This window comes from Bizionia argentinensis JUB59, assembly GCF_000224335.1.
Classification (GTDB): Bacteria; Bacteroidota; Bacteroidia; order Flavobacteriales; family Flavobacteriaceae; genus Algorimicrobium; species Algorimicrobium argentinense.
The window spans coordinates 1-57,036 of sequence record NZ_AFXZ01000015.1 but is presented as its reverse complement, the minus strand read 5'-3'; the positions used below and the strand labels follow the sequence as shown (position 1 = coordinate 57,036).

Here is a 57,036-nt window from a genome sequence, read left to right as displayed (position 1 = left end):
TAAATTTACTCTTTCTCATAATACTGTCTAAATTAAGATAATTATTCTACTTTTAAACAGTTCGGTTTTTGGGGGAGCTTACATTAAGGCATTCCATAATCTGTATAAAAAAAGGAGAATAATTTCATTTCTGACAACTATTCTCCTTATAAATTTTAATTAATAATAGATAATAAACTAATCGGCATCACCTTGAATTCAATACAATTTGATATTATTATACTTTTCAAATTTAAATAATACGTACTAATCTACACGTGGAATTACCAGAAATGGAATTATAGAATGGAATCCCATTTTCTTAATAATAGGCTCCTTAATTAGGTTTTCAACAAAACTATGCTCATAATTAATCATTGTAAGGATATTAATATCGTTATCCTCAATAAAACTTGTTATGGCTTGTTCTTTTTTGCCAGACTCCGTTATCCAATTAAAGTTATGTTCGTAGTCTTTAAAATAAGTATTTAACATTTCTAAATTAGAATGCTGTTTCTCATTTAGCTGTTCCTTTTTATTTATATGAACAATTTCGATTTGAGATTTATGCAAGTCTGCTAATTGTTTTAAAGATTTTAGTTCTTCACCATAAAACCTATTAAAATCAGTAGGGAAAGCAATGTGAGTTGGCTTTACAAAATTAACATTCTCTGGGACTAACATAACAGGACGTTGTCTCATTTTATTAATAACCGTAACGGTATTACTTCCAAATAGAAACTCTTGAGTTCCTGTAGCTCCTTTGGTACCCATAACGATCAGACTTACATTGTGCTTTTTAATGGCAATTTCTATAGAGTCCATCAATGAACCAATGCAAAAAAATGTTTCAAATTTATGATCTCTATCTTTACTTTCAATTTTAGCACGATCCTTTATAGCCGCTAATTTTTCTTTTGATTTAGCTTTTAGTGGATCTAAATAACTTTCAGAAACATGTGTTCTAGCGCCTGTATTTAAAAAAGTCCAAGCATGGGAAAAATAGAACGTACAAGGTTCATCGGCGTATAAGTTTATTGCATAAAGAGCGGCGCTCCATGCATTGCCTGAAAAATCTGTAGGTAGTAAAATGTGATGTCTCATAAATATTTTTAATTTGATTTTCTAATGCAAAATTAAAGTTTTATCCCTTCTAATAAAATGATTTATATCAGCTTAAACATGGAATGACCAAAAATTGAATGCTAGGCTGAAATCCTATTTTTTTTAATAACAGGCTCTTTAATTATACTTTCGATAAAACTATGTTGATAATTTATCATTACCAAAATATTGACATCAAAATCTTTAATAAATTCTTTAATAGCCTGATCTTTCTTTACACCCTTTGAAATCCAATGGAAATTATGCGGATAATTTTCTAGAGCAATCTTTCATTGGTCTAGATTATAGTCCTGTACTCCTGAAAGATCATCTTCTTTTTTAATATGAAGAATCTCTATTTTAAAATTTTAGAATTGCGCCAATTGTTTTAAAGGTAATAATTCATCGCCATAATTACGATTAAGGTCTTTAAACAAGCGCTTAATACGTTTTGGATTAAGCTATGAAACTAATAAAAAAACAAGTATTTAACCGCCAAATACTTGCTAAAACTAGATTTTTTATAGGTTGTTTTTTAAGTTGAAAATACAATTCTCTCAAGCTTAAGATAATAAGTTTAAAGCTTTTATTGGAATATATACACGACTAAATATAAATAGCGTGCTAATTAACAATTAACCTGTACAATTAAAGAAACCTTATAAAACAACAACACGTTTTGTAAATATTTTAGCTAACTAAAAGATTTTGAGCAAAGTATCATCGTGTTTATTTTCTTCAAACTGATATATATCATAGGTTTTAGTTAAATAACATCGTAGTTTACAGTCAAATACAGTAACATCATGAATATAGACAGCAATACAACGCTTGAGTTTTACCAAAATTTGGGTAAATTGTTTTACGCCATTGCTGCCGCAGACAATGTAGTTAGAGATGAGGAAATTAAAAAAGTTGAGGAATTAGTAAAAGAATATTGGATTCATAAAAACATTACGCCTTTAGTATCTAAAAATATTTCTGAACAAATCATAATGAGTACATTTAATGAACTTAATAAGTTTAAATCTTATAATACTAATGATTGCTTTAGCAGTTTTATTAGTTTCAAAAAGCAAAATGAATTCATGTTTACTTCTAAACTAAATTCGTTAATCTTAAAAACCGTTGGAAAAATATCTGCAAGTTTTTCCGGTCAGAATAAAGCTGAACTTATAATGCTTGCCAGACTAAATATTGAATTAAAAAAATGATAACAATTAAAATAAATATATTATGAAAAAGACAGTACTTTTATTTTTAACCTGCGTTTTACTTCCAATTTTTACATTTGCACAAATTATTGAAAATGTAGATTTTATTTCTCCGTTTCACAATGATGTTGCAGCCATTAAAAAAGATGGCAAATGGGCATTTATTGATGAAAAAGGCAATCTTATTATAGATTTTAGATCAGATTTAGCAACCACTGAAAGCAATGATGGTAATTATCCTATGTTTAGTGACTCAAGATGCCAGATTGTGGAAGAAAAAGCTGGTATTTCTTATTTTGGTTTTATAGATAAATCAGGAAAAACAGTCATAGAGCCGGAGTATCTAAACGTTTATAATTTTAATGATGGCAAAGCTATTGCGTTAAAATTAGATAAACGGGTTATTGGAAAAAATACAGCTTTAGGTAAAGACATGGTCGATTATAATTACTTTGAAGTGCTTGTTAATACAGAAGGTGAAGTTAATTATTATTTAACCCAAGAAGGCATTTCGGTAGTTTTGGATAAGAAGTATTTGAGAGCTACTCCTCCTATTACTTCAAAATATTTGGAAGATGACTTATATGCGATTCAAGGAAAAAACAAAAAATGGAATATAATTAAGATTGAAATTAAAAAGTAAGCGCAATAACATCATGTATTGGTTTAGTATATCCATTTTTATCCTTTTAGCAGATTTACTTTTTTACTTTACAATCCACTATTAAAATTCGTTTCATTATCAATCATTTTAAGGACTTTTGGTAAAATCCCAATGGTTCAACATTTAGCGCTAATTACTAATATTACGTTAGAAGATGCTATTTTAAACAACACAACATCATATAAGCCTTAAGATGCTATTGCTGTAGTTGTGAGTAAAATAGTATCTATTCTAAAAACGGATTTTGCAGTTATGAAAGATGCCGTTATTAAACGAATCTAATTTTATAATGCCATTAATGAAACCTCCAACAACCCAGTTTTAGTCCACGATAAAATAGCTACAAACTTTATAATAGTAAAAAAAATAGATAATCTTAAAACAGTTTTTTATCTTAATTTTGTTGATAATCGCTTGTTTTTCAAGTAGTAGATAACGGAATAGTTTGAGGGTCTACGAATCCCGCTAATTTAAATGTATATATTTTATTATAATCTAAATTTGCATAATTGAGCACGACAGCAAAACGTATTTAAATTCACAAAACATGTTAAATAAAATATCATGCCAGAACTAGAAAACATACAATCATGGTTTAAAGACTATCCTTTTATTTGGACGGCTCTTAAATTTATTATCCTAGTAGCTATTCTTGTTTTGGGCATGCAATTAATAAGAGCTTATTTAAAAAAGAAAATATCCAACACAGTTATAAGGTACAAGGCTCAAAAAGGCGTGGAGGTTTTTGGCTATTTTCTTTTAGCAGTATTGGCAATCACCTATTTTTCGGGTGCTATTAAAGATCTTACCCTTGTAATTGGTATTCTAACAGCTGGATTAGCGTTTGCTTTGCAAGAACTTATTTTAAGTATTGTAGGCTCTATTTATATTCTTTTGTTTAATGTATATCAACCTGGCGACCGTATTGAACTCAATGGAATTAAAGGTGATGTTATGGATGTGGACAGCATGTACACCACCATGATGGAAATTGGCGGATGGATTAGCGGCGATAATTACAGCGGGAGGATTGTAAAGTTAAGTAATGCGTTTGTTTTTAAAGGCGGAGTTTACAACTACTCGCAGGATTTTCCATTTATTTGGGATGAACTTAATTTGCCTATTCGTTACGGTTCTGATGTAGATTTGGCCAAAGCGATAGTGATTGAAATTGCCAAAGAAGAACTTTCGGAATTCACTAAAAATTCTAAATTACAATGGAACGGTATTGTTAATAAATACTATATTGAAGATGCACAAGTAGATCCAACATTAGCCATATCCCTTACCGATAATTGGATACAGTTTAATTTAAGATATATTGTAGATTTTAAGAAACGTCGTTTTACAAAGCATATTTTAAGCGATAGAATTAGGATAGCTTTTGAAAACACCAATGGTAAAATCGTATTGGCTTCTGCAACTATTGAGCTTATAAAAATTCCAAAATTGGATGTAGAAGTGTCGGATTCCAAGATAAAACCTGAATGATTTAGACCATGACTACTGCTGTTTTCAATTTAAAATTATCTAGTTTCTTGAAGCCTATAAATGGTAAATATTATCCTTAATTTAGCTATATTGGAATACTTTTGATTAAAACAGAAACCATTATGAGACAAGATTTAAATACAAAACAGTGCCTGCATATATTATCTGGAAATTACATTGGCAATCTATCATACATTTATCAGGATAAACCTTTTATTGCACCAATCACCTATTTTTTTGATGCTGAAAACAACGTTATTATGGGGTATTCTGCTCAAGGACACAAAATTAATGCCATGCGAAGAAACCGCCAAGTTTCTATAAGCGTATCGGAAATAGATTCTGTGGATGAATGGAAATCAATTTTGGTACACGGTACTTTTGAAGAAATACCTACAACTTTAGCCAAAGCAAAACTGCACATTTTCTCGTTGGGCGTAAAAGATTTGATTATTAATACGGAACACCGCGAATTAAACTTTATAAATGATTTTTCAATTAAAATTGAAAAAGACGTTATGCCAATCGTTTTTCAAATTAAAGTTGAAGAAATTACGGGTAAAATGAGAAAGCCAGAGTTTTCAAGTTAAACGATTTATTTAAGTTTCAGAACCTTTCAAGAGAGGTATAAAATACACAAGCATTATATATTGATTTAAAATAACTTAAAAGCGAACGTTACCCGATTCTTGTTCTAGTGTTTTTATTTTATGATCTATTTTTAGCTTGCTTAATCATGACTATTCAAACATTATAAATTTTTTATAAACTGTTATTTTAACCAAATAATTTTGCCTTAACATAGCGCGCATTCATTTCTGCAATACTATTAATTGAAATCTCTGCTGGACACTCCACCTCACAAGCTGCTGTAAACGTACAGCTACCAAAATTTTCTAATTCCATTTGTGTCGTCATTTCCAATAAACGCTTATGTGCTTCTGGTTGTCCTTGCGGTAGTTTATTTAGGTGATTAATTTTTGCTGAAACAAATAAGGCTGCAGATGCATTTTTACAGGTCGCCACACAGGCGCCACATCCTATACAGGCAGCAACATCCATAGATGCATCCGCCACTTCCTTGGGTATTAAAATGGCATTCGCCTCTGCTGCCGTACCGGTTTTAGCCGTAATATAGGCGCCTTGTTCTATAATTCTATCAAATGCAGAACGGTCTACCACTAAATCTTTTACAATTGGAAATGTGCCAGCTCGCCACGGCTCTACCACTATAGTATCACCATCTTTAAAACTCCGCATGTGTAATTGGCACGTAGACATATTATCGTGCGGACCATGAGCTCTTCCATTAATAAACACGCCACATGCTCCACAAATACCTTCGCGACAATCGGATTCGAAAGCAATGACTTTCTCATTTTTTAATACGAGTGTTTCATTCAAATGATCCAAGGCTTCTAAAAAGGACATGTCTTCCGAAAGCCGATCAACATCATACGTTTTAAGTGCGCCTTGGGTTTCTAATCCCTCTTGTCGCCAAATTTTAAATGTTACTTTCATGTGCTTGTATTATTTATAACTTCTTACAGTTGGCTGAACATATTCAAATTCTAATAGTTCCTTATGCAGTTTGAAATGACCTTCATTATATTCCCAAACGGAAACGTATTTAAAATCATCATCATTACGAACAGCCTCGCCATCTTCCGTTTGGTATTCTTCTCTAAAATGAGCGCCACAAGATTCGTCGCGCTGCAAAGCATCTGTACACATAAGAATTGCTAATTCGATAAAATCAGCCAAACGCAAGGCTTTTTCTAATTCGGTATTCATTTCATTATTATTTCCGGTGACTTTTACATCTTTCCAGAATTGTTCTTTAATGACTTTTATTTGAACAATTGCTTTTTCTAAACCTTTTCGGTTTCTGCTCATGGCACATTCTTGCCACATAACTTTGCCTAATTCTCGGTGAAAATCGTCTGCCGTTCTGTTTCCGTTTATCTCTAATATTTTATTGATTTGAACTTTGACTTCATTTTCAACATGCGCAAATTCAGGATGTTCTACACCAGGATGCTTCTGCCCTATTTCACCTTCCAAATAATTATTAATGGTATTTGGCAAGATAAAATAACCATCAATACTGGTCTGGAGTAAAGAGTTTGCGCCTAATCGATTGGCGCCATGATCCGAATAATTACATTCGCCAATAGCATATAAGCCAGGAATAGTGGTCATTAATTCATAATCTACCCACAATCCGCCCATGGAAAAATGCGCTGCTGGCGAAATTTTCATCGGTTCCTGATAGGCATTTATACCTGTTATTTTTTCGTACATGGTAAACAGGTTTCCATATTTATCTTCAATAACAGGCTTCCCAAACTTGTTAATGGCGTGTTTAAAATCTAAATACACGGCATTTTTTAGTTGTCCCACGCCATGACCAGCATCTATCCGTTCTTTTGCGGCACGCGACGCAATATCTCTGGGCGCCAAGTTTCCAAAACTTGGATAACGCCTTTCTAGATAATAATCGCGTTCTTCTTCTGGAATATCTTTTGCTTTTCTTTCATCATCCATTTTCTTCGCAACCCATATGCGACCATCATTACGCAAAGATTCCGACATTAAAGTTAGTTTAGATTGTGCTTCGCTAGTCTGTGGTAAAGCCGTTGGGTGAATTTGCGTAAAACTAGGAGCTGCAAAAAAAGCACCGCGTTTATGAGCCTTCCAAATAGCACTTCCGTTGCAACCAATTGCCAATGTGGATAATCTGAATACGCGTGAATAACCGCCCGTGGCAAGTACCACAGCATCGGCGGCAAAGCGTTTAATTTCTCCTGTTGCCAAATCTCGCACAATCACACCCTTGGCTTTTCCATTGATTACTACAATATCCAAAACTTCATGTCTTGGTAACATCTCTACTTTTTTAGCACGAATCATTTTTGATAATTGCGAATAAGCCGCCAAAATTAATTGCTGTCCAGTCTGACCTCTTGCATAAAATGTGCGTTGCACTTGCACGCCACCAAAACTTCTATTTGCCAAAACGCCACCATATTCCCGAGCAAATGGAACACCTTGTTGCACAAAATGATCTATTAAAGGTGCGGACAGCTCTGCTAGTCTATACGTATTGGCTTCACGGCTTCTAAAGTCGCCACCTTTTAGAGTATCATAAAACATGCGCCAAACACTATCGCCGTCATGCTGATAATTTTTTGCCGCATTAATTCCACCTTGAGCCGCTACAGAATGCGCGCGCCGTGCCGAATCTTGATAACAAAAGCATTGTATAACATAACCCATTTCGGCCAATGTAGCAGCTGCGCCAGCGCCAGCTAATCCGGAACCTACAACTATAATGTTGAGCTTCTTTTTATTGGCAGGATTGATTAAATGAGATTGCGCTTGATAATTTCGCCACTTATCTTCTAATTTACCTTCCGGGATTTTTGAGTCTAACATCATGCAACTGTTATTTGAAATAAACGATTATAGGAATAATCCCGAAGCCAACACTCATAACTACCGCGTATATAAGTGAGGTTTTAGCCAGTATTTTTAGTCCTTTTTTATGATAAAAACCTAAAGTTTTAAAAGCTGATTTAAGTCCGTGATGCAGATGAAACCCTAACGGAATCATTAAAATTGAATAAAAAATGACGTAATAAATATTGTGAAACAGTGTAAAAGTAACTTCATAAACATCCATATTTCCAGCAACATCAGTTTTTACATTTTCACCGATTCCCAATTTTACTCTTGCCCAAAAATTTACGAGATGAACCACTATGAAAATCAAAATAAGTACTCCTAAAACACCCATATTTTGAGACGCCCAAGAGCTGTTTTCATTTTTATGATTCATCACATTGCGAACCCCTTTAGATTGTCGATTTTTATAGGTGACGATTCCTGCATAAATCACATGAAAAATAATAGAAATATATAGCAAATAGGCAATTATAGAAATCAGTATACTCTCCCTTAAAGTTGTGGAATAAGAATTATACAAACCTCTAGCTAAATTCTCCGGAAGTAATAAGAGCATATTCGCGGATAAATGAACAATTAGAAAAATGCATAAGAATAATCCCGTTGCGGCAATAATACTTTTTTTAAAAAACAGGCTCATAACTAGGCATTTTATTAAGGTTACTGACGGAGGCTTTATACATACAATTCATTTTCAATCCTTTAGTTTATTATTTTTAATAAGATTGCGATATGATGGCTTTCAAGGTAAAATGAATGGATAATTTACATCATATTTCTAACTGTAACCTACATATAACAATTTAAAAACATAATTGGTTTTAGCGAAATATAAAGCATAATTTAATTGTAATATGATTTTGTCGTTAAAATTAGACCCAGCATTAAGCGCCTCTTATAGAATACCCAAGGCAATTCATGATTATTTCAGTATCTTGTTCCCTTATTCAAAAACATCATAATTTTATAACACTAAAAACTAACAAACATGCTATCTAAAGCCATTAAAGCCACTGCTCTATGCAGTATTGTTCTCTTTGCAAGCTGTAAAGAAGAACCGAAAACGCCTGAAAAAACGATGAGCGAAAACATACTTACTCAAGAATGGACAGGTCCTTTTGAAGGCGTTCCTGCTTTCGATAAAATTTCTGTGGATTCTATAAAGACTGCCGTAGAAGAAGGCATGAAGCTCAATCTTGCTGAAATTGAAGTAATTGCCAATAATACGGAAGCACCTACTTTTGAAAACACCATTGTTGCCATGGAAAGTGCAGGAAAAACGCTTGATCGTGTTTTTGCCTATTATGGTATTATGGGAAGCAACGTGTCTTCACCTGAATTTAGAGATGTTCAAGCCGAATTAGCACCAAAGCTTTCAGAGTTTAGCTCTAAAATTTCTCAAAATGAAAAGTTATTCCAACGTATAAAAACGGTTTACGATGCTTCTCAAGAAACACCTTTAGAGTCTCAAGCACAACGTGTGGTAGATTTAACTTATAAACGATTTGAAATGAATGGCGCCAACTTGGATGCTGAGATGAAAAAACGCTATGCGGAAATCAACAAAGAACTTTCAACACTTTATAATGATTTTGCAAATAACGTGCTTCATGACGAAGAAAACTATATCACGTATTTAAACGAAAATCAAATTGGTGGTTTAGCGGATGGCTTTGTCAAGTCGGCAGCAAAAATAGCTACCGATAAAGATCAAGACGGTAAATATGCGATTACTAATACGCGCTCGTCCATCGATCCATTCCTTACATATTCTACTGAACGTGAATTGCGCAAGCAAGTTTGGGAAAACTATTACTCTCGTGGTGATAATGGCGACATCTATGATAACAATAAAATTATTGCAGAGATTTTAAAACTGCGTAAAGAACGAGTTGGATTAATGGGTTATGAAAATTATGCTGAATGGCGTTTACAAGATCGTATGGCAAAAAACCCAGAAAATGCTATGGATTTAATGATGAAAGTTTGGCCAGCTGCCATTGCAAGAGTTAAAGAAGAAGTAGTTGATATGCAAACGGTAGCGAATGAGCTTGGCGATAAAATCACCATCGAACCTTGGGATTACAGATATTATGCAGAAAAAGTTCGTAAAAAGAAATACGATTTAGATAGTGATGAAGTAAAACAATATCTACAATTAGACAAATTAACAGAAGCGATGTTCTACACTGCTGGGGAATTGTTTAATTTTAAATTTACACCAGTTAAAGAAGGTTCAGTTCCTGTTTTCCATGAAGATGTGAAGGTTTGGGAAGTAACCGACAAAGATTCAGGTAAACATATTGGCTTATGGTATTTAGATCCGTATGCACGTCAAGGTAAACGTTCTGGTGCTTGGGCTACAACATATAGAAGTTCTACAACTTTTGAAGGCGAAACAAATGTATTGGCGTCTAACAACTCGAACTTTGTAAAACCTGCACCTGGAGAAGCTGTTTTAGTTTCTTGGGACGATGCGACTACCTTTTTCCATGAATTCGGTCATGCGTTGCATTTCTTTTCTGCTGATGTAAAATATCCAACTTTAAATGGTGGTGTTAGAGATTATACTGAATTTCAATCGCAATTATTAGAACGTTGGTTATCTACAGATAAAGTAATTAATCAGTTTTTAGTACACTATAAAACTGGTGAGCCAATTCCTGCAGAACTTGTTAAAAAAATCAAGAAAGCTTCGACCTTTAATCAAGGTTTCGGCACAACAGAATATTTAGCATCTGCTTTAATTGATATGAAATTACATTTAGCAGATCCAACAGATATTGATATTGATACTTTTGAACGTGAAACGCTTGACGAATTAGGTATGCCTAAAGAATTACCAATGCGTCATAGAACACCACAGTTTGGACATGTATTTTCTGGTGAAGGTTATGCCACCGCTTATTATGGTTATATGTGGGCGGATGTATTGACGGCCGATGCTTCTGAAGCTTTTAAAGATGCTCCAGGTGGTTTTTACGATAAAGAAATGGCTGATAAATTGGTGAAATATTTATTCGCACCTCGTAATGCAATGGATCCTGCCGAAGCTTATAGAAAATTTAGAGGACGTGATGCCAAAATTGAAGCGTTAATGAGAGATCGTGGATTTCCTGTACCGAAGAGTTAAATAGACCAAATTTAGAATAAGATCATTTTAAAATAAATCCGTCATTGTTAATACAACAATGACGGATTTTTCATTAAAATACTTTCCACATCATGACATACAAAACATATATATATTAAGCATTCCTTTGAAAATTTTCTGGCAAATTATTTCAGTTATAATAAGATTTACTTGGTCTACGGGTAACCACTTCCAAATACGTTAGGTTTTGATACCCTAAACAAACATGAACGCAACTTATATTACAAATCAATCGAAACCATTTTCACTATGAAGAATAACACAATCTTTATCATAAAAAACAAATAGGATTGTCATGTTTTAATGATGCTTACGACCAATACAGAAAAATACCATGAAATATTTCTTATCAATTGTATTATTCAGTCTTGTATTTAGCTGTAATAGTTCGGCTCAAAAAAAGAATTCGAACGAAGCAGAAGCGTTTCCAATATCGAAATCTGAATCGGAATGGAAACAGGAATTATCATCTGAACAATTCTATGTTATGCGCGAATCTGGAACCGAACGTGCTTTTTCGAGTCCTTTAGATAAAAACTACAAAAAAGGAACTTATGTCTGTTCAGCCTGTGAAACACCTTTATATAAAAGCGAGCATAAATTCGATTCAGGAACTGGATGGCCAAGTTTTGATCGTGTTATTGAAGGCAATGTAGCTTTTGGACAAGATAATGATTTGGGGTTTTCTAGAAATGAAGAACATTGCGCCAATTGTGGTGGCCATTTAGGCCATGTTTTTAATGATGGGCCAAGAAATACAACTGGTAAGCGTCATTGTATTAATGGTGTGGCATTAAAGTTTATCCCAGAATCCTAAAAACTTATTATATTTTAAAAGATTAGCACTATGAAAAGATGTATTTTTATAGTGCTATTTTTATATCTATGAAAAACGATTTAGTTACAGGTGTTATAAAACAGTTTAAGTATTATAAAACTGTTGGGGATAAAACTTTAGATCAGCTCACTTTTAATGAACTAACTTGGCAATATAACGATGCTACAAACAGCATTTCCGTTATTGTTAAACACATGGTTGGAAACATGTTTAGTAGGTGGACCAATTTTTTAATTGAAGATGGCGAAAAGGAATGGCGTCAGCGTAATCAAGAATTCGAAGCTAGTTACACTAGTAAAATAGATATTATGATAGCTTGGGAAAGCGGCTGGAAATGCCTTTTTGACGCTATTGAACCTTTGGAAAACGACGACCTCAATAAAGTAGTCTATATACGTAAAGAAGACCATTTAGTTTCTGAAGCTATTTATAGACAGTTAGGCCACTACTCCTACCATATTGGCCAAATGGCGTATGTTGGAAAAATGCTAAAAGCCAACGATTGGCAATCTTTATCTATACCCAAGTCTAATTCTATAGTTGATAAGCGTTAAAAAAATAGCAAACAGAAGTAAAAATGCTATTTCCTTTACTATTTGCAATTAATTTCACACTAACATTTAATAATCAAATACGATTTCGTAAATTCGTAACTTCAAAAATAGATTAAAAAATTCACGATGAGTAAATACGATATTATTGTTCTTGGAAGTGGCCCTGGAGGTTACGTTACTGCTATTAGAGCATCTCAATTAGGTCTTAAAACAGCTGTAATTGAAAAGGAAAACCTTGGTGGTGTTTGTTTAAACTGGGGCTGTATTCCAACAAAAGCCCTTTTAAAATCCGCTCAAGTTTTTGAATACTTGAAACACGCTGAAGATTACGGTTTATCTGTAAAAGATGCCGACAAAGATTTTGGTGCCGTTGTAAAACGTTCAAGAGGTGTTGCCGATGGAATGAGTAATGGTGTAAAATTTTTAATGAAGAAAAATAAAATTGACGTTATTGAAGGTTTCGGGAAACTAAAACCAGGTAAAAAAGTAGACGTTGATGGTAAAGAATATTCTGCCGACCATATTATTGTGGCAACGGGAGCACGATCACGTGAGTTACCAAGTTTACCGCAAGATGGTAAAAAAGTAATTGGTTACCGCGAAGCTATGACTTTAAAAGAGCAACCTAAAAAGATGATTGTTGTCGGATCGGGTGCTATTGGTGTTGAGTTTGCGTATTTCTACAACTCTATGGGAACAGATGTTACTATTGTTGAATATTTACCTAACGTTGTACCAGTTGAAGATGAAGATGTATCGAAACAATTAGAGCGTTCATTTAAGAAAAGTGGTATCAAAATTATGACTTCTGCGGAAGTTACTAAAGTAGATACGTCTGGATCTGGTGTAAAAGCGACAGTAAAAACGAAAAAAGGCGAGGAAATTCTTGAAGCAGATATAATTTTATCAGCTGTAGGAATCAAATCTAATATTGAAAATATTGGTTTAGAAGATGTTGGTATTGCGGTTGATCGTGATAAGATTTTAGTGAACGATTTCTACCAAACAAATATTCCAGGATACTACGCTATTGGCGATGTTACACCAGGACAAGCATTAGCACACGTAGCCTCAGCAGAAGGTATTTTATGTGTGGAGAAAATTGCTGGTCAAAATGTAGAAGCATTAGATTATGGAAATATTCCAGGTTGTACCTATGCATCTCCTGAAATTGCTTCTGTTGGTTTAACAGAAAAGCAAGCTAGAGAACAAGGATTGGATATTAAAGTTGGTAAGTTCCCATTTTCAGCTTCTGGAAAAGCTAGTGCTTCTGGCGCCAAAGAAGGGTTTGTAAAAGTAATTTTTGATGCCAAATACGGCGAATGGTTAGGTTGCCATATGATTGGGGCTGGCGTAACCGATATGATTGCTGAAGCAGTTTTAGGTCGTAAACTAGAAACCACAGGGCATGAAGTATTAAAAACAGTACATCCACACCCTACTATGAGTGAAGCGGTTATGGAGGCTGTTGCTGATGCTTATGGAGAGGTGATACATTTGTAATCTCCATCCTTCCCGATAATTATCGGGGTCCCTAATGGAAGAGCTTTCACTCTAATGGAAACACCAATAATATAAAATGCGATTCAATTTTTGAATCGCATTTTTTATGTTTTTATTTTAAGAAAAGTTTGCGCAAGGACAAGAGTTCCTTCCGATTGAGAAGGTTAAGATGGGATAAAACTCTGAATCGCTAATTCATAACTCTGTAGTCCAAAACCAACAATAACACCTTTTGTATGCGGCGCAATATAAGATTGATGTCTAAAATCCTCTCTACTGAAAGTATTAGAAATATGAACTTCCACAACTGGCGTTTTAATACCCGAAACAGCATCACCAATACCCACAGACGTATGTGTATAAGCAGCGGCGTTTAAAATGATTCCATCGTATGAGAATCCAACTTCATGCAGTTTGTTTATTAATTCACCTTCTATGTTCGATTGAAAGTAATCGATAGTTACATCTTTAAATTTCGATGAAATTTCATCCAAGAACTCTGTAAATGATAAATTACCGTAAATTTCAGGTTCTCGAACGCCTAATAGATTTAAATTAGGGCCATTTATTATAATGAGTTTTTTCATAAAGTAAAGGTATAAAAAAAACCGAAGCTGAAACTTCGGTTTTTAATTCTATTAAACTGTTAGATTTAGAACATAAATCCAACACCAGCTTGCCATACAGCATTTTTTGCATCTACATTTTGAAATACGGTATCATCTTTAAAGATACTTGTTAAACCAAATGTGTAACGAGCGTTTACAAAGAAACCTCCATCAAACTTATAGGCTGCACCAAGAGCTAAAGATGTATCAAAATCTTTGATATAAGAATCATCTGCATTAACTTCTATATCACCTCCATCAGAATTTGGTTGAAAATCCAATTCTTCATGAATTTTAAATCCAAATTGAGGACCCGCTTCCACGCTTAATCCTTCAATAAGATATACTTTAACTAATACAGGTACTTGAATGTAATCTAATTGATATTCTACATTTTCATTAGTATCAAAAACATTATCCTGATCTACTTCTTTCACGTCAAAACCTTGACCTGAATACATAACCTCTGGTTGAATAGAGATGCGATCTGTAAGTGGAATTTCAGCTAATAAACCAACATTAAAACTCGTTCTAGATTTTAAATCATTAAAATCATCACTTGTAATGGTTGAGAAATTCACACCACCTTTAACACCAAACTGAACTGCTTTAGAATCCGATTGAGCGTTGATGCTTGTCATTGAGAATACTGCTGCTGCAGCTACTAAAATTACTTTTTTCATATTGTTATGCTATTATTAATTATTAATTGAAATACAAAGATTGTCGATTTTTGAGGGGTATATTGACTTAAAAAAAATAATAAATAACTCAATTAAAATTTATATAATAAAAAAGCCGAAGTTTAAACTTCGGCTTTACTATAATTAACTGTATATAAATAATCTAGAACATAAATCCAGCTCCAATTTGCCAAACCGCATTTTTGGCATCTATATTTTCAATTACAGTGTCATCCTTAAAGATGTTTGTTAATCCCATATTATAACGACCGTTTATAAAAAAACCGTTATCAAATTTATAGGCTGCACCAAAGGCGACACTAGTATCAAAATCCTTGATAGCTGAATCGTCTGGATCAATGGTAGTATTACCACCAATTGCATCTGAATCAACTTTTATTTCCTCATGAATTTTGAAGCCAAATTGAGGACCAGCTTCCACACTTAAGCCTTCAATAAGATATACTTTAACTAAAACAGGAACTTGAATATAGTTCAAATTATAATCCACATCTTGATTTAACACCTTACTAGTGAAACCCTGGCCAGAATACAATGCTTCGGGCTGAATAGAGATGCGTTCTGTAAGTGGAATTTCTGCAAGTACCCCAACATTGAAACTCGTTCTTGAATCAGCATCATCAAAATCATCGCTTGTAATGGTTGAGAAATTTACACCACCTTTAACGCCAAATTGCACTGCTTTTGAATCTGACTGCGCGTTACTGTTTGAAATGGCAAAAACCGTAATAGCTGCTACTAAAAATACTTTTTTCATTTGTCTTATAGTTTTAAAGTTATAGCTATTGTACGACAAGTATTACGCGTTTGGATGCAACGTTAACGGTATTTAACAGGTTAAAGAGCGTAATTAACGTTTTTTAGTAAATTATGGAAACAAAAAAACCGAAGCAGATGCTTCGGTTTTAATATAATATTGGGTAATGCAATCTTACTATAATTTGAATAATAAACCAAACATAGCGTTACCACCAAATGGATTAGCAACATCTCCGAAACCGAAATTGAATTCTGAAACTGATTCTCCTTTAGCTCCACCAACTTCTGCTTTACCTGTAGAGAACGATAAGATGTTCTTTAAGCCAAAAGATAATGCAATGTTTTCAGTAACAAAGTAGTTGATACCTAAATCAAATCCAGCACCAATAGTGTTTAACTTTACATCACTAATTTTGTCTTCAGCACCCGAATAACCAATACCTAATTCAGTAAACGTTTTAAAACGCTTTCCTAAATCTAAAAAGTAGTAACGCGCAAATACACCTGCACCTAAAGCATTAACGTCTGCTGTAGTAGTTCCTGCAAGTTTAGTTTTAGTACCTGCAAAACCTAAATTAACACCTAGAGCTAAGTCTTCAGTTAAAAAATAACCAGCTTTAGGGCTGATGGTGTAACCACTTATTTTCTCATCTGTGTTCTTGTCATTAGAAGAATTGAATCCAACGTTACCTTCAATAAAGATATCGCCTTCTGCGAAACCAAATGTACCGTAATCTTCTTGTGCACTTACATTGGTAAAACCGAATGCTGCAATAGCAGCAACAAATAATAATTTTTTCATCTTGATAAACTTAAATTTAGTTTTTAATTTATTTGAAGATGCAAAATTAAGTCTAATCATCATATCAACCAAATCAAAAAGACTCAGTAGTTTTTAATAGTTCTAAACCAAATTTTAAATCTCAATTAAAACTTAAATTTTAAGATCCAAGCCTCTATTCATCCCTGTTTTCAATACTTGATACCAAAATTATTATTTATCAATAAATTGATAATTTTATGGTAACATATATGTAAGTTTCTCCCATTAAAATATAGTTAGAAAAAACAGGAACTTCAAGTAATTTCAGTCTTATATACGTTAAGTTTTGGTATAAAAAAACCATCCGAGATGGGATGGTTTTTCATATTATATTTGATTGTACAAATTAAAACATAAAACCAGCAGAGATTTGAGCTACACGGTTCTTACGTGAAAATGAAAATATCCCTAAATCAACTACATCACCATAATAATCCTCGTCATCCACTTTAGATAAACCTAAATTATAACGTGCAGAAAAGAAAAGGCCACTTGGCAACTCATAACTTACACCAAAGTTTAATCCGAAATCTAATGTCTTATATAGATCTTTACTGTCAATTTTAGTATCATCGCTCACCAAATCATTATTAGAATCATTCAATTCGTTTTTGGCTGATATTAAAAACCCAACTTGAGGACCAGCTTCAATAGCTAAACCTTCAATTAGCATAAATTTAGCCATAATAGGAATATTGATGTAGTTTAGATTAACATTATAATCTACCTTACGATCATCATTATCTAAATAGTTAGACTTGTATCCTTGATTTGAAAATAGTAATTCCGGCTGTAAAGCAAATTTTTCTGAAAGTTTAAACTCTGCTAACCCACCTATATGGAAGCCAACCTTCATTTCTGCGTCTTCTAAATCAGTACTAATGCCCGCAACGCCAAAGTCTCCAGCTATATTTGCGAAGTTAACACCTCCTTTAACACCAAATCGAATATCTTGCGCCGAAATTGAAGCTAAACTAAAAACAGCAACCACTGCAAACAAAAATAATTTTTTCATAATATTAAAATTTTAAGTTATTGATTACCGCAAACTAAACACTTTTTTTAGATTATTTGTAATTAACATGTAACTTTTTATTTTAACAAATAAATGTATAAACTTATAGTTAACTAATATAAATTCATGTTTCTAATCACTTCAATATTTTCAAAAATAATAAAATCGCCTATTTAAACTGTACTTTTGCAATCATGAAATGGCATCAAGCACTCACCGATTTTAGTTTATATTTAAAAATTGAACGTGGTTTATCTAAAAACACCATAGCGAGCTACAGTTTTGATATTGAAAAACTTATCGCTTATTTAGAAGATCATAAAATAGCGGTATCCCCCATTCATATCAACTCGGAAACCATTCAGCAATTTATTTATCAGGTTGCAAAAGGTGTAAACCCACGTTCACAATCACGCATAATTTCGGGTTTACGAAGTTTTTTTAACTTTTTGGTTTTTGAGGATTATAGAAATGATAATCCAGTCGATTTAATTGAATCACCCAGAACGGGCAGAAAGCTACCTGATACTTTAAGTCTAGAGGATATTGATCGACTAATTAACGCCATAGATTTATCCAAGGAATACAACCAAGTACGCATTGGAGAACGCGACCGCACGATGCTAGAAACGCTCTATGGTTGCGGATTACGGGTTAGTGAATTGGTAAACTTAAAATTATCGGATTTGTTTTTTGAAGAAGGTTTTATAAATATCATCGGTAAAGGTGATAAACAACGTTTTGTTCCAATTGGTCCCGCTACTCAAAATTATATTAATATTTATATAAACGAGGTTAGAACAGCTATCAAAATTCAAAAGGAATTTAATGATACTTTGTTTTTAAACAATCGCGGAAAACAACTCACCCGCGCGATGGTTTTTACGATTATTAAAAAATTAGCGGAAGAAATAAATTTAAATAAAACTATTTCGCCACATACTTTCAGACATTCCTTTGCTACACATTTATTGGAAAATGGCGCGGACTTAAGAGCCATACAAATGATGTTAGGTCATCTAAGCATTACAACTACGGAAATCTATATGCATTTGGATAAAAAACAATTGAAGAAAGCTATTCAAACTTTTCATCCTAGAAAATAAATTAATTCTGAATTTATTTCAGTCTTCAGACCTCACAGTCCCGACGGTTCGGGATAAAACCTGTGAGGTCTTTTCAACTTAAACCCATTAGTATTGAAACCAAAAAAGTCCTTCTATTTCTAGAAGAACTTTTAATATTATCTATTTTATAAACTTTTACTTGGCAATGTTAACAGCTCGTGTTTCACGAATAACCGTTACTTTCACCTGTCCTGGATAGGTCATATCCGTTTGAATTTTTTGTGAAATATTAAAAGATAAATCCGCCGCTTTTTGATCATCTACTCTATCGCTTTCTACAATAACACGTAATTCGCGACCTGCTTGAATAGCATAGGCCTTTTTAACACCGCCAAAACCGATAGCAATATCTTCCAAATCTTTTAATCGTTGAATATAACTATCTAAAACTTGACGTCTAGCGCCTGGTCTTGCTCCTGAAATAGCATCACACACTTGAACGATCGGTGCTAACAGGGTTTTCATTTCAATTTCATCATGGTGCGCTCCAATAGCATTACAAACGTCTTCCTTTTCACCATATTTTTCCGCCCACTGCATACCTAAAATAGCATGTGGCGTTTCCATATCTGCTTCGGCATCTGGTACTTTTCCAATATCATGTAAAAGTCCAGCGCGTTTTGCTGCTTTTGGATTTAAGCCCAACTCGGCTGCCATAATACCGCAAAGCTTGGCAACTTCACGCGAGTGTTGTAATAAGTTTTGTCCGTATGAAGAACGATATTTCATACGTCCAACCATTTTAATTAATTCAGGATGCAGGTTATGAATTCCTAAATCTATAATGGTACGCTTCCCAACCTCAATAATTTCTTGTTCAATCTGCTTGGTTGTTTTTTGAACAACCTCTTCAATACGTGCCGGGTGAATACGACCATCCGTTACTAATTTATGAAGTGATAATCGTGCAATTTCACGACGTACAGAATCAAAACATGATAAGATAATCGCTTCTGGCGTATCATCAACAATAATCTCAACACCAGTTGCTGCTTCAATAGCGCGAATATTCCGACCTTCACGACCAATTATACGTCCTTTAACATCATCCGATTCAATATTAAAAACAGATACACAGTTATCCACTGCTTCTTCAGTTCCAATACGTTGAATGGTATTAATAATAATTTTTTTAGCTTCCTGCTGTGCCGTTAATTTAGATTCTTCAATGGTGCTTTGAATATAAGCCATAGCATCACTTTTAGCCTCTCCTTTTAAGGACTCTATTAATTGTGCTTTGGCATCTTCGGCAGATAAACTAGAAATAACTTCTAATTGTTCTATTTGGCTTCTGTGTAATCTATCCACTTCTTCCTGCCTTTTCTCAATAACTTCTAATCGGTGGTCATAGTCTTTAACCTTATCTTCTAATTTATCATTTAATTTCTTGCTTTTAGAAAGTTCTCCAGACACTTGCGACTCTTTATCACGTGTACGTTTTTCAGAATCCGCCATTTTCTTATCACGAGACATAATAACTTTTTCATGCTCCGACTTAAGTTCTATAAACTTTTCTTTTGCTTGAAGTATTTTATCTTTTTTAAGGGCTTCTCCTTCACTCTTCGCAGCTCTTAATATAGCTGAAGCCGATTTTTTAGCACTTTTTATAACTTTAGACGCATTGCTACGCTCCAGCACTTTAGCCGCAATAAATCCAATTATGACACCCAATAATATTCCCCCTACAATTATAATTGTATTATCCATTTTCTAGTTGATTAATTTATATAAAAAAAGCCTGCACCAGTGTAAAGTTTTGTATAAACTCCTTAAAACAAGTTTAGGGATACCAAGCTGATCAAGAATCTGTCCGAGATACTGAATAAATTCAGCACTAACAGCGCGCTTTTACAACTTAAACTCACCCTTTTTAAAGAATTCGCGTTGAGTTTATCAAAATAATAACTAATGCAGGCAGTAAACCTTTATTTTATTTATAAGAACGTTAAGAGTCTAAATGCGCATCCAACAAATCGTTTAAAGCTTCCAACTTTAATTCCACTGTTTCGCTCGCATAATCTTTATCTAATGATTTCTGTTCAACTTGCGATGCAAACTGCAAGGCACACATGGCCAAAACATCTTGCTTATCTTGAACAGAATAACTTTGCTCAAATTGTTTTATCATAGCTTCAATATTCTTGGCTGCTTTACGCAATCCTTCTTCTTGATTTGGTGTAATCGTTAAAGGATACACCCGATTGGCTATTGATAGCTTTATTTTTAGTTTCTCTGACATTGAAAACTATGATTCATTAATCCGAAAGTTGGGCAATACAATGATCAATCTCCCTAATTAATGTGTTTATTTTGAGTTTTGTCTCTCTTTTATTTTCGTCACTGCCGAGCATGGAATTGGCTATTTTTAGCGCTTCATATTTTTCTTCCCATGTTACGATAGTCGCTTTGTGGGCTTGAAGCATGCTTTGAGTCGATTGTAATTCCTGCTGCAATTTTAAATTAGCTTGTTTTAAAAGCTCTTGCTTGTCTAAAACCTTGTTAATTTTGGTTTCTAAAACACTTACAGTTTCCTCAATTTTACTCATGTATCATATCCATACTTATCTCACAAAGTTAACATACCTAATTTAATTAACAATAGTTTTTCAATAAAATTTAAATATTTCACGTTTCCTCTCTAAATCAACATTTTGGCAATGCTTACGGTTTTACTTGTCCAACTTGAATCAAATTAATAATTTAGCCGCAACATACACCTATATGCAAAAATTTCTTTTTTTTTCACTGCTTTTTACGTTTCTAGCTCATGCGCAAAATCCGTATCCTGAAGATTACTTTAGACATCCTTTAGATATCGCGATAATCCCATCAGGAACTTTTGGTGAATTGCGTTCCAACCATTTTCATTCGGGACTGGATATTAAAACACAGCAGCGTGAAGGTTTAAAAGTGTTTGCAACTGCCGATGGCTATGTTAGTCGTATAAAAATCGCGCATTATGGTTATGGAAAAGCACTGTATATTACACATCCAAATGGTTACACCACTGTTTACGCACATTTACAGAAACTGGCACCAGAATTAGAGGCTTATATTAAAAAACTACAGTATGAGCAGGAAAGTTATGAAGTTGAAGTTTTTCCGAAGCCTAATGAATTACCTGTTTTAAAAAGCGAGTTAATTGCCTTAAGTGGAAACACAGGCGGCTCTGGTGGTCCACATTTGCATTTTGAAATACGCGATAATGCTGAAAGACCATTAAACCCATTGCTTTTTGGAGTTGATATACAAGATAAAACCAGACCCTATATTTCGGACGTTTACGCTTATACTATTTCGGAAGATGCTCATATAAATTCCATAAGCGGAAAACAAAAACTACGGTTAATTAGCAACAAAAATGGTGATTATACCGTAGAAAACATCAAAGCGTTTGGGAAGATAGGTTTTGCCATTGAAGCTAATGATCGTCAAGACTTAGCGAGCAACACCAATGGTGTGGAAAATATTCAAACATTTTATAATGGAAATCAGGTATTTGAAATTGACTTTAAACGTTTTTCTTTTGATGAAACCCGTCTGCTTAACCGTTATATCGATTATGAACATTATACCCAAAACAAAAAACGACTTCAAAAACTATTCGTAGAAAGCGATAACGACTTAAGCATGTATAAAAATATAAACGATTATGGCTATATAAAAATCCAAGACAGTACATCTTCTGTTTATAAAGTGCGTGTTAAAGATTTTCATAATAACGATGTTTGGTTGACCATTAATATTGAAGGCGATAAATCTGCCGATGCAAAACCTAAACTAAAACAAATTACGCCATTTCATATCTATTCAAAAAAATCTAATGAACTCATAAACAAAAACATTTCTGTAAATTTCCCACAGGGTACTTTTTTCGATGATTTCTACATAGATTTTCAAGTCCAAAATGACACGATTACTCTGCATGAAGACATAATCCCGATTAGAAAAAACTTTAGTATTTCCTATGATATTAGTAATTATAAAAATAAGGATTCGGATAACCTATATATAGCGAGACTTGTTGGTTGGAAAAAACAATATGCGTTGTATTCTAAAACATATAGAAAAGAAAATACGCTTACCACATACTCCAAAACACTTGGAACTTATGCCTTGGCTAGAGACTCTATAAATCCTAAAATAGAACCCATAAATTTTTCTGAAGGTAAATGGTTAAGCAATTACCGTTTCTTAAAATTAAGAATTCAAGATAATGAGTCTGGAATTTCAAATTATCGCGCGACTCTAAATGGGAAATGGATTTTAATGGAATACGAATACAAAACAAATACGCTGACTTATGATTTTAATGACGCTATTTCTTCAGAAACAAAAAATTATTTAAAGCTAATTGTAACAGATAATGTTGGAAATAATTCTATTTTTGAAACAAGCTTTTTCCGAAAATAAAATCATCCAAATTGACATATAAATCTTTTTTAGTTTTAATTACTTTCTTTTTAATGGCTACTTTATCTGTCGTTGCACAGACAGGAACACTTAAAGGGGTGATTTTAAGTGGCAATAACACGCCAATTCCAGACGTAAATATTTCAGCAGGAACAGCAGGAACTACGACAAACGACTCGGGTTACTACAACATAAAAATACCTGCAAATCAAGATATAACCATTATATTCTCTCATATTACCTTTAAATCTGTAATAGCTACATTCCATCTTAAAAATGGCGAAGATGTGGAGTTTCATCCAGTTATGGATGATACCATAGAGCAAATAGCAACAGTCGTAATTTCGGGTAAAACACGTAAAGATGTGGCAGGTATTGTCACTTTTGAACCAGAAACGATTAGAAATATTCCAGGTGCCAATTCTGGCGTTGAAAATTTATTAAAAACGCTACCTGGTGTAAGTAGTAATAATGAATTGAGTACGCAATACTCCGTTCGTGGTGGAAATTTTGATGAAAACCTCGTTTATGTAAACGGTATAGAAGTATATCGTCCTTTTTTAATCCGATCGGGACAGCAGGAAGGTTTAAGTTTCGTAAATACAGATTTGGTTCAGAATGTCGATTTTTCAGCTGGTGGTTTTCAAGCTAAATATGGTGATAAACTATCATCAGTATTAGATATCACTTACAGAAAACCTTACCAATTTGGAGTTAGTGCGGATTTAAGTTTGCTTGGCGCCAGTGTTTCCGCAGAAGGAAAAAGTAAAGACTCTAAATTTAACGGCATTATTGGTATGCGTTATCGCGATAACAGTTTATTGGTAAACGCTAAAGAAACAGAAACCAATTACGACCCTAAATTTGCCGATATTCAAACCTATTTAACCTATAAATTTACCGATAAATTTCAATTGAGTTTTTTAGGAAATGCTTCTATTAATAAATACAATTACGAGCCTGAAACCCGACAGACAAATTTTGGAACACTTCAAAACCCGTTAGCTTTATTGGTTTTTTACGAGGGTCAGGAGCGCGATAAATACGAAACCTATTTCGGTGCGTTAAAAGGAACTTATCTATTAAATGATGATTTGACGTTAAATCTCATCGCATCCACATATCATACCATTGAAGAAGAACATTTTGATATTTTGGCACAATATCGTTTAGGTGAAGTAAATACTAATATTGGCAATAATGATTTGGGTGAGGTTGAGTTTAGCGAAGGTATTGGAGGCCAATTAAATCACGGTCGGAATAATTTAGATGCCTTAATTACAACTATGGAACACCAAGGAGATTATAAAAACGATGATCATGAATTTGAATGGTCTATAAAATACACCAATGAAGACATTCGTGATCGATTGGTAGAATGGGAAGTAATCGATTCTGCTGGATTTTCAATCAACCCGCCAAGTTCAGATGCTTTCAATAATCAACCGTATGCCCCTTATGAAGGGCCTCTAGAACCTTTCCAAAACGTTCGTGCTAAGAACCAAACACAAATTGATAGAGTTCAAGCGTATTTGCAATGGAGCAAACGCATGGATATTGGCGATAGTGAAGCCTGGTTAAATGTTGGTGCCCGAGTTCATAATTGGACTGTTAAAGATGATGGTATTGAAAGTAATAACCAAACTGTTGTGAGTCCGCGAGCACAATTCGCCATTAAGCCTAATTGGAAAAAAGATATGTTATTTCGAATTGGAACAGGACTATATTACCAACCCCCTTTTTATAGAGAATTACGAGATTCCTCGGGAACGGTTAGACCAAATGTGAAAGCGCAACAATCTTTTCATATTGTTTTGGGAAACGATTATAGTTTTAAAATGTGGGATCGCCCTTTTAAATTAACCACTGAAGCTTACTATAAAAAAATAAATGATGTAAACCCATATACCTTGGAAAATGTGCGCATTCGCTACCGGGCTAACAATAACTCCGAAGCTTATGCCTACGGTTTAGATATGCGCTTAAATGGGGAATTTGTACCAGGAACAGAGTCTTGGTTTAGTTTTGGTTTTTTAAAAACCGAAGAAAACATAGACAATAAAGGTTATATTCCGAGGCCAACCGATCAGCGTTTAAAATTTGCTGCATTATTCCAAGATTACGTACCTAATTTACCTAAAATGAAAATGTATTTAAACCTAGTTTATAATACAGGTTTGCCCGGAGGTTCTCCCAGTTATGCGGATCCATATCAATACCAAAATCGCTTGCCAGACTACAAACGTGCCGACATTGGTTTTCAATATGTAATTGTAGATAATAAAGATAATTATGAAAGAGGCTGGCGCAAACCCTTTAAATATCTATCATTAGGTGTTGAGATATTCAACGTATTTGATGTTCAGAATTCCATAACAAACACTTGGGTGCGCGATGTATATAGTAAACGCCAGTATGCAATTCCCAATTATTTAACGCCTCGCGTATTTAATGTGCGCACAAGTATGCGTTTCTAAAAAAACTGTTTTCTTATAAAAATTTAACAAAGTTTTGATTTAACCGAACCAACTTTGTACTACTTTTGTAGTATGAAAACGAAGTTTCAACTTCATATAGTCATTTCCCTACTCCTAGTTTATGTTTTAAACTTTGGTGTAACGGTTCATGATGTTTTTGCAAATTCGATTTCAGAAAATACGGTTAAAAAACAGACGACTCATAAATCTTCTAAAGATAATTCGTCTCATTATTATGCCAATCAAGATCTTGAAATAATAGGCCACACATCTGTGACTTTCAATCTTGCTGATGTCTTTCAAGAACCTGTATTAGTATCCAACAACTACAAATCGTTACACGCTTCGCAAGCAGCGAAAGACAATCAGTATTATAAAACAGGTAAGTATATTATACCTAGTTTAAATATCCAAACCTGTCTATTTCCTTTTCACGATTTTATTTAGAATCCATTTTTAATTTTTGTTTAGAAGACATTTTAGTCTTTAGTATCATGCTTTTAATTAAGCACAATTTTAACAATCAAAAAAATAAAAAAATATGGATTCAAATACGCTTATCATGGGCTTAATTATAATAGCCGTAATTATAGTACCAATTATGTTCATTCAAATGTCGCAAAATGGTAAAAAGAAAAAAGCAAAAAACACCTTTATAGCTGAAGCTAAATCTAATAATGTGCATGTTTCCGAAATGGATTTCTGGGGAACTTATTATGCTATTGCCATAGATAAAGATGAAAACAAACTAGTTTACTCTAAAAAAACAGAAGAAGAAACAGAAGAAGAAACAGAATGGATTACAGCCGATTTAAGTTCAGTAACAGATTGTTTCATTCAAAAAACAGATAAAACCATTCAGAATAAAACAACTAGTAAAATTGAAACCGAACGTATTGATTTGGTGCTAAGAACCAATGGGCAGAAAGATTATGTTTTAGAGTTTTATAATATAGATGTCAATTTTGAAATGACAACAGAAAGAGCCTTATTAGAAAAATGGCAAGCTATTGTTAAAAAGCAAGTGGCTGCAGTAAAAGTTGCTGCCTAAACATTGATTAGCTGTTTGAAAAATAGTTTCAAACTCCTTATAAAATATACAAAGTTCAAAGATCAAGATAATTTCTTGCTTCTTTGAACTTTGTTTTTAGCTTCTAGTCTATTTTCTATTCTGTGATAAACGCACCTCCCTACTCCACAAATTCTTTTAAAACAGAAATCACATAATCAATTTCATTTTTTGTGTTATAGATACTAAATGAAAAGCGAATGGATGGTTTTTTCAAATCGTCTTCACATAAAACCTCTGTTAACACATGCGATCCTTTACTGCTTCCACTTTGACAGGCACTTCCTTTAGAGCAAGCTATACCTTTTAAATCCATTTGAAATAATAAAATCAATGCTTTTTCTGGAGGTAATGGTAAACAGACATTAATTAAAGTATAGGTACTTTTTTCTAAATTACCCGACAAACCATTAAAAGTAACATCTGGGAAGGCATTTTTTAATTCCGAAATAAAATATTTTTTCAAGTCTAATACCTGATCGCTCTCCTTTTCTAAATTATCATAAGCCATAGTATAGGCTTTTTCTAAACCTACAATATCATGAGTAGCTTCAGTACCTGCACGGATACCACGTTCTTGTTCGCCTCCAAAAATTAATGGTTTTAAACCAGAATTCTTCCTAATAAAAGCAAAACCAACACCTTTAGGTCCATGAAATTTATGGGCACTTGCCGCTAAATAATCTACATGGATATCTTGTAAATCTATTTCGTAATGTCCAACAGATTGCACGGCATCGCTATGAAACAAAGCATTATGAGTTTTACATAAATTACCCACACGTTTAATGTCTAAAATATTCCCGATTTCATTATTAACATGCATTAAGCTCACTAAAGTTTTACCATCAGTTTGCAGTAAATGCTCCAAATCGGCATAATTTACAAGTCCATCGGTATCTAATTTAACATAGCTAACTTTAACATCATAAGTTTTTTCTAATTGTTGTACGGTATGTAAAACCGCATGGTGCTCTACTTTTGAAGTAATAATATGTGTCACGCCCAAATCTCTAACAGCACATTGTAAAGCTAAATTATCCGCTTCCGTACCGCCAGAGGTGAATACTATTTCTCCAGCCGAAACATTAAGCCTTTTGGCAATCGTTTTTCTAGCCTTCTCAATTAACACTTTGGATGAACGCCCAAAACTATGAGTTGATGATGCATTACCATAGTCATTTCGCATAACAGTTGTCATGGCATCTATTACTTCATCTCGCACTTTCGTGGTTGCCGCACTATCAAAATAAACTGGTTTCATATAGGAAGGTTTCTCTTTTTATTAATTCTGACAAAATTACGAGAAATAAAATTATTTGTTCAGCATGGCGTTGTATATTTGGATATTCTTTTATAGTTTGTTTAAAATATGGTATCCATGCGAAAATTAATCTTACTTTTTATAACTTTTTCAATTTTATCGTCTTGTGATGATGGCGATATTATAACCGTTGAATTCGATTTTGAAGAAACTTTTTTAGCTTGTGGAGAATTGGTTTTTTATAAAATAAAAAGCGATCCTTTTGAATCTTTATCTCTCAAAATAAAAAACCCAGGTTTAACCCTAGAAAGCTTAATAGCATTAGATGCTAATGGCAATCTAGTAAACGATCAAGAAATAGAAGTTCTTATTGGAACTGGTGGTAACCAGTTTAATTACCGTACTTATAACAATGATCCCATTGGATTATTCTGTAATGATATTCCGCCTTCTAGTGTTCAAATTACACAAGATTTATCCAGCATTGCAGGAAAAGCCTATATAAAAGTCACATTAATAGAAGACGATTTAGATGGTATTCCTGCAGAAATGGAAGACGAGAATTTAGATGGCGATTTTAATCCTGCTACCAATCCAACCGATACAGATGGCGATGGTATTCCGGATTATTTGGATGAAGATGATGACGGCGATAATGTTTTAACAAAAATTGAATTAGGCGATGCCGCCGATCCATTAACAAATCCGAGAGATACCGATGGCGATGGTGTTCCAGATTACTTGGATACCGATGATGATAATGATGGTGTTTTAACTATTAATGAAGAAAATCAATCTCAAGATCAAAACCCTGCTAACGACTATACAGATAATACAATAGCGGATTACTTGAACCCTAATGTAAGTACAACAGTAATGGCAACTGCTTACCGGGTACATTCAATTAATCAAGTTTTTGTTATAACGGTACGGATTAAAGATATTCAGTTTCCGAATATAACACAGACCGATTTTAATATGGGTAAATTAAACGATTCTCGTTTAAACAAAACACGAACCGTAACACCTGCTTTTTAAATTAATAAGTACTCACATTTTGGTAAATATAAACTTCTGTGGCCCCTATTCCATACTTTTTGAAGTCGGCATCATAATACTTTACATTATTATAACGGCCAAGTAAGTATTCCAATTCCGTTTTTAAAACACCTTCGCCTACACCGTGGATAAACACCATTTTCTGTATGCGCTTCTTGATTGCAAATTCTAATTGACCACGAGCCGTGTCCAATTGCAAAGTAAGCATATCGTGATTACTCATGCGTTTAAAATTTTCGGTTAGATGATGAATGTGCAAATCCACCTCCATAGTTGGCTGGTATTTTTCTTTTGATTTTTTGGAGACGCTCGGTTTACGTTTAGGTTGTTCTTTTTCTCTAATAAAAGCTTCAGAAATATTCAAATCAATTTTCAAGGGCTTGGTAATAACCAATTCTCTAGGTTCAAAATCGAGTTCAAAACCATCAGGTGTTTCTATCGTAATATTCTCACCTTTTATTTTGGTAATAATACCCGATAAATCATCATCTAATACCGCTACTGCGTCTCCTACTTTAAACATCATGGTTTTCATGTTTTACTTCTTCTACGTCTTTATCAAACTTACTCGGAATTTTACTTGATATTCTATAAACGCCAAACATTAAAATTACAATACCAGTGATTAAAAAAGCTAATGGCTTTTCGTCTCCTGTTTGAGCATAAATAACTAATATACTTCCCACTAAAATTAAGAAATAATTGATACGTTGTTGGTTCTTCATAGAATATATACGATTTTAAATAGAGTTCAAAATTACTAATATAAGTTGATTTAGAATAATTAATGAATATTATTAAACTGAAAAACCGCGTTTTATTCAACACTTTTTTTAACTTGGCCCAAATTCAATTAAAGAAAATTATGTCTTCATTAGAAGGTTTTATGTTACCATGTTTTACCAAACAAATTTTTGGAGCAGACTGCATGGGATGTGGCTTGCAGCGTTCTGTATTACTAATATATAACGGTGAGCTAATTGCAGCATTTAAAATGTACCCAGCTGTTTTTCCATTAATTGCACTGTTTATATTTATTGGTATCAATATTTTCTTTAAATTTCAGCATTCAAACAAAATAATTAATCTACTCGCTATTATAACCATTAGTGTTATTATGGTGAGTTTCATTTTTAAACTATTAATCAATTAACTAAATTAACTTATCACACATGGAAAAACAAAGACTTAACCCAACACTCGTTTATGTATTGGCTATTATTGGATTATTATGCTGCTGCATTCCCGGTTTCGGAGTAATACTGGCAGGTATTGCTTTTTTTATAGCATTTAATCAAATTAAAAAAGCACAATTAAATCCAGAAGAATACGATTTAAAAAGTGTTAACGCTATGAATACTGCCAAAACATTAGCTTTAGTAATATTAATTATCAACGTTCTAATTCTTGTTTGGTCTATTTATCAAATCTACTCTATGGGTGGCTGGGAAGCATATTGGGGTCAGTTTGAAGAAGCTTTTAAACAAGGTTTAGAGTCATCTAATCAAAATTAGAAGAATTCTAGATGTAAAAAAAAAGCGACAATTAAATTTGTCGCTTTTTTTACATCTATAAGTAAATGATTTACTTTCTATTATTTTTCGAATTGCTTCAACGTTTTCACGATAATAGAAACACAATCCATAAGTTGCTCTTCAGTCATAACTAAAGGCGGTGCAAAACGAATAATATTACCATGTGTTGGTTTTGCTAATAAGCCGTTATCACGCAAGGCTAAACAGATATTCCAAGCTGTTTCACTATCCTCTCTATCATTAATAACAATAGCATTTAATAAACCTTTACCACGAACCAAGTTTACAATAGTACTTGTTTCGATAAATTTATTTAATTCGCTTCGGAATAACTCACCCAATTTAAAAGCATTTTCAGCAAGTTTTTCATCTCTTACAACTTCTAATGCTGCCATAGCAACGGCTGCTGCCACTGGATTACCTCCAAAAGTACTTCCATGGTTTCCAGGACGGATAACATTCATAACCGCATCATCTGCTAAAACGGCAGAAACTGGATATGCGCCACCAGATAAAGCTTTTCCTAATATTAAAACATCAGGTTTTACCTCTGGTTCTTTAGAGCAGTTTTTATCTTCGCAACTACAATTACCACAAGTGGCCAATAAACGACCAGTTCTAGCTATTCCTGTTTGAACTTCATCAGCAATAAATAAAACATTGTATTTTTCACAAAGCGCTTTTGCTTTAGCTAAATAGTCTGGAGCTGGTACATAAACACCTGCTTCACCTTGAATAGGTTCTACTAAAAATCCAGCAACATTAGGGTTGGATTTTAAAGTGTTTTCTAAAGCTTCTAAATTATCATATTCAATTTTAATAAATCCAGCTGTATAGGGTCCGAAGTTTTTTCGAGCTACTGAATCATTAGAAAATGAAATAATTGTAGTTGTTCTACCGTGGAAATTATTTTCACATACAACAATCTCGGCTTCATTTTCATCAATTCCTTTAACTTCGTAAGCCCATTTTCTACAGATTTTCAAAGCTGTTTCCACTGCTTCTGCACCTGTATTCATTGGTAGTAACTTATCAAATCCAAAAAATTCACATGCAAATTTTTCGTATTTCCCAAGCATATCATTATGAAACGCTCTAGACGTTAATGCTAATGTACTTGCTTGCTCATGCATAGCATTTACAATTTTCGGGTGACAATGTCCTTGGTTTACCGCTGAATAAGCTGATAGGAAGTCATAATACTTTTTACCTTCTACGTCCCATACATAAACGCCTTCACCTTTACTCAAAACCACTGGAAGTGGATGGTAATTGTGTGCTCCGTACTTGTTTTCTAAATCGATCGCTTCTTGCGATGTTAATTGGTCTAAAATAGCCATTTTAATATTTTTTTAAGTTAATACCCAGTAATTTGAATATCTAAAATAACCATTCCTACTGTACCTTTATCCTTTCGAAGTGTCGAAAATTCAGCGTGGGAGAGAAATCATCCCTAGGAAATGCAAATTTACTAAAATTCTGCTGTTTCTTAAAATATTTGCTACATGTTTTTTGCTACGAAAAAACAAAGTACTTTTGCATCTATGTCAAGAAGAAGAAATAAAAATCAAATATTCACCAATGTCGAAGTGATTGACGCTGGTGCCAAAGGTAAAGTAATTGGAAAAGCAGAAGATGGTAAAGTTATTTTTATGACGAATGCCGTTCCTGGTGATGTGGTTGATGTGCAAACCTTTAAAAAGCGTAAAGCTTATTACGAAGGAAAAGCAACCGTTTTTCACACCTTGTCTGATAAACGTACCCAACCAGAATGTGAACATTTTGGCGTTTGTGGTGGTTGTAAGTGGCAAGATATGGGCTATGAGCACCAATTATACTACAAACAAAAAGAGGTTACGAATAACTTAACGCGTATTGGACATATAGAATTACCAGAAGTTACGCCTATTTTAGGTTGTAAAAACCCTTACTTCTACCGAAATAAAATGGAGTTTTCTTTTAGTGATAGCCGTTGGTTGACCGTGGAAGAAATTCAATCGGATGAAGATTTAGGCGATAGAAATGCGCTAGGTTTTCATATACCTGGTATGTGGGATAAAATTTTAGATATTAAAAAGTGTCACCTGCAAGCCGATCCATCCAATGCTATTAGAAATGCGGTAAGAGATTTTTCCATTGCCAATGGTTTAGAATTCTTCAACACTCGAAATCAACATGGACTTTTACGTACTATGATGATTAGAACATCATCAACCGGCGATATTATGGTTATGATTCAGTTTTTCAAGGAGGATAAAGTAAAGCGTGAATTATTGCTAGATTATATAGCAGAAACGTTCCCTGAAATTACATCACTACAATACGTTGTAAATGAAAAAGCTAACGATACTATTTACGATCAAGAGGTGATTTGTTATAAAGGAAATGATCATATTTTTGAAGAAATGGAAGGTTTACGCTTTAAAATTAATGCAAAATCATTCTACCAAACCAATTCAGACCAAGCTTACGAACTCTATAAAATAACGAGAGATTTTGCAGGACTTTCTGGAAACGAACTGGTTTACGATTTATATACCGGAACTGGAACTATTGCACAATTTGTAGCTAAAGAAGCACAAAAAGTAGTTGGTGTTGAAGCCGTTCCTGATGCTATTTTAGCAGCTAAAGAAAATGCAGAATTAAATGGTATTCAAAACGTTGACTTTTATGTGGGCGATATGAAAAAAGTATTTAATCAGGATTTTATAAATACACATGGCCATCCGGATGTAATAATAACCGATCCACCTCGTGATGGTATGCATAAAGATGTAGTTCAACAAATATTAAATATTTCACCTAAAAAAATAGTTTATGTTAGCTGTAATAGTGCTACGCAAGCTCGAGATTTACAATTAATGGACGCGCAGTATAAAGTAACACGTACACAAGCCGTTGATATGTTCCCGCAAACACATCATGTTGAAAATGTTGTACTTTTGGAAAGAAGATAATACTTATGAAAAAAACCGTTGCCTTATTAATTCTGTTAGTTAGCATAGCATTTAGCTGTGAGCGTGATGATATTTGTACATTAGACACGCCTACTACACCGCGAATAACAATTGAGTTTTTTGATATTCAAAACCCAGAGCAGCAAAACCCTAAAAATGTTTTTAAGTGTCGTGTTCAGGGTATTGGCAACGATGAAGCGCTTCCCGAATTGGATGGCGCTAGTCCAAAACAAATCATATTATTGCCTTTAAAAACGACTGAAACAAGTACGCAATACAGTATTTACAGCAATTATGCGCTAAACAATAATAATACGCCAAACGATCCTAGTGACGATTACCCAACAGGTAACGAGGATATTATTACTATTTCATACGTTCCGGAAGAAGTTTATGTTTCCCGAGCTTGTGGATTCAAAACCGTTTTTAAAAACATTACAATTACAGTGGAAACGGATACTGATAATTGGATAGAAATTATACAGTCTGTAAATGATAATCAAATATTAGAAAATGAGGAAACAGCAAACTTTAGCATCTTTCATTAGAACAATTTTTATAGGTATGCTGTTTTGTTCAGTTTCATTTGCACAAAGCGATAGTATTCCCAAAAATAAAAAACTAAAAGACAGTAGTAAGCAACAAGAAAAATATGGCTTGAGACTTGGTGGTGATGCTAGCAAATTAATCCGCTCATTTTTAGATGACGATTATAAGGGTTTTGAAATTAATGGTGATTTTCGTTTTATGAAAAAACTTTATTTAGCGGGTGAATTTGGTATTGAAGAGAAAAGAACAACCACAGATTATATAGATGCTACCGCTTCGGGAACCTATATAAAGTTGGGTGTAGATTATAATGCTTACGAAAATTGGTACGGCATGAATAATTTACTTTACGGTGGTTTTCGTGTCGCTGCTAGTAATTTTAGTCAGAAACTGGACAGTTTTGGTGTCTATTCGCAAAATCAATATTGGGCACCGCAATTTACATCATCTGAAACAAAGGAGTTTAGTGGCTTAAATGCCGTTTGGGCTGAAATTATTGTGGGACTAAAAGTAGAAGTTCTTACCAATTTATTTTTAGGCGTTAATGCCCAGTTTAAATACATTATCTCAGAAAAGGAACCTGGTAATTTTGAAAACATCTATATACCAGGTTATAATAAAACTTATGATAGTGGCAGTTTTGGTTTCGGTTATGGTTATAATGTCTCGTATTTGATACCGCTTTTTAAGAAGGCTAGGTAGTGTTCAGTGTTCAGTGTTCAGTGTTCAGCGAAATTAAAAATGCGTATCTATATAACAAAACCATTAAACAAGTTCTGTTTCTTTGCTAACTTTTTAGAAAGTCTTCACCGTCGTCTTTTTATCTTCACAACTTAACGACCTTGAAAAGCCGTGCGTGAAAATCTTTGAAATCCGTGTAAAACAATTTCACACCCCTTGCGCCTCTGCTACTTTACGAGAAAATAATTCCTTAATTATTCTTATAAATATATAATCTCAAAAAAGAGCTATGAAAAACCCAGATATTCAAGTAAATCATATATTGTTTACTGAAAACTGCAACTGCATCTGCAACTGCAACTGAAAACTAAAAATTAATCTTGAAATTTCGCCTTCTTACTCCCTTCATACATGACATATTTAACTAAACGCGATTCTAATTTCGCATTCATTAAATGTATTTTTCTAGATGGACGTAAACCCACATGCTTTAAAGCATCTAAATTTGAGGTAATAAACCAAGCATCCGTTCCTGGATAATTTTGTTTTAAGGTATCGCCGATTTCAGCATAAAACTTCTCCATATCAATATCCAAACGTTCACCATACGGTGGATTGAACACCATATGAAGTTTAGCTTCTCCAGCTTTTTGAGTCTTAAAAAAATCTTCGTGTTTAATAGTTACGAATTCCTCTAAATGTGCATTTTTAATATTGTCTTTGGCTTTGGCAACCGCACTAGGCGATTTATCATAACCAATTATTTTATGATGAAAATCGCGCGTTTTTTTCAATAGCGATTCTTCAATAGTTTCAAATAAAGCCACATCCCAATCATTCCAACGTTCAAAAGCAAATTCCTTTCGCATTAAATTTGGAGGAATATTACAAGCTATCATAGCGGCTTCTGCTAAAATAGTTCCACTACCACACATAGGGTCCATAAAGTCCGACTGGCCATCCCAACCAGACAACATAACAAGTCCAGCGGCCAAAACTTCATTTATAGGCGCAATATTCGTGGCTGTTTTATAACCGCGTTTATGTAAGGATTCACCTGAAGAATCTAAAGAAATTGTACACTGATTTCTATCAATATGTACATTCACTTTTAAGTCCGGAAAGCGTAAATCAATATTTGGTCGTTCTTTGGTTGTATCTCGAAATTTATCTACAATCGCATCTTTAGTTTTAAGCGCAATATACTGTGAATGCGTAAACTGTTCAGAGTGAACTGTTGAATCTATAGCCAATGTTCCAGAAGATTTCATATACTGACTCCAATCCATTTTATAAACCTGATCGTATAAATCTTGTTCATTTTTAACTCGAAAACTATGAATCGGTTTTAGGATTTTTATAGCCGTACGCAAGCCCAAATTTGCTTTATACATAAAGCCTTTGTCGCCACTAAAACTCACATTCCGCACACCTTTCTTGATGTCCTGTGCGCCTAGCTGACGTAGTTCTTTTTCTAGTAATTCTTCAAAGCCAAATAAGGTTTTGGCAACCATTTTATAATTATTCTCCATTGCAGACATTAAATAGGACGCAAAAATACAGTATTTTTGTGGCAAGACAACAGACTTTTATCAACAATAAGAGTTCCCTTAATTTATAAAAGACATTAAAAGACAAAAGCCCAGTAACGGGAAAACATATATGGAAAACACAACGCAATGGTTCACTTCATGGTTTGACACACCGTATTATCACATACTCTATAAAGATAGAGATAATAGCGAAGCACAACTATTTATGGATACTTTAACCAATTATTTAAATCTCCCTGAAGGTGGAGAAATATTAGATTTAGCTTGCGGAAAAGGCCGTCATGCCGTTTATTTAAGCTCGTTAGGTTATGATGTTACAGGTGTCGATTTATCGGAAAACAGTATTGAACACGCCAAACAATTTGAAAATGACAATCTGCATTTTGAAGTACACGATATGTGTAAACCTTTTAAAAAGCAATTTGATGCAGTTTTTAATTTATTTACCAGTTTCGGTTATTTTGAAAATGAAATAGATAACTTAAAAACGATTCAAGCCATTCAAGCTGATTTAAATGAAACAGGCTTTGGTGTCATCGATTTTATGAATGTGGAATATGTGATTGCTAATTTAGTACCAGAAGAAGTAAAAACCGTTGATGGTATTGACTTTCATATAAAACGCTATGTGGAAGATGGCTACATTATAAAGGATATTAATTTCGAAGACGGTGGCGAATCCCATAAATTTCAAGAGCGTGTTCGTGCCTTTACTCTCAATGATTTCGAGGTACTATTCGATCAATCCGGCGTATATTTACTCGATATTTTTGGAGATTATAAGTTGCAAAAATTTCACAAAACTTCATCTGAACGTTTAATTATGATCTTTAAATAATGTATCAATACCTATTACCCATATTAGCCGTTGTCATAGGTTCCGCGTTAGTTATTTTAACGCGGAAAAACACCTATTTCAACTTTAAACTATTACTCGCTTTTAGTGGGGCATTTTTATTAGCATTAACGCTGTTTGAATTATTACCAGAAGTATATGCGCATTTAGATCCTAAAGAGACGGGATTGTATATTATGTTTGGGATTCTAATTCAGATTATTTTAGAGTTCTTTTCCAAAGGTGCAGAGCACGGCCATGTACATACGCATACTGATGATGAAGTATTTCCATGGGCACTATTTATTAGTTTATGCATTCATAGTTTTCTAGAAGGATTCCCAATCCATGAGCATAACGATATGGTTTACGGGGTTCTAGTTCATAAAATCCCGATTGCTACCGTATTAATGGGTTTTTTATTACATTCCAAATTCAGCAAATTTAAAATTATTGCGTTTATAACATTATTTGCCCTCATGACGCCTCTAGGAACGTATCTTTCTAATCACGTCAGTATTTTTTCAGAATATATTAGTGTTGTTAATGGTATTGTAATTGGTATATTCCTACATATCTCCACCACTATTCTATTTGAAAGTGGCGAGGGTCATAAGTTTAATCTCACCAAACTAGTAGCTATCGTTTTAGGTATTGCAGCTGCTTATGTGATATAATTTGTTATTATGTTTTCAAAAGAAGATTCTAGACAGCTCAAACAAACATTCTGGACTAGTTTTGGTAAATCATTTCCAAGAAAATGGATTTTATACGATACTAAAATCAAAGGCATGAGTTTTAAGTTTCATTTTGATACCAAGATTGCTTTGGTTGCTTTGGATTTAGAAGATGATTTGGAGAATCGTATTAATATATGGGAGAAATTAGAAGCTTTAAAATCCATATTAAAAGACGATTTTTTGCCAGAAGCTATATATGAAGAAACATTTTTTCTGGAAAACGGAAAAGAAATTTCCCGTATTTACCTTCAATTACCGCAAAAAGTATCTATACACAATAAAAATACTTGGCAAGAGGTTATGGTGTTTTTTAATGATACGATGACACGCTTGGAGGCTTTTTTCGAAGACTATAAAGATGTACTTAACTCTTAAACTATTTCTTAATTATTAATTTCGAGGTTTTGGATTAATGACAAACAGTAATAAAACAAGGCTTTTTAAGGGTTATTTTGCTTTAGAAAACGTTTAATTTAAAATATAACATTAGGTCGTTTATATCAAGTAAATTAACTATTTTTGCAGGCTGAAAAAAAAGAAGTTTTCAATAATTATAGAAATTAAACAATGGATCATCTTATTACCTTTTCCATAACGGTATTTACAGGTTTTTTTGCTATCATGAATCCCATTTCCAATTTACCGATATTTTTATCGCTCGTTGGTGGTGCCAGTAAGGAAACTAAACGTCGTATTAGCAAACGTGCAATTATTATTGCATTTATTATTGTTTGCATATTTGTAATACTTGGGAAATTTATTTTTGAAATTTTTGGATTAACAATTCCTGCCTTTAAAATTACTGGTGGAATTTTAATTTTCTATGTCGGTTTTGATATGTTACAATCAAAAAAATCGAACTTAAAACATTTACAAAGTGTCGATATTGATGAAAACATAGCCGTTTCGCCACTTGCAATTCCTATTCTTGCGGGACCAGGAACTATTGTTACCGCCATGAACTTTGTATCGGACGCTGATTATATACAAATTGGTTTAGTACTAATTATTTTTGCATTAATATGTTTAATGACTTTTATCACTTTCCGTTTAAGTGATTTTATTGTTCGTAAAATTGGAAATAATGTAATTTCTGTAGTCGGAAAAATTATGGGTTTAATCATTGCTATTATTGGAACGAATATGATTATAGAAGGTATTACAATAGCATTTAATTTGCCTATTCATACCCTATAATTCCAGAGCATAACAACATAATAAATGGTTGATAGCGTGATTAATTTATGACTTTTAAGCATTAGCAAAAACATTCCAGCCAGCTTTTTAAATGAAAATCATCTTTATAGTTGCAGTACCCTTTTAAATAGGACTAATTGATAATCACCTTTAAAATCATACTTTAAAGAGGTTATTGTTGTATGTTTAAACTTTTTACAAGAACCTTAATTACTACAAAGATGAAAACATTACTTTGCTTTATTTTATTATTACCGTTATGTATCCTAGCTCAAGAACAAACAAGTTCAGAAATATTTTGGAATCAACTACAAGCACATTGCGGAAACTCCTATGAAGGGGAGATTACTGCAGGTTCTGTTCCTGGTGATGGATTTACAGGGGAAAAATTAGTTATGCATGTGCGCGCATGCGATATAAATGATATTAGAATTCCTTTTTTTGTTGGCGAAAACAAATCTCGTACGTGGGTTTTACATTTAAATGACGACAAAATAATTAGTCTGAAACATGATCACCGCAATCCTGATGGCTCGGAAGAAGAGATTACGCAATATGGTGGAACAAGCTCCAATACAGGCTTATCCAACCTACAAATGTTTCCAGCCGATGCGCATACAGCGCAAATAATAGCTGCTGCATCTACTAATATTTGGTGGTTTACTATTGATGAGACTAGCTTTACTTATAATCTTCGCCGTATTGGTAGCGATCGATTATTTTCAGTTAGCTTTGATTTAACTAAAACTATTAAAACGCCAGAAGCTCCATGGGGAACAACGGATTAAATAGAAAATAGCGTTGTTTATAGATATTAAAATGCCCTTAAGTAATTTCTTAAGGGTGTTTTTTTTGAAAAAGTTTTTTTTAAATCACGTAGAAAAACACCATGAAAAAATGAAAAATAGCACCAGCTAAAACAAACAGGTGCCAGATAACATGGTTAAATTTTATTTTATCAATAGCATAAAACAAGATACCGGCTGTATAAGCAAAACCTCCCGCAAAGAGCCAGAATAAACCATCAGACCCCAGATTTTCTGATAAGTATGAGAAGTCGAATACCACTAGCCAGCCCATCATTAAATACAGTAACACAGAAAGAAACTCAAATTTTCCAGTAAAAAAAATTTTTAAAATAAGCCCGAAAGCTGCAATACCCCAAACCGTCCAAAATAAGAACCAGCCTTTACTTGCTTCAAGCGTTATTAATGCTACTGGTGTATAGGTTCCTGCAATTAAAAAATAAATACTAATATGGTCCAGAATCCGTAGATAATATTTTGGTTTATCGGATTCTACATAATGATATAATGTAGATGAGCTGAACAATATAATAATGGTCAAGCCATAAACAATAACACTAAATAAACTCCAACTTGTTTTATTGGAATTATAGATTATTAAAAACACTAAAGCCGCAATCCCAATAAGAGCTCCAATGCCGTGTGTAATACTATTTAAACGTTCTTCAAAAGGGGTTTGTATGCGCATTAAAATTCTATTTGCCTTTATTCCATTTATTAGTTAATTCGAAAAAATCGAATTCTATCGCTGGTTCTTGACGCTCCAAGCGACCGCTTTGAAAGTTTCTTTCTAAAATATCTTCAATTAAATAATCTTCTTTAACATTCATTGGATCAAATTCTTCCTTTAATGAAATATTAAAAAGTAAAGCCGTATTATTAAACCAAAAAGCTCGCCAACCACTGCGTAAATCTTTTATCAATTCGAAAGTCGTTGTGCCTGTTTGTCGGTGAATTAATTTAACAAGAATCTGGCCTTCCGTTTTGGTGAGTTTTTTTAATTCAGCAGAAAATTCATCTTCAATATATTTCTGAATTATTTTAGAATAGCGTCTTTTTTCGCTTACGCTTTCTAAACGGTTTAAGCGTTCATTTAAAGACTCCAAACGTTCAGCTGCTAACTTTGCATACGGATAAACTTTAATAGTCTTTCTGCGAAGTATTAAATAGGTTTTTCGGTCTGCATCCATATCAAAAATCAAGCGATGAAGTAACTTGACTTCATTTAAATTAATAGCAGTTTTTGGTATCGAATCGCCTTCAATAATAATATAAAACACATCAGTAGAATCCTGAACCTCCCCCTCTCTTTGAGAAAAAAGTAGGACTGGGAAAATTAAAAATAAATAAGCAATTATTTTCATAGGCTATAATGAATCCATAATCGTTAGAAATCGGTGGGTAAAATTAATAATTTAAAAAAAGCTTTACGCTTAAAATAGCATTAATATTGTTATTTTCGTAGAAAATTAATATTTATGGCAAAAAAAAGTATACTAAATAAAAAGTCAATGGACTTTTTAGAGACGTATTTAAACAATGCATCTCCTACAGGTTATGAGTGGGAAGGTCAGAAAATATGGATGGATTACTTAAAACCATATGTAGATGAGTTTATTACGGATACCTACGGAACAGCTGTTGGTGTCATTAATCCAGATGCCAAATACAAAGTAGTTATCGAAGGCCACGCTGATGAAATTTCGTGGTATGTTAATTATATTTCAGACAACGGATTAATTTATGTAGTTCGAAATGGCGGTAGCGATCATCAAATTGCGCCTAGTAAAGTAGTGAATATTCACACTAAAAATGGCATTGTAAAAGGTGTTTTTGGATGGCCAGCAATTCATACACGAAGTAAGGCTAAGGAAGAAGCGCCAAAACCTAACAACATCTGTATTGATGTTGGAGCAAAAGATAAAGACGAGGTTGAAAAAATGGATATTCATGTTGGTTGTGTAATTACCTATCCAGATGAATTTCATATTTTAAATAAAGATAAATTTGTTTGTCGCGCATTGGACAACCGTATGGGTGGTTTTATGATTGCGGAAGTTGCACGTCTATTAAAAGAAAATAAAATTGAATTACCTTTCGGACTTTATATTACCAATTCAGTACAAGAGGAAATTGGCTTACGTGGTGCGGAAATGATTTCACAAACCATTAAACCAAACGTTGCAATTGTTACGGATGTTACGCACGATACAACCACACCAATGATTGATCAGAAAACGCAAGGTTTTGTGGAAATAGGGCTGGGTCCTGTTATTGCTTATGCACCAGCAGTACAACAAAAATTACGTGATTTAATTACGGAAACAGCAGAAGCAAACAAGATTCCATTCCAGCGTGCTGCTCTATCTAGAGCAACAGGAACAGATACAGATGCTTTTGCTTACAGTAATGGCGGTGTTCCATCAGCATTAATTTCGTTACCGTTACGTTATATGCATACAACCGTAGAAATGGTGCACAGAGATGATGTGGAAAACGTGATTAAAATGATTTACGAAACCTTATTGAAAATAGAAGAAGGCGAAACGTTTTCTTATTTTAAATAATATTCCTGACTCCCACAAAAGTGGGAGTTTTTTTTAAAAATAGATTTTAATTTCATGGAGGAAGAAATAATTGACATCGTTTCCAAAACTGGCAAACCAACAGGTAAAACCGCTTTAAAATCGGAAATTCATAGAAAAGGTTATTATCACAACACGGCTCATATTTGGTTTTACACAGAAGACGGCAAAATTCTACTAGCCCAACGTGCGGCTTCAAAAGCTATTTACCCTCTGCTTTGGGACGTTTCGGTTGCCGGCCATGTAGATGCTGGCGAAACGATTGAACAAGCCGCTATTCGCGAAACACAGGAAGAAATAAGTTTAAAGATTCCAGAGTGCGATTTACAGAAAATAGGCTTTTTTCCATGTTTTAGAAGTTACGATTCTGGCATCATTGATAATGAATTTCATCATACCTATATAGCAAAACTACAAGTACCATTAAAAAACTTAAAACCCCAACCTGGAGAGGTCGAGGCTTTAAAATTAGTTACGTTTGAAAAATTTAAGTCCCTATTGGCTAACAGTGAAAGCAATTCTTATTTTGTCGCGTCTAATCGTGGATATTATGAGTTTGTTTTGAATGTGATAACATCACACTTATAATAATTCACTTTTTTTAACTATTTCTCCTCCATGAACCTATTTCTAGTAGCTATTGCACCTGTTTGCATCATCATTATTTATATTTATTTAAAAGATAAATATGAAAAAGAACCTAAATTATTACTCCTATATTCCTTTCTGTTTGGCGCCTTTGCTAGCGTTATTTTAACCACGTTGATATACATTATTTTCGATTATTTCTTAATTTTAGATCATGCCAGCGTTTTACAACAGTTTATTAAAGCCTTCTTGGTTGTCGGATTTACGGAGGAATTTAGTAAATACATAATTGTTCGATATTATGCACAACCAAAAGATGCGTTTAACGAACCATTTGATGGCATTGTCTACGCAGTCATGGTTTCCATGGGCTTTGCTGCCACCGAAAACATTATATATGTACTAGAAGGTGGTTATGAAGTCGCTGTTTTACGAGCCTTTACGGCCGTTCCTGCCCATGCGACTTTCGCTATATTAATGGGCTTTTACATGGGGAAAGCCAAGTTTTCTAAAAACAGACGCTTACTAAACCTAACTGGATTACTATTAGCGACAATTTTTCATGGTGCTTACGACTTTTTCTTATTCATTGATTTTATCCCTGGTGTTTGGGTAGGTGCCTTTGTTTCCTTGATTATTGGTTTGGTGCTATCGCGAAATGCTATTAAGCGCCATCAAAAAAATTCACATTTCAAAGTCTAGGAAATTCCTAAAACCACTTGAAATAAACGTTTCATATTCCCTATATTTACAGTTCTAAAAATAAAATAATGAGTCAAACTTATCATACCAAAGTTAATAATACGTACGCTTTCGACTTACCAAAACAAGCCATTGAGGCTTTAGATGCAGTTAAAGAAAACGATAATCATTACCATATTTTAAGCAATAATAAACCGTATATAGCTGAAATTCTGAAAGATGATTTTCATGCCAAACAATATCAAATAAAAGTTAATGGCAACGTTTACGATATCGCTATTGAAGATCATTTAGATCTGCTTATTAAAGATTTAGGTTTCGAAATTGGCGCCTCCAAGCAGGTAAACGATATTAAAGCACCTATGCCAGGTCTAATTTTAGATATAGCCGTAAAAGTTGGTCAAGAAGTTGCAGAAAACGATACGTTATTAATTTTAGAAGCCATGAAAATGGAAAACGTTATTACTTCGCCAAGAAGTGGTATTATCAAATCCGTTTCCATTAAGCAAGGCGATGCCGTAGATAAAAATCGGTTGTTAATTGAATTTGAGGCGTAATGCATCTTTTAACTATTAAACATCTCGATACACTTTTGAGATTGTTTGATACTGACAAAATAAAAATTAAGAGTTAAAAAAGAGTATTAAATATAGACGTTTTACTCTTAATACTAAATAAAACCCTTTCCCTTTGGGAAGGATAAATATAGATTCCCGTTTTCACGGGAACGATAAATAAATTTATCGATGAAAAAAATATTAGTAGCAAACCGAGGAGAAATCGCAATTCGCGTTATGCGAACAGCCAAAAAAATGGGTATCAAAACAGTCGCTGTATATTCAACAGTAGACCGTAATGCGCCACATGTTAAATATGCTGATGAAGCCGTTTTAATTGGTGAAGCACCTTCCAATCAATCCTATTTAAGAGGCGATAAAATTATTGAAGTTGCTAAAAGTCTTCAAGTAGATGCCATTCATCCAGGTTACGGATTTCTATCGGAAAACGCTGAATTTGCTGAATCATGTGAAGCAAACGACATCATTTTTATTGGTCCAAAATCTAAAGCCATAAAGGTAATGGGAAGTAAATTAGCCGCTAAAGAAGCCGTTAAACACTACAACATTCCTATGGTTCCTGGAACGGAAGAAGCGATTACCGATATTCCTGCCGCAAAAAAAATAGCCAAAGAGATTGGGTTTCCTATTCTTATAAAAGCCTCTGCCGGAGGTGGCGGAAAAGGCATGCGTATTGTTGAAAATGAAGATGAATTCGAATCGCAAATGGATCGCGCAATTAGTGAGGCGGTTAATGCTTTTGGTGATGGTGCTGTATTTATTGAAAAATACGTGGCATCGCCACGCCATATTGAAATTCAAATTATGGCTGATTCCCATGGCAACATTATCCACTTATTTGAACGCGAATGTAGTATTCAACGCCGTCATCAAAAAGTGATAGAAGAAGCACCTTCGGCCGTATTAACGCCGGATTTGCGTAATAGAATGGGAGAAGCTGCCATAAAAGTAGCTAAAGCTTGCGATTATTTAGGCGCTGGAACGGTAGAGTTCCTTTTAGACGAAAACCTCAATTTCTATTTCCTAGAAATGAATACGCGTTTACAGGTAGAACATCCCGTAACAGAATTAATTAGTGGAACCGATTTAGTAGAACTTCAAATTCGTGTAGCGCGCGGTGAAACCTTACCACTTAAACAAGACGATTTAAAAATAAATGGCCATGCTCTAGAATTACGTGTTTATGCCGAAGATCCATTAAATGATTTCCTACCTAGTGTTGGAAATTTAGAGGTTTACAAATTACCTGTAGGTAAAAACATAAGAGTTGATAATGGTTTTAAACAGGGTATGGACGTACCTATTTATTATGATCCCATGTTAGCCAAACTTATCACATACGGTAAAACGCGCGAAGAAGCTATAGAACTGATGATTTCTGCAATTGCTGATTACCATATCCAAGGGATTGAAACAACTTTGCCATTTGGAACTTTTGTTTTTAAGCACGATGCTTTTCGTTCCGGTAATTTCGATACTCATTTTGTGAAAAAATATTATTCACCAGAAGCACTTAAAGACGAACAAAAAGCAGAAGCCAAATTAGCGGCTATGATTGCCATTAAGCATTATATGGCTGAACAAAAATTATTACGAATACCAGTTAAATAGTGTTCAGTATTCAGTGTTCAGTGTTCAGTGTTCAGTTAAAAAAATATTCTGTAGCAGTAATAAAATAATTAATCAAAATAGCTTTGTGCCTTTGCGCTTTCGCCAGAAAATTAAAAAAAATGGAATCCAAAATAAAAGATTTAAATAAAAAGTTAGCCGAAGCCTATTTAGGTGGTGGTGAGAAACGCATAGAGAAGCAACATGCGAATAAAAAACTAACAGCTCGTGAAAGGGTTTTATATCTGTTAGACGAAGGCTCGTTTGAAGAGATCGGCGCATTGGTCACTCACCGGACTAAAGATTTCGGTATGGATAAGCAACAGTTTTATGGGGATGGTGTTGTTACAGGTTATGGAACTGTTTCCGGTCGTTTAATTTATGTCTTTGCCCAAGATTTTACAGTTTTTGGAGGTTCTCTTTCAGAAACGCATGCCGAAAAAATCTGTAAGGTTATGGATTTAGCTGTAAAAGTTGGTGCACCAATCATTGGATTAAATGATTCTGGTGGCGCACGAATCCAAGAAGGAGTACGATCTCTTGGTGGTTATGCCGATATTTTTTATCGCAATGTTCAGGCATCAGGTGTAATTCCACAATTATCTGCCATTATGGGACCTTGTGCTGGAGGTGCCGTTTATTCACCGGCTATGACTGATTTTACACTCATGGTTCAAGATACTAGTTACATGTTTGTTACGGGACCAAATGTAGTTAAAACAGTTACCAATGAAAACGTTACTAGTGAAGAACTGGGTGGCGCCAGCGCACATTCAACAAAATCTGGTGTGGCACATATTACATCCACAAATGATGTAGAGTGTTTAGAGGATATTAAAAAATTATTGAGTTATTTACCTCAAAATAATACAGAAAAAGCAAAAGATTTACCTTTTCAATTAGAGGATGAAATACGCGAAGAATTAAACCAAATAATTCCCGATAATGCCAACAAACCGTATGATATGCATTCGGTAATTTCAGGTATTATAGATGAAGATTCTTTTTACGAAATCCATAAAGATTACGCCGAAAACATTATTGTTGGTTTCGCTAGATTAGGTGGTAAGAGTATTGGAATTGTAGCCAATCAGCCCATGTTTTTAGCTGGTGTTTTAGATGTAAACAGTGCGAAAAAAGCTGCTAGATTTGTTCGCTTTTGCGATGCTTTTAATATTCCGTTACTCGTTTTAGAAGATGTACCAGGATTTTTACCAGGTACAGATCAAGAGTGGAATGGTATTATTGTTCATGGCGCTAAATTACTATATGCCTTCTCTGAAGCCACTGTTCCTCGTGTTACCGTAATTACAAGAAAAGCTTATGGTGGTGCTTATGATGTTATGAACTCTAAACACATTGGTGCTGATATGAACTATGCATGGCCAAGCGCCGAAATAGCCGTTATGGGTGCAAAAGGTGCTGCTGAAATTATTTTCAAAAAAGAAATCGATGCTGCGGTAGATAAAGAAGCAAAGTTGAAGGAAAAAGAAGCAGAATACGCCGAATTATTCGCGAACCCATATAGTGCAGCCGAACGTGGTTTTATTGACGAAGTAATTTTACCGGAAACCACAAGACGTAAATTAATTAAAGCTTTTGCAATGCTCGAAGATAAGCAAGTAGATAAACCAAAACGCAAGCATGGTAATATTCCTTTGTAATATTTAATAAATCACTATGGACTAAAGTGCCATAGGTTTTTGAAACAGACTAAAAGTCTGTTGTATTCGTGAAATTTATAGAAATTGATTTGAGCTAATAATCTCAAGAAACGAGTGAATTCGTGAAAATTTGTGATCCCGATAATTATCGGGACGTGTCAAAATTTTTAGAAGCTAAAGCGAAATTCACTAAAATGGATAGTTTTAACTATTTTTGAGACCAATAAATTTAACATTTAAAACTGACTCAAATTATTACAAACCGCATTTTTACTCAACATTTTTATTTTTACTGAAATGAAATTTTAACAGTTTAGCAATTAGTTAATTAGATACCTTTGACTATATTATTAAATCATATAAATTTAAATGAAGAAAACATTGTTTATTGTATTGTTTTTATCTTTTTATTGCTGCACTTCTGAAGCACAAGAAGACAAGTCTGTAGCCGCTAAAAAGCCACAACAAAAAGCAACTAATCAAGTATTACCATTGCAACCTATTAATGGCCAGTTAACATCTCTATATGAATTGGAAAACACCATATTACAAAATAGTTTAGAAGCTGAAATAAATAAAAATCCTAAATGGAAAAGTTTAATTAATCAGAAGAAAATGGCTGTTGGATTAGTCGATTTAAGCAATCCTGACAACGTAAAGTTTGCAAGCATCAATGGAGATCATATGATGTATGCAGCGAGTTTACCAAAAATTGCAGTTCTTCTGGCTTCATTGGATGCTATAGAGAATGGTGAATTAATAGAAACCAAAGAAATTAAAGCAGACATGCGATTAATGATTAGCAAGTCTAATAATCAAGCTACAACTAGAATGATAGACAGAGTTGGGTTTCAGAAAATTGAGGATGTCATGACAGATCCTGAATATTTGCTCTATAATAAAGAACATGGTGGTGGACTTTGGGTTGGAAAACGCTATGGTGGAGGCGGAAACACAAATCGGGATCCTCTTAAAAATTTAAGTCATGCAGCAACTGTTACACAGGTTTGTCGATTTTACTATTTATTAGCAAATGGTCAACTCATTAATAGAGAGCGATCTAAACAAATGTTAGACATTATGGGTAATCCAGGTTTGCACCATAAATTTGTTAATACCATTGAAAAAATTGCACCTCAAGCAGAATTATACAGAAAATCAGGTTCTTGGAAAACATATCATTCAGATTCTATTTTAGTTTGGGGAAAAGATCCATACAGACGTTATATTTTAGTTGCATTAATAGATGACGCAAATGGTGAACAAATTATACGAAGTTTAGTTAACCCGATTGAAAAAGCTTTAAAAAAAAAAGAAAATGATCTAGCTTTCAACTAAATAGATTATAATTTTATTTCTGTAAAACACATAGTTAACATCTATTCTATTTAGCTCATTAAAATAGAATAGATATTAACTATTTTTGATTCAATTCTAATCCATATTTTAAAAAAGCCTTTATGTCAATCTTAAATATTCTGAAACTATATATTATTAAGGTTTTTGATATTAAGGAAGAAGAATTACATAAAACGCTTCTACTTCAACTCTATATCTTTATTTTAATTGCCACTTTATTGGTAGTTAAACCTACTATTAATTCGCTTTTTTTATCCGATTTAACTTCTAGCGCTTTACCCTTAGCTTACGTGTTTACTGCTTTAGCAGCTATTATTGGTTCCTTTTTTTACAACAAAGCTTTAGAAAAATATGCTTTAAATGTCATTATCGAAAGAACTTTAATCGGCTCTATAATATCGTTAATAGTATTCGGTGTCTTACTCAACTTTAATTTAGCTGCCGGAATATTTTTATACATTCCTTATGTTTGGGTGGCCATTTTCGGACTACTAACAGCATCACAATTTTGGCTTCTAGCTAACTTGGTTTACAATGTTAGAGAAGCGAAACGTATTTTTGGTTTTATAGGCGCAGGTGCAATTGCTGGCGGAATTTTTGGAGGTTATTTAACGTCCTTATTAACTAATATATTAGACACAAAAGATTTACTCATAGTCGCTGGATTATTTTTAATCATTTGTATTCCAATTTCTAGGTATATATGGAAAAAAGAAGTGGTCGGTTTAAATACATTTCAAAAATCTATTAGAAATCAATCAGATTCTAAATCACCTTTAAAACTCATTAAACAATCAAAATTATTAAGCTTAATTGCTATTGTTGTAGGTATGAGTGTTTTAATTGCTAAACTTATTGATTATCAATATAGTGATTATGCCTCTCGATTTATTGAAGATGAAGAAGAACTCGCTTCCTTCTTCGGATTTTGGTTTTCAACATTAAGTGTCATATCATTACTAATTCAATTATTCATTACCAATCGCATTGTAGGAACTTTTGGTGTTGGCAAGTCTTTGTTATGGCTTCCGGCTGGTATTTTATTAGGATCAATTTTATTGTTATTTGTGCCGGAATTATGGGTTATAGTTTTCATAAAAGTTGTTGATGGTAGCTTAAAACAATCCGTTAACAAATCTGCAACAGAACTATTATCCATACCTATACCTATTGATATTAAGAAGAAAACAAAAACGTTTACAGATGTTGTTGTAGATAGCATTGCAACTGGTATTGCCGGCTTTATTTTAATATTTTTTATTAACGGGTTAAATATCTCATCAACTTATATTAGTCTAATAATAATTGTTCTCATTTTAATCTGGTTGGTTTTAATCTACCTTTTAAGTAAACAATATATCGTTGCTTTTAAAGAGCTAATCGATATTTCTGGTTCTAAAAAAGATAAAACGAGCAAAGTAGAAATTAAAGTGACCTCTATAGTAAACACTGTAATTGGAGTTTTAACTTCTGGTAATGAGAATCAAATACTTCATATGCTTCAAAAGACATTAGAAGTAAAAGATGAGCGCTTTTTTAAATCTATTAAGAATTTACTAGACCATGCTTCACCAAGAATTAAAGCCCTTGCCATTGAAAATTTATATTTCCTTAATACTGAAAATTTATCTTCACAAATTGAACTTATGGTTCAAGATGCCGACCAAAATGTAACAACTTCGGCATTTCGATATTTATTAAAAAAACATAAGCAAAATACCATTTTGCTATTTGATAAATATGTAAATAGTGAAGACACCACAATTTCCAATGCTGCTTTAATCGGATTGTCTTTAGAATTGAGAAATAATAAGCTATTACAGGAGCGATTTAATTTGGAGCAAAAAATTGAAAACGCTTTAAAAAGCTATTCAGAATTAACCACACCAGAATCAAAAATCGATAAAATTAAAGCTATTCTTGAAGCGGTAGGTAATGCGAAAGTAAAAAAGTATTATGATATTATAAAAACCCAATTGCTATCTAATGATATTGATGTGGTAAAAACAGCTTTAATGAGTGCTTCAAAAACGTTAGAACCTGAATTTATAGATATTATTATAACACATATAACGCTAAAAGAAACCAGAAAAGAGGCTATTGAAGCGCTTTATTTTTACAATGAACCTATTATTAATATTCTTTATGAAAAAATAATAAAAGAAACATTAGATTTTGAAGATGCTGCACATGTTATTTTAGTGATTGAAAAGTTTAAATCGCAGCATGCCGTAAATACATTAATAAAGCTAACCAACGATACAGAACATACTGTAAAAATTGAAGCTATTGAATCATTAAAACGTTTAAAATGGAAATACTCTCACCTAAAAATAAAAGATCAATTTATTGTAGATAAAATTCTTGATGAGTGCCATTTGTATCAAAATACGTTATCAGTCATACATTCTCAAATTATCATTCAGTATAAAAGAAATACACCAACACAGGAATCTCAAGATGAAAATGACGCTAGAAAAGGGCTAATTCAATTATTAGAACAACGCCTGGACAGACAATTGCAGCGTATTTTTAGGTTTTTAGGAATTAAATATCATCCAAATGATGTAGATCCTATTTTAAATACCATTATGCATGGCAAAGAAGAACAACGGATTCACGCGATTGAATTTTTAGATAACATTTTGAATAATCAACTTAAAAAAGAACTGATTCCTGTTGCTGAATCTGTGTTGTTAGACACAAATTCTGAAGAACAGATCAAAAAATTAAATTTAAAAGTTTTAAGCGAAATAGAATGTTATAATGAGCTTTTAAAACGCAAAGACATCAAGTTGAAATTTGCTGTTTTATATCTTATTGAAAAATCTGATAACATGCACTTTAAACCACTGTTAGAAATGGTTTTAATAAATGACACAAACCTAAAAATAAGAGCAAAAATAGAAGCTATTTTAAGAAAAATATAATATTATTTCTTAATAATTTTATCGATACCTGCTGCCAAATTCATATGATCGGTTGCCGAGTTTTTCCGTAACACATTCGTCATTAAAACAACCATATATCTGCAATTGTTTGGATGCTCCACAATAGCTACAGAGTTCATGAAATTGGTTACATTTCCCATATATTTCCCACAAGTTTCTCCGTTAGTTCGATCACATTTATATAAACTTCCCGATTTAAAATACACAGCTGCTTCTTTTAAAGCAGGTGCTTGTGCATAACGAATGCGTCTATCCGTCATGTATAGTAATCGTTTCATTTCTAGGCTAGATTGTGCATCTACTACATTGCCTTGCTCTAATTGTACTAGAAACTTCATGAGTCCTACAGTCGAGCCAATACTTCCGCCTTTATCACCAACATACGTATTTGCTCCTCTTGTAAAAAAGCTACCTAAACGCCATTCATCATGCGTAATCCCTAAATCTCTTAAAGGCAAGTTTACAACGTCGTTGCCAATATCCGTAAGTGTCTTTTTTTCAGTAGATTTAAAATAAGTTAGTGCTTCTTCATCGGTTAAGTTAGGATATTTATCACCAAAAGCTTGCATCAATAATACTTCACGCCAAACAATACTGGCAGCTCCATTATTACTTACGGAAAGCATGTGGTCTGCCCATTCAAATAATGTAAACACATCACTAGCAACAACTTGTCTTTTTACTAATTTTTGAGTTTCTATGTTATAAATTGGGATTGTATGTTCATCAGTTAGTCCCCAAACTCCAGCTTTCACAGATTTGTTTCTTAATAAGTCTAGTCTTTTTTCAAAATCATCAGGATAAATTTTTGCCAATTGTGTAAATAATCCTGCTAAAACCGCAATTTTACCTACACTTCCAGGTTGATATCCTGCTGTTCCATTTCGCTGTGCATAACGGATGCTATCAATGTCTGAAATATCTAAAACTGCTAAAGAATAACTTTTATCTAACCCTCTAAAAAGGCCATTTATCTCTTGTTGAAAAGCAGCATCAACCTTAAAAAATGAATTGACACTATCAGCAGATTTTTCAACTAAATTTAACTGAATATCCATGTAGTTTTTCATGGCTCCTGCTGGTAAAGTAGAAGCGTCTTTTAGTTCACCACTTTTAATGAGTTCCAAACGCTTTAAACGCTTAATTCCCGTATGTTCATAACCATCAATCGGATAATAATTTGCAACTGTAAAAGCGGAACATACCAATACAATTCCTGCTAGTAATAATACTTTTTTCATGGGTTATTATTTATATGATTTTTGAAAGCGAAATAGCTTTATTTTTATCAATTTTTGGGGTGATAGACTCTAAATATTCCGAACTTAAAGCCTTCTTGTTTTCTACAAATGGTCTAATTTGAAATAACCAAAGTTTGTTATCTTTAAAACCAAGTTCAACATCATAAGCACCATCATAGTCTAATTTTGTTTCCTTGGGAAGCCTTTCACGAATAGTTGCAGCTAAAGTTCTAATCTCATTGATGTTTTGAGTATTCAATATAAATTTATTAAAACTTGCAGATTTTTTTTCTGTTCCACCAGTAATTGGTAAACTATTATATAGTTGCTCTCTAGCAGGTGCCAAAAACTGAAAACCTCCTGCATTCTTAATAGTATAGGTTTCTGCAGCCTGACCATCTACAGCTCCTCCTGCTCCTCTACTAAACGCTACGGTTAAGTCATTATCATTTCCATTGCTAATACCTTTGGTTATTAAAACGCCTGAAAAATCTACATCCACACTTGGTATTACTAAAATTGAAGGAAATACATTTTCAGGGTTTAATAAATATTTTTGGCGCCATTTAAAGCTTCGTTCTGTATATGGAGAAGCCCAAACATCTTTGATACCTTGCAAAATTTTATTTTTTTCAACTTCGTTAAAAATGGTCAAGTTTAATCCTGCTCCTGTAAATTCTTTAAGATCTTCCATATTAGTATCACTTCTTAAAAACACAGGTATATTGCCTAAAGGCTGACCTAAAATACTTTGAAAATTAATTTCTAGATTCTTAACAAATTCTGCTTGTAATGGCATTTGTTTTATGGCAGTTCTTAAAATATCCAATTGTTGCAATTGATACTTTTCTACTTCATCTTCATCTGTATTTTGTGAACGCATATTATCAGCTTGCTTAAACATAGCGTTTAAAAATTCCCAATAACTTTTATTTTGATTTGGCATTGGTTCATTCATATGATCTCTAAAAATACCGAATGGAATAACCATTCCTTCCACTACTTGATCTGGAAACATCTTTTTTAATTGTCCTAAATTGGCGGCTTTTGGTCCGCAGGATTTACCAGAATCAGTGGCATCCACAGTTCTTAAATCTAGAATGCTAGTTTGGTCTAATTTAATAGCATCAACTGGCACTTCAATTTTTTCGTTTGCACGTACTTTTTTAGAAAACAAATCACGCTCAATAGCTGTCATTTGGGATTCCAATTTTAAAATGACATTTCCTTTGTTTGAAACTGCATAAAAAACGTTTTGTCCATTGTATTTTGATAAACTGGATAGGTTATCATCTGATAATGCTGCATTAGGAATACCTAAATTTCGAGCTAAAAGTTGCACATGTGAAACCATATTCCCTTCGGAAACTGTGGCAATTCCTGCAATAGGTTTCAAGTCGGCAGGCGCACGTTGAAAAATATATATTTTATTTGATGATACCTCAATATCATCAGGAGAACCTGTTACAACCACCAACTCACCAAATGCATATCCAGGATTTAAACCACGAAAACCACTTTGGTTTGGTATATCCATAACTTGATTTGTCAGTGAAGATTCTTCAGCAATAAAATCGCCTAAATCACTAACACTCAAACCTAGATATAATGCAATTGAACCTCTAATTTTATCGTCTATAAAACCGTAAGCTTTAGGCTCAAAAGCCGTATACTCATCTACAATATGTTGGTAATTTGCCTTTACCATTGACGAACTCCATTCTACTTGTCTTCTTGCATTTTCAAGCAGAGTCGTTAAATCTTCAAGTGTCATGGTTGCATTAACTGAAGGTTTTACGGTTAAGTCTAATTGTTGCCACTCGTCAAGTTCGGTATAACCTGCTCCTGTTGCTGCTAATCCTAAATAACAAATTTTATCGAGTAATTCTTCTAGACTTTTTGTTTCCCATTGTGAGGTGTTTTTGAATAGGATTTCCTCCAATTTCAATGAAACATCTAACAATTGTAATCGTGCCATTCCTCTTTTCTCATCTAAAAGCGACTCCCGAATATCATACAGTAATTGGGCTGTTTCTTTTATTAACATCGACTTATCTGAAACAACAGAATTAGATGAGATATAGCTAGTAATTTTATCACCAAGAATTGTATTTTTTAAAAATGGCGCGTTTTTTAATAAAGCTGAAGTATCTGTAGGTTTGAAAAATGTGCTCATTGTATTTATTAATACATCGATTTCATTTTTCAAACTTGCCGATAACTGCGAATCATATTTTTGTTTAAAAGCAGCCACTTTTGCAATATCATTTTTCTCTGGTTGACTATGGATTTTAACGCGCAAATCCATAAATTCTATAAATTTATCTGAAATCACTTTAGACTGACTTCGCATGAGTTGAGCTACATTGTCATCACCATTATGCGGAATATCCTTTAGTGATTGTCTGATTAAAAAATAGTTTTGTTCTATATTTTGATCATTAGACAACAACGCCTTGTAAAAATCAATTCCCCAAGCTTCTTCATCTTCCGATTGAACGGCACCTCTGTAAAACTGTCCTTTCCTATTAATCCAACCATCATCAACACCACGTAAATATTTGTCTAACTGGTATTGTTTTAATCTTGAATGGTTGTTTTTGGTATCCCAAAATTCATCCTTATCTGTATTGGTTAAAATTTGACCTAAAAATATATGATTGGATTTCGCTAATTTTTCTACATCATCCTTATATCTCGCATGTTGATTTCCTGGCCCAATATTATCAGGACACGGGTCTTTGGGTTGCCTAATACTTCCATCTGTGCAAAACCATCGAATATCCTTATATGGTCCACGTGCGTCCTTTTTATAAACAGCAATTTGTTCTTTAATTTTTTTAGGAGTATTTTTTTGAGCCATTAAAGAAAAAGAGCATAATAAAACACTAAAGCAAAATAGAAACTTGTTTTTCATTCTTTTTGAAAGTCTAATAGAATTTAACTTTTTATCTATAAATAATCTATGAAATATACAACATAGTATGTCTTAAAGTTTTTAAAAAGCAATATTTTTTAAGAGCTTAAAATTTTAATAAATAAAAAAATTCTTGAAACAGACTATCCTCGAGGCAGAGCCATCGAGGTATCTTGCCAGTTTCATTTTGGCTTCAGCCAAAAAGCGAAATTTTGTATTTTGCCTCACCTGACCCCGATAACTATCGGGGGCCGAAAATGGCAGTTCTGACCTCTCCCAAAGAGAGGTGAATAGGAAACCCCGAGGCAGAGCCATCGGGGAATTATTTAGATCAAAAGCTTTTTTCAGACTGAAATATATGAATTTAGAGTTATTTCTAATTCTTTAAATTCTATAATTTCAAGGCTTTACGGTTATAAGCTATATTTTTTATATTATACCAAATTAGCCTTATAATGCCGTAATAAATTGTTTCTTTTTCGCTTACTTTTCATCAAAAAATAATTACCGTAACGATGCTATGCTAATTATTTTTCATTTCAATTAATCAAAAAATAATTCAATTTATTTACACGTCAATACAAAACTAAATTGGTATTATAAGTGCAACGGTAATGATTCCTTTCTTGGACATTAGTGATTTCACTTTAATAAAACAAAAAAAGCCATACACTTTCGCATACGGCTTGTTTAATATAATTAT

53 protein-coding genes and 1 other RNA gene are annotated in these 57,036 nt (G+C 33.4%); 32 read left to right on the top strand and 22 right to left on the bottom strand.

The annotated features are described in order from the left end of the window. Nucleotides 1-246: 246 nt before the first annotated feature. Nucleotides 247-1,083 (bottom strand): universal stress protein, encoded by an 837-nt coding sequence (locus BZARG_RS05910; protein ID WP_008636354.1) that lies wholly within the window; start codon nt 1,081-1,083, stop codon nt 247-249. An 806-nt stretch (nt 1,084-1,889) separates the two neighbouring features. On the opposite strand from BZARG_RS05910, the gene BZARG_RS05905 reads away from it, so the two are divergent. The 4 genes from BZARG_RS05905 to BZARG_RS05890 all read left to right on the top strand — a co-directional run bounded on the left by BZARG_RS05905 (nt 1,890) and on the right by BZARG_RS05890 (nt 5,042). Further along, nucleotides 1,890-2,297: a hypothetical protein gene (locus BZARG_RS05905; RefSeq protein ID WP_008636273.1), complete on the top strand. Its 408-nt coding sequence runs from the start codon at nt 1,890-1,892 to the stop codon at nt 2,295-2,297. A gap of 22 nt (nt 2,298-2,319) precedes the next feature. Beyond that, the gene (locus tag BZARG_RS05900; protein WP_008636339.1) at nt 2,320-2,940 is read left to right on the top strand and encodes a WG repeat-containing protein; all 621 of its coding nucleotides are present in this window, start codon (nt 2,320-2,322) and stop codon (nt 2,938-2,940) included. 585 nt (nt 2,941-3,525) lie between these two features. Continuing rightward, nucleotides 3,526-4,452: a mechanosensitive ion channel family protein gene (locus BZARG_RS05895; protein WP_008636337.1), complete on the top strand. Its 927-nt coding sequence runs from the start codon at nt 3,526-3,528 to the stop codon at nt 4,450-4,452. 122 nt (nt 4,453-4,574) lie between these two features. After that, nucleotides 4,575-5,042, top strand: coding sequence for a pyridoxamine 5'-phosphate oxidase family protein (locus BZARG_RS05890; protein WP_008636274.1), 468 nt, complete (start codon nt 4,575-4,577; stop codon nt 5,040-5,042). Between the two features lie 187 nt (nt 5,043-5,229). On the opposite strand, the gene BZARG_RS05885 is transcribed toward BZARG_RS05890, so the two are convergent. From BZARG_RS05885 to BZARG_RS05875, 3 genes are read right to left on the bottom strand one after another with little or no spacing between them, the layout of a single operon-like run. Beyond that, nucleotides 5,230-5,973: a succinate dehydrogenase/fumarate reductase iron-sulfur subunit gene (locus BZARG_RS05885; protein WP_008636291.1), complete on the bottom strand. Its 744-nt coding sequence runs from the start codon at nt 5,971-5,973 to the stop codon at nt 5,230-5,232. 9 nt (nt 5,974-5,982) lie between these two features. After that, a complete protein-coding gene (locus tag BZARG_RS05880) occupies nt 5,983-7,893 on the bottom strand; it encodes a fumarate reductase/succinate dehydrogenase flavoprotein subunit (RefSeq protein ID WP_040288063.1) in 1,911 nt (636 codons plus the stop codon). 7 nt (nt 7,894-7,900) lie between these two features. Continuing rightward, nucleotides 7,901-8,560: a succinate dehydrogenase cytochrome b subunit gene (locus BZARG_RS05875; protein WP_008636287.1), complete on the bottom strand. Its 660-nt coding sequence runs from the start codon at nt 8,558-8,560 to the stop codon at nt 7,901-7,903. A gap of 348 nt (nt 8,561-8,908) precedes the next feature. Here BZARG_RS05875 and BZARG_RS05870 point away from each other — a divergent pair, with 348 nt between their 5' ends. The 4 genes from BZARG_RS05870 to lpdA all read left to right on the top strand — a co-directional run bounded on the left by BZARG_RS05870 (nt 8,909) and on the right by lpdA (nt 13,969). Beyond that, the gene (locus tag BZARG_RS05870; protein ID WP_008636272.1) at nt 8,909-11,053 is read left to right on the top strand and encodes a M3 family metallopeptidase; all 2,145 of its coding nucleotides are present in this window, start codon (nt 8,909-8,911) and stop codon (nt 11,051-11,053) included. A gap of 355 nt (nt 11,054-11,408) precedes the next feature. Beyond that, complete coding sequence (gene msrB / locus BZARG_RS05865) at nt 11,409-11,891, top strand: peptide-methionine (R)-S-oxide reductase MsrB (protein ID WP_008636286.1); 483 nt, start codon at nt 11,409-11,411, stop codon at nt 11,889-11,891. A gap of 68 nt (nt 11,892-11,959) precedes the next feature. Continuing rightward, the gene (locus BZARG_RS05860; protein ID WP_040288066.1) at nt 11,960-12,466 is read left to right on the top strand and encodes a DUF1572 family protein; all 507 of its coding nucleotides are present in this window, start codon (nt 11,960-11,962) and stop codon (nt 12,464-12,466) included. 126 nt (nt 12,467-12,592) lie between these two features. Beyond that, nucleotides 12,593-13,969 (top strand): dihydrolipoyl dehydrogenase, encoded by a 1,377-nt coding sequence (lpdA, locus tag BZARG_RS05855; RefSeq protein WP_008636307.1) that lies wholly within the window; start codon nt 12,593-12,595, stop codon nt 13,967-13,969. Between the two features lie 164 nt (nt 13,970-14,133). Here lpdA and aroQ read toward each other — a convergent pair whose 3' ends face one another. From aroQ to BZARG_RS05830, 5 genes are all read right to left on the bottom strand, one after another. After that, nucleotides 14,134-14,556 (bottom strand): type II 3-dehydroquinate dehydratase, encoded by a 423-nt coding sequence (gene aroQ / locus BZARG_RS05850; RefSeq protein ID WP_008636352.1) that lies wholly within the window; start codon nt 14,554-14,556, stop codon nt 14,134-14,136. A 65-nt stretch (nt 14,557-14,621) separates the two neighbouring features. Then, entirely contained in the window at nt 14,622-15,260 is a 639-nt protein-coding gene (locus BZARG_RS05845; protein WP_008636350.1) for a porin family protein, read from the bottom strand. A 163-nt stretch (nt 15,261-15,423) separates the two neighbouring features. Next, nucleotides 15,424-16,038: a porin family protein gene (locus tag BZARG_RS05840; RefSeq protein ID WP_008636275.1), complete on the bottom strand. Its 615-nt coding sequence runs from the start codon at nt 16,036-16,038 to the stop codon at nt 15,424-15,426. 177 nt (nt 16,039-16,215) lie between these two features. Beyond that, nucleotides 16,216-16,842, bottom strand: a complete 627-nt coding sequence (locus BZARG_RS05835) for an outer membrane beta-barrel protein (RefSeq protein WP_008636278.1) — start codon at nt 16,840-16,842, stop codon at nt 16,216-16,218. 367 nt (nt 16,843-17,209) lie between these two features. Then, a complete protein-coding gene (locus BZARG_RS05830; protein ID WP_008636338.1) occupies nt 17,210-17,878 on the bottom strand; it encodes a porin family protein in 669 nt (222 codons plus the stop codon). Between the two features lie 194 nt (nt 17,879-18,072). Between BZARG_RS05830 and xerD the strand changes: the two genes are divergently transcribed. Then, nucleotides 18,073-18,984, top strand: coding sequence for a site-specific tyrosine recombinase XerD (gene xerD / locus BZARG_RS05825; protein WP_008636288.1), 912 nt, complete (start codon nt 18,073-18,075; stop codon nt 18,982-18,984). 156 nt (nt 18,985-19,140) lie between these two features. Here xerD and rny read toward each other — a convergent pair whose 3' ends face one another. The 4 genes from rny to BZARG_RS05810 all read right to left on the bottom strand — a co-directional run bounded on the left by rny (nt 19,141) and on the right by BZARG_RS05810 (nt 21,551). Further along, nucleotides 19,141-20,712, bottom strand: coding sequence for a ribonuclease Y (rny, locus tag BZARG_RS05820; protein ID WP_008636292.1), 1,572 nt, complete (start codon nt 20,710-20,712; stop codon nt 19,141-19,143). A 55-nt stretch (nt 20,713-20,767) separates the two neighbouring features. Then, nucleotides 20,768-20,895, bottom strand: a non-coding RNA gene (gene ssrS / locus BZARG_RS15450) — 6S RNA. 55 nt (nt 20,896-20,950) lie between these two features. Beyond that, on the bottom strand, nt 20,951-21,244 hold the full coding sequence (locus BZARG_RS05815) for a cell division protein ZapA (protein ID WP_008636284.1): 294 nt from the start codon (nt 21,242-21,244) through the stop codon (nt 20,951-20,953). Nucleotides 21,245-21,260: 16 nt separating this feature from the next. After that, nucleotides 21,261-21,551 (bottom strand): hypothetical protein, encoded by a 291-nt coding sequence (locus tag BZARG_RS05810; RefSeq protein WP_008636353.1) that lies wholly within the window; start codon nt 21,549-21,551, stop codon nt 21,261-21,263. A gap of 175 nt (nt 21,552-21,726) precedes the next feature. Between BZARG_RS05810 and BZARG_RS05805 the strand changes: the two genes are divergently transcribed. From BZARG_RS05805 to BZARG_RS05790, 4 genes are all read left to right on the top strand, one after another. Beyond that, nucleotides 21,727-23,418, top strand: a complete 1,692-nt coding sequence (locus tag BZARG_RS05805) for a M23 family metallopeptidase (protein WP_040288065.1) — start codon at nt 21,727-21,729, stop codon at nt 23,416-23,418. A 53-nt stretch (nt 23,419-23,471) separates the two neighbouring features. Then, nucleotides 23,472-25,895, top strand: a complete 2,424-nt coding sequence (locus tag BZARG_RS05800; protein ID WP_050807290.1) for a TonB-dependent receptor — start codon at nt 23,472-23,474, stop codon at nt 25,893-25,895. 72 nt (nt 25,896-25,967) lie between these two features. Continuing rightward, the gene (locus BZARG_RS05795) at nt 25,968-26,342 is read left to right on the top strand and encodes a hypothetical protein (RefSeq protein WP_008636324.1); all 375 of its coding nucleotides are present in this window, start codon (nt 25,968-25,970) and stop codon (nt 26,340-26,342) included. A 94-nt stretch (nt 26,343-26,436) separates the two neighbouring features. Further along, nucleotides 26,437-26,946, top strand: coding sequence for a hypothetical protein (locus BZARG_RS05790; protein WP_008636326.1), 510 nt, complete (start codon nt 26,437-26,439; stop codon nt 26,944-26,946). Nucleotides 26,947-27,085: 139 nt separating this feature from the next. Here BZARG_RS05790 and BZARG_RS05785 read toward each other — a convergent pair whose 3' ends face one another. Further along, a complete protein-coding gene (locus tag BZARG_RS05785; RefSeq protein ID WP_008636305.1) occupies nt 27,086-28,228 on the bottom strand; it encodes a cysteine desulfurase family protein in 1,143 nt (380 codons plus the stop codon). A gap of 117 nt (nt 28,229-28,345) precedes the next feature. On the opposite strand from BZARG_RS05785, the gene BZARG_RS05780 reads away from it, so the two are divergent. After that, nucleotides 28,346-29,266: a hypothetical protein gene (locus BZARG_RS05780; RefSeq protein WP_008636319.1), complete on the top strand. Its 921-nt coding sequence runs from the start codon at nt 28,346-28,348 to the stop codon at nt 29,264-29,266. Between the two features lies 1 nt (nt 29,267). Here BZARG_RS05780 and BZARG_RS05775 read toward each other — a convergent pair whose 3' ends face one another. Together BZARG_RS05775 and BZARG_RS05770 are read right to left on the bottom strand one after the other, a co-directional pair. Then, nucleotides 29,268-29,813 carry a Smr/MutS family protein gene (locus BZARG_RS05775; RefSeq protein ID WP_008636271.1) on the bottom strand — a complete coding sequence of 182 codons (546 nt, stop codon included), beginning with the start codon at nt 29,811-29,813 and terminating at the stop codon, nt 29,268-29,270. Further along, nucleotides 29,803-30,012: a hypothetical protein gene (locus BZARG_RS05770; RefSeq protein ID WP_008636301.1), complete on the bottom strand. Its 210-nt coding sequence runs from the start codon at nt 30,010-30,012 to the stop codon at nt 29,803-29,805. The genes BZARG_RS05775 and BZARG_RS05770 overlap by 11 nt, the downstream gene beginning before the upstream one ends. A 140-nt stretch (nt 30,013-30,152) precedes the next feature. On the opposite strand from BZARG_RS05770, the gene BZARG_RS05765 reads away from it, so the two are divergent. Continuing rightward, nucleotides 30,153-30,440: a DUF2752 domain-containing protein gene (locus BZARG_RS05765; protein ID WP_040288064.1), complete on the top strand. Its 288-nt coding sequence runs from the start codon at nt 30,153-30,155 to the stop codon at nt 30,438-30,440. Nucleotides 30,441-30,459: 19 nt separating this feature from the next. Then, on the top strand, nt 30,460-30,801 hold the full coding sequence (locus BZARG_RS05760) for a CCC motif membrane protein (RefSeq protein ID WP_008636329.1): 342 nt from the start codon (nt 30,460-30,462) through the stop codon (nt 30,799-30,801). 80 nt (nt 30,802-30,881) lie between these two features. Here the strand turns inward: BZARG_RS05760 and rocD are convergent, their stop codons facing one another. Continuing rightward, entirely contained in the window at nt 30,882-32,162 is a 1,281-nt protein-coding gene (rocD, locus tag BZARG_RS05755; protein WP_008636297.1) for an ornithine--oxo-acid transaminase, read from the bottom strand. A 204-nt stretch (nt 32,163-32,366) separates the two neighbouring features. On the opposite strand from rocD, the gene rlmD reads away from it, so the two are divergent. The 3 genes from rlmD to BZARG_RS05740 are packed head-to-tail and all read left to right on the top strand — an operon-like array spanning nt 32,367 to nt 35,030. Continuing rightward, entirely contained in the window at nt 32,367-33,779 is a 1,413-nt protein-coding gene (gene rlmD / locus BZARG_RS05750) for a 23S rRNA (uracil(1939)-C(5))-methyltransferase RlmD (RefSeq protein WP_008636293.1), read from the top strand. Nucleotides 33,780-33,784: 5 nt separating this feature from the next. Next, the gene (locus tag BZARG_RS05745) at nt 33,785-34,327 is read left to right on the top strand and encodes a DUF6452 family protein (protein WP_008636336.1); all 543 of its coding nucleotides are present in this window, start codon (nt 33,785-33,787) and stop codon (nt 34,325-34,327) included. After that, complete coding sequence (locus BZARG_RS05740) at nt 34,293-35,030, top strand: DUF6048 family protein (RefSeq protein WP_040288062.1); 738 nt, start codon at nt 34,293-34,295, stop codon at nt 35,028-35,030. Before BZARG_RS05745 ends, BZARG_RS05740 begins: the two co-directional genes overlap by 35 nt. A 353-nt stretch (nt 35,031-35,383) precedes the next feature. On the opposite strand, the gene BZARG_RS05735 is transcribed toward BZARG_RS05740, so the two are convergent. After that, nucleotides 35,384-36,541, bottom strand: coding sequence for a THUMP domain-containing class I SAM-dependent RNA methyltransferase (locus BZARG_RS05735; protein ID WP_008636320.1), 1,158 nt, complete (start codon nt 36,539-36,541; stop codon nt 35,384-35,386). 130 nt (nt 36,542-36,671) lie between these two features. Here BZARG_RS05735 and BZARG_RS05730 point away from each other — a divergent pair, with 130 nt between their 5' ends. The 5 genes from BZARG_RS05730 (at nt 36,672) to BZARG_RS05710 (ending at nt 40,122) form a co-directional block, all read left to right on the top strand. Continuing rightward, nucleotides 36,672-37,400: a class I SAM-dependent methyltransferase gene (locus BZARG_RS05730; protein WP_008636277.1), complete on the top strand. Its 729-nt coding sequence runs from the start codon at nt 36,672-36,674 to the stop codon at nt 37,398-37,400. Further along, nucleotides 37,400-38,074, top strand: coding sequence for a ZIP family metal transporter (locus BZARG_RS05725; RefSeq protein WP_008636303.1), 675 nt, complete (start codon nt 37,400-37,402; stop codon nt 38,072-38,074). The genes BZARG_RS05730 and BZARG_RS05725 overlap by 1 nt, the downstream gene beginning before the upstream one ends. A gap of 9 nt (nt 38,075-38,083) precedes the next feature. After that, a complete protein-coding gene (locus BZARG_RS05720; protein ID WP_008636285.1) occupies nt 38,084-38,512 on the top strand; it encodes a DUF4268 domain-containing protein in 429 nt (142 codons plus the stop codon). 192 nt (nt 38,513-38,704) lie between these two features. After that, nucleotides 38,705-39,334 (top strand): MarC family protein, encoded by a 630-nt coding sequence (locus BZARG_RS05715; RefSeq protein WP_008636294.1) that lies wholly within the window; start codon nt 38,705-38,707, stop codon nt 39,332-39,334. A gap of 221 nt (nt 39,335-39,555) precedes the next feature. Further along, the gene (locus BZARG_RS05710) at nt 39,556-40,122 is read left to right on the top strand and encodes a hypothetical protein (RefSeq protein WP_008636340.1); all 567 of its coding nucleotides are present in this window, start codon (nt 39,556-39,558) and stop codon (nt 40,120-40,122) included. A gap of 79 nt (nt 40,123-40,201) precedes the next feature. On the opposite strand, the gene trhA is transcribed toward BZARG_RS05710, so the two are convergent. Together trhA and BZARG_RS05700 are read right to left on the bottom strand one after the other, a co-directional pair. Next, on the bottom strand, nt 40,202-40,828 hold the full coding sequence (gene trhA / locus BZARG_RS05705) for a PAQR family membrane homeostasis protein TrhA (protein ID WP_008636335.1): 627 nt from the start codon (nt 40,826-40,828) through the stop codon (nt 40,202-40,204). A 7-nt stretch (nt 40,829-40,835) separates the two neighbouring features. Continuing rightward, nucleotides 40,836-41,504: a DUF4294 domain-containing protein gene (locus tag BZARG_RS05700; RefSeq protein ID WP_008636315.1), complete on the bottom strand. Its 669-nt coding sequence runs from the start codon at nt 41,502-41,504 to the stop codon at nt 40,836-40,838. A gap of 114 nt (nt 41,505-41,618) precedes the next feature. On the opposite strand from BZARG_RS05700, the gene BZARG_RS05695 reads away from it, so the two are divergent. The 8 genes from BZARG_RS05695 to BZARG_RS05660 all read left to right on the top strand — a co-directional run bounded on the left by BZARG_RS05695 (nt 41,619) and on the right by BZARG_RS05660 (nt 52,154). Further along, complete coding sequence (locus BZARG_RS05695; protein WP_040288060.1) at nt 41,619-42,707, top strand: M42 family metallopeptidase; 1,089 nt, start codon at nt 41,619-41,621, stop codon at nt 42,705-42,707. A gap of 54 nt (nt 42,708-42,761) precedes the next feature. Next, nucleotides 42,762-43,313: an NUDIX hydrolase gene (locus BZARG_RS05690; RefSeq protein WP_008636309.1), complete on the top strand. Its 552-nt coding sequence runs from the start codon at nt 42,762-42,764 to the stop codon at nt 43,311-43,313. A 30-nt stretch (nt 43,314-43,343) separates the two neighbouring features. After that, on the top strand, nt 43,344-44,015 hold the full coding sequence (locus BZARG_RS05685; protein ID WP_008636298.1) for a PrsW family intramembrane metalloprotease: 672 nt from the start codon (nt 43,344-43,346) through the stop codon (nt 44,013-44,015). 68 nt (nt 44,016-44,083) lie between these two features. Beyond that, complete coding sequence (locus tag BZARG_RS05680) at nt 44,084-44,572, top strand: acetyl-CoA carboxylase biotin carboxyl carrier protein subunit (RefSeq protein WP_008636299.1); 489 nt, start codon at nt 44,084-44,086, stop codon at nt 44,570-44,572. A 189-nt stretch (nt 44,573-44,761) separates the two neighbouring features. Continuing rightward, nucleotides 44,762-46,204, top strand: coding sequence for an acetyl-CoA carboxylase biotin carboxylase subunit (gene accC, locus BZARG_RS05675; RefSeq protein ID WP_008636300.1), 1,443 nt, complete (start codon nt 44,762-44,764; stop codon nt 46,202-46,204). A 119-nt stretch (nt 46,205-46,323) separates the two neighbouring features. Next, nucleotides 46,324-47,865 carry an acyl-CoA carboxylase subunit beta gene (locus BZARG_RS05670; protein WP_008636289.1) on the top strand — a complete coding sequence of 514 codons (1,542 nt, stop codon included), beginning with the start codon at nt 46,324-46,326 and terminating at the stop codon, nt 47,863-47,865. A gap of 369 nt (nt 47,866-48,234) precedes the next feature. After that, nucleotides 48,235-49,203: a serine hydrolase gene (locus BZARG_RS05665; protein WP_008636290.1), complete on the top strand. Its 969-nt coding sequence runs from the start codon at nt 48,235-48,237 to the stop codon at nt 49,201-49,203. A gap of 122 nt (nt 49,204-49,325) precedes the next feature. Beyond that, on the top strand, nt 49,326-52,154 hold the full coding sequence (locus tag BZARG_RS05660; RefSeq protein ID WP_008636276.1) for an Npt1/Npt2 family nucleotide transporter: 2,829 nt from the start codon (nt 49,326-49,328) through the stop codon (nt 52,152-52,154). A gap of 2 nt (nt 52,155-52,156) precedes the next feature. Here BZARG_RS05660 and BZARG_RS05655 read toward each other — a convergent pair whose 3' ends face one another. Together BZARG_RS05655 and BZARG_RS05650 are read right to left on the bottom strand one after the other, a co-directional pair. After that, nucleotides 52,157-53,416 (bottom strand): serine hydrolase, encoded by a 1,260-nt coding sequence (locus BZARG_RS05655; protein WP_008636317.1) that lies wholly within the window; start codon nt 53,414-53,416, stop codon nt 52,157-52,159. 10 nt (nt 53,417-53,426) lie between these two features. Continuing rightward, the gene (locus BZARG_RS05650; RefSeq protein ID WP_008636311.1) at nt 53,427-56,333 is read right to left on the bottom strand and encodes a PEP/pyruvate-binding domain-containing protein; all 2,907 of its coding nucleotides are present in this window, start codon (nt 56,331-56,333) and stop codon (nt 53,427-53,429) included. Between the last annotated feature and the right edge of the window lie 703 nt (nt 56,334-57,036).

Coding starts and splice junctions, on each gene's coding strand:
- BZARG_RS05670 (WP_008636289.1), top strand. CDS start 46,324: ATGGAATCCAAAATAAAAGATTTAAATAAAAAGTTAGCCGAAGCCTAT.
- BZARG_RS05910 (WP_008636354.1), bottom strand. CDS start 1,083: ATGAGACATCACATTTTACTACCTACAGATTTTTCAGGCAATGCATGG.
- rny (WP_008636292.1), bottom strand. CDS start 20,712: ATGGATAATACAATTATAATTGTAGGGGGAATATTATTGGGTGTCATA.
- BZARG_RS05765 (WP_040288064.1), top strand. CDS start 30,153: ATGTCTTCATTAGAAGGTTTTATGTTACCATGTTTTACCAAACAAATT.
- BZARG_RS05690 (WP_008636309.1), top strand. CDS start 42,762: ATGGAGGAAGAAATAATTGACATCGTTTCCAAAACTGGCAAACCAACA.
- BZARG_RS05710 (WP_008636340.1), top strand. CDS start 39,556: ATGAAAACATTACTTTGCTTTATTTTATTATTACCGTTATGTATCCTA.
- BZARG_RS05885 (WP_008636291.1), bottom strand. CDS start 5,973: ATGAAAGTAACATTTAAAATTTGGCGACAAGAGGGATTAGAAACCCAA.
- rocD (WP_008636297.1), bottom strand. CDS start 32,162: ATGGCTATTTTAGACCAATTAACATCGCAAGAAGCGATCGATTTAGAA.
- rlmD (WP_008636293.1), top strand. CDS start 32,367: ATGTCAAGAAGAAGAAATAAAAATCAAATATTCACCAATGTCGAAGTG.
- aroQ (WP_008636352.1), bottom strand. CDS start 14,556: ATGAAAAAACTCATTATAATAAATGGCCCTAATTTAAATCTATTAGGC.
- BZARG_RS05760 (WP_008636329.1), top strand. CDS start 30,460: ATGGAAAAACAAAGACTTAACCCAACACTCGTTTATGTATTGGCTATT.
- BZARG_RS05700 (WP_008636315.1), bottom strand. CDS start 41,504: ATGAAAATAATTGCTTATTTATTTTTAATTTTCCCAGTCCTACTTTTT.
- BZARG_RS05905 (WP_008636273.1), top strand. CDS start 1,890: ATGAATATAGACAGCAATACAACGCTTGAGTTTTACCAAAATTTGGGT.
- xerD (WP_008636288.1), top strand. CDS start 18,073: ATGAAATGGCATCAAGCACTCACCGATTTTAGTTTATATTTAAAAATT.
- BZARG_RS05720 (WP_008636285.1), top strand. CDS start 38,084: ATGTTTTCAAAAGAAGATTCTAGACAGCTCAAACAAACATTCTGGACT.
- BZARG_RS05895 (WP_008636337.1), top strand. CDS start 3,526: ATGCCAGAACTAGAAAACATACAATCATGGTTTAAAGACTATCCTTTT.
- msrB (WP_008636286.1), top strand. CDS start 11,409: ATGAAATATTTCTTATCAATTGTATTATTCAGTCTTGTATTTAGCTGT.
- BZARG_RS05845 (WP_008636350.1), bottom strand. CDS start 15,260: ATGAAAAAAGTAATTTTAGTAGCTGCAGCAGCAGTATTCTCAATGACA.
- BZARG_RS05870 (WP_008636272.1), top strand. CDS start 8,909: ATGCTATCTAAAGCCATTAAAGCCACTGCTCTATGCAGTATTGTTCTC.
- BZARG_RS05775 (WP_008636271.1), bottom strand. CDS start 29,813: ATGATGTTTAAAGTAGGAGACGCAGTAGCGGTATTAGATGATGATTTA.
- BZARG_RS05830 (WP_008636338.1), bottom strand. CDS start 17,878: ATGAAAAAATTATTTTTGTTTGCAGTGGTTGCTGTTTTTAGTTTAGCT.
- BZARG_RS05770 (WP_008636301.1), bottom strand. CDS start 30,012: ATGAAGAACCAACAACGTATCAATTATTTCTTAATTTTAGTGGGAAGT.
- lpdA (WP_008636307.1), top strand. CDS start 12,593: ATGAGTAAATACGATATTATTGTTCTTGGAAGTGGCCCTGGAGGTTAC.
- accC (WP_008636300.1), top strand. CDS start 44,762: ATGAAAAAAATATTAGTAGCAAACCGAGGAGAAATCGCAATTCGCGTT.
- BZARG_RS05685 (WP_008636298.1), top strand. CDS start 43,344: ATGAACCTATTTCTAGTAGCTATTGCACCTGTTTGCATCATCATTATT.
- BZARG_RS05810 (WP_008636353.1), bottom strand. CDS start 21,551: ATGAGTAAAATTGAGGAAACTGTAAGTGTTTTAGAAACCAAAATTAAC.
- BZARG_RS05725 (WP_008636303.1), top strand. CDS start 37,400: ATGTATCAATACCTATTACCCATATTAGCCGTTGTCATAGGTTCCGCG.
- BZARG_RS05805 (WP_040288065.1), top strand. CDS start 21,727: ATGCAAAAATTTCTTTTTTTTTCACTGCTTTTTACGTTTCTAGCTCAT.
- BZARG_RS05860 (WP_040288066.1), top strand. CDS start 11,960: ATGAAAAACGATTTAGTTACAGGTGTTATAAAACAGTTTAAGTATTAT.
- BZARG_RS05665 (WP_008636290.1), top strand. CDS start 48,235: ATGAAGAAAACATTGTTTATTGTATTGTTTTTATCTTTTTATTGCTGC.
- BZARG_RS05745 (WP_008636336.1), top strand. CDS start 33,785: ATGAAAAAAACCGTTGCCTTATTAATTCTGTTAGTTAGCATAGCATTT.
- BZARG_RS05695 (WP_040288060.1), top strand. CDS start 41,619: ATGGCAAAAAAAAGTATACTAAATAAAAAGTCAATGGACTTTTTAGAG.
- BZARG_RS05875 (WP_008636287.1), bottom strand. CDS start 8,560: ATGAGCCTGTTTTTTAAAAAAAGTATTATTGCCGCAACGGGATTATTC.
- BZARG_RS05835 (WP_008636278.1), bottom strand. CDS start 16,842: ATGAAAAAATTATTATTTGTTGCTGCTATTGCAGCATTCGGTTTTACC.
- BZARG_RS05655 (WP_008636317.1), bottom strand. CDS start 53,416: ATGAAAAAAGTATTATTACTAGCAGGAATTGTATTGGTATGTTCCGCT.
- BZARG_RS05660 (WP_008636276.1), top strand. CDS start 49,326: ATGTCAATCTTAAATATTCTGAAACTATATATTATTAAGGTTTTTGAT.
- trhA (WP_008636335.1), bottom strand. CDS start 40,828: ATGCGCATACAAACCCCTTTTGAAGAACGTTTAAATAGTATTACACAC.
- BZARG_RS05730 (WP_008636277.1), top strand. CDS start 36,672: ATGGAAAACACAACGCAATGGTTCACTTCATGGTTTGACACACCGTAT.
- BZARG_RS05840 (WP_008636275.1), bottom strand. CDS start 16,038: ATGAAAAAAGTATTTTTAGTAGCAGCTATTACGGTTTTTGCCATTTCA.
- BZARG_RS05790 (WP_008636326.1), top strand. CDS start 26,437: ATGGATTCAAATACGCTTATCATGGGCTTAATTATAATAGCCGTAATT.
- BZARG_RS05795 (WP_008636324.1), top strand. CDS start 25,968: ATGAAAACGAAGTTTCAACTTCATATAGTCATTTCCCTACTCCTAGTT.
- BZARG_RS05780 (WP_008636319.1), top strand. CDS start 28,346: ATGCGAAAATTAATCTTACTTTTTATAACTTTTTCAATTTTATCGTCT.
- BZARG_RS05880 (WP_040288063.1), bottom strand. CDS start 7,893: ATGATGTTAGACTCAAAAATCCCGGAAGGTAAATTAGAAGATAAGTGG.
- BZARG_RS05735 (WP_008636320.1), bottom strand. CDS start 36,541: ATGGAGAATAATTATAAAATGGTTGCCAAAACCTTATTTGGCTTTGAA.
- BZARG_RS05680 (WP_008636299.1), top strand. CDS start 44,084: ATGAGTCAAACTTATCATACCAAAGTTAATAATACGTACGCTTTCGAC.
- BZARG_RS05650 (WP_008636311.1), bottom strand. CDS start 56,333: ATGAAAAACAAGTTTCTATTTTGCTTTAGTGTTTTATTATGCTCTTTT.
- BZARG_RS05785 (WP_008636305.1), bottom strand. CDS start 28,228: ATGAAACCAGTTTATTTTGATAGTGCGGCAACCACGAAAGTGCGAGAT.
- BZARG_RS05890 (WP_008636274.1), top strand. CDS start 4,575: ATGAGACAAGATTTAAATACAAAACAGTGCCTGCATATATTATCTGGA.
- BZARG_RS05800 (WP_050807290.1), top strand. CDS start 23,472: ATGGCTACTTTATCTGTCGTTGCACAGACAGGAACACTTAAAGGGGTG.
- BZARG_RS05900 (WP_008636339.1), top strand. CDS start 2,320: ATGAAAAAGACAGTACTTTTATTTTTAACCTGCGTTTTACTTCCAATT.
- BZARG_RS05815 (WP_008636284.1), bottom strand. CDS start 21,244: ATGTCAGAGAAACTAAAAATAAAGCTATCAATAGCCAATCGGGTGTAT.
- BZARG_RS05715 (WP_008636294.1), top strand. CDS start 38,705: ATGGATCATCTTATTACCTTTTCCATAACGGTATTTACAGGTTTTTTT.
- BZARG_RS05740 (WP_040288062.1), top strand. CDS start 34,293: ATGAGGAAACAGCAAACTTTAGCATCTTTCATTAGAACAATTTTTATA.